Here is a 56,619-nt window from a genome sequence, read left to right as displayed (position 1 = left end):
TGTCGTCACGGCTCAGCGAGCCGGCGCATTCCTGCCACCACAGCGACAGCAGTACCCGATGGTCCGGGTCGAGCCACCGGCCGGCTTCGGCAACCTGACGCCGCTCGTCCGACACATGCAGACGCAGGATCGTCATGTCCTCGGGTACGGCGCCGGCGTCCGGTATCTGGCATGCGTCGTCGATGACCGTGGTCCGGCCGGCGAAGGCGCGTTGCCGTTGCCAGTGGTTACTGATCTGGCGGAGCGTGATCGACACCAGCCAGGACCGGAAGCTCTCCGGGGCACGCAGGGCAGGCAGGTCGCGCACCACGCGCAGCAGGGTTTCCTGGACGACGTCGTCGACGTCGGCATGTCCGCTCAGCGCTCGCCGGACTATGTTGTAGAGCAACGGCAGGTACGCGGCGATCAGCTCCTCGCGCGCTCGATCGTCACCGGCCTGCGCCGCGACGACCAGCTCTGCGTGGTTTGCGTCTGTGATCATCATCTTCACCCCATCAGGGGAGTAAACCGCCGGGTACGGCGCCGAACCGTAGCGTTAGAAAACGCGTTCGAGCCACAGTCTGTGTCTTCGGTCACTTGGCGACGGTGACTGGTCCTGGGGCGGAGTGTGCGATGACTGCCAGGACGGCGTCGTTGGCGTACTTGTGGCCTCTGGGCTGTGTTCGCGACGCGACCCGCGAGGCCCTGCTCAAGCGGGACGCGGCCGACTCCGAGTCACGCTGATCGTGGCGCAGCGCGGCACGGGCCGCTTCTACCTCGTCCCGGGGTAGCGGGTCGGGTCTCGAAGTCGGCGACCATCTCGCGGAGCTCGTCCATGGCCACATGCTGCTCCAGCGCCTCGGCCAGCCACATAGGCGGAGAAGCCGCCGGGGCCCACATGGGTGCGTACGGCCTCGGTGAGGCCTTCGGGGAGGCTGATGGAGTGCTTCTTGCCACCGCTCACGGTCCTGATTTCCTACCGGAGGTAGGAAGCTCTCTCGGTGTGTGAAGCGAGGGACTGGCCCGGCGAGGTCGAACGGGGGAGCCCTGACTCGCTCATGGGCGGGGAAGGCCTGGCCCTTGTCCCGCTGCGGGCCAGGCCTTCCCCGCCCCACGGTGCGGAGTTCGACTTCGGCTTGCTGCAGTTGCGTCAGCCACGATGATCCTGGTCGCTGGTGCGCAGCCACGTAAGATCACGTCTCCCGATACGCTCGTCACAGGAGGCCGAACACCCATGCCGGATCAGCGCGTTGTGGTCGTGACCGGGGGAGGAACGGGTATCGGTGCGGCAACCGCGCGGCTGCTTCGGGCGGCCGGGCACGACGTTGTCGTCTCCGGGCGACGACCAGAGCCTTTGCACCGCGTCGCCGAGGAAACCGGAGCCTTGGCGTGCCCGGCTGATACCGCCGACCCGGACGCTGTTCTCCGCCTCGTCGAAACCGCCGTCGCGCGATTCGGTCGACTCGATGGGTTGGTCCTCAATGCGGGAGTGGCCCGCAGCGGGGGTGTCGGGGAACTGTCCGATGAGGACTGGGAGGCGGTGCTTCGTACCAATCTCACCGGCCCCTTCCTTCTGATGCGGGCGGCATTGCCGCACTTGCTCCGAACCCGGGGATCTGTCGTCGCGGTCGCTTCGGTCGCTGCCCTGCGCAACGGGGTGCGCAATGCCGCCTACGCCACGTCCAAGGCGGCACTGCTGCAGTTGTGCCGGTCGCTGGCTGTGGACTACGGGCCTCAGGGCTTGCGGGCCAACACCGTTTGCCCCAGTTGGGTGCGCACGGAGATGGCCGACCACCGCATGGCCCGGTTCGCCGAGGACGCTGGATTGGCCTCTGGTGAGGTCGATGGAGCCTATGAGGAGGCCACCCGGCTGCTGCCGGCGCGCCGCCCCGGCGAGCCTCGTGAGGTCGCCGAGGCCATCGCCTGGCTGCTGTCGCCGGCTGCGTCCTTCGTCAACGGCGCTGCACTGACCGTGGACGGGGGCGCGACTGCGCTGGACCCCGGGACTCTTCCCTTTGCTTTCCGCATCACCCCGCGCGACAACGAGGGTTGATCCTTGTCGCTGGATCGCGAGTCGGTCTCGCGCCGGACCGCCGTGGTCCACGGGGTGGGCCTGAGTGTCGGCGTACACGTGAACGTCAGCTCGTACGCCGACCTGCTTGAAGTCCGTGGCGGTGGAGGAACAGCGGGCTGCTCAAGGCCGGTAGGCGCTCAGTACTCCGTGCCAGAGGTGGGCCTTTCCTCGCCGGTCGCCTGCTCGATCGGCGGGACGTCCGGCAGGGCCGACTTCTCCTCACCGCGAAAGGTGAAGGTCGCGCTCTCGCCCTCGCCCTCGGTGTCCACGACCACGATGTGACCCGGGCGCAGCTCGCCGAAGAGGATCTTCTCCGACAGGCTGTCCTCGATCTCGCGGATCTCGCGGATCTCGCGGATCTCGCGGATCTCGCGGATCTCGCGCTGGATGGTGCGACGCAGTGGACGCGCACCCAGCACCGGGTCGTAACCCTTCTTGGACAGCAGTTCCTGCTTGGACAGCAGCTCCTGCTTGGACAGCAGCTCCTGCTTCAGGTCGTCCGACACCTTGTTCTTCATGCGCTCGTAGTTGGTCTTCTTGTCACCCGCGGCCACATCCCGACGGTGCCGGACCCCGCGGAACGGTTCCGCAGCCTCGCGGCGGACGCCTGACAGGCCGCGGAGGAATACCTCCAAGTGGCCGTCGCCCAGGCACTGGCCCGCGACCGCTCCAAGGGGTGAGCGCCATTGGCCTGTGCCCTGAGTGGGTGGCCCCTGCGCAACGAGCTGGTCCACCCGGCTGCCCGATCGTCCGGTCGGCGTATCTCCGAGGCGAGCCGGGTTATGTACTCCCGCCTGTTGAAGCGGCAGCTGAAGTCCTTCGGCGACTGGACTGGTGAGACATGGGTCACTCGATCTTGTTCAGCGACTAGGTTAAATGACATTGTCGAGTGACAATGTCATTCGCTTGAGGCATCGGAAGAATCGAGGTCCCCCCATGAAGACCATGCTTGCCGGGCGGCTCCACCTGGACACCCACGCGTTCGCCGTCGAAGAGGTCCCGGTGCCCACCCCCGGCCCGGGGGAGGTGCTGGTCGAGGTGCGGGCCGCGGGGGTGTGCCTGTCCGACGTCCACCTGATCGACGGCAGCATCAGCCCGGAGTTCCCTGTCGACTCCGTCGCTAAAGCACGCGCCGTCACTCTCGGTCATGAGGTTGCCGGCGTCATCCATGCGGTAGGCCCGGGGGTGGCCGAGGAGTGGGCGCCTGGCGCTCGGGTGGTGCTGCAGGCCGGGCAGCCGTGCGGCGGGTGCGGCGGCTGTCTGCGCAGCTCCTCGTGCCGGCAGCCGCTCACGCGCGGCGTGGACTATGACGGCGGCTGGGCCCAGTACGCCGTGGCGCGTCAGGACACCCTGCTCGCGATCCCGGACGACCTCCCCTTCGACCAGGCCGCCATCATTCCCGACGCCGTCTCCACTCCGTACGCCGCCATCGTCGAAACGGGTGCGGTGCGTCCGGCGCAGGCGGTCGGCATCTGGGGTGCGGCGGTCTCGGTGCGCATGGCATCCGGCTTGCCCGTATGGTCGGCGCGGCCCCGATCATCGCCGTCGATCCCCTGCCCACGGCTCGGGAGCGGGCCCTCGTTTTCGGTGCCGATTTCGCGCTCGACCCGATGGCGGACGGCTTTGCCGAGGCGCTGGCGGAGGCCACGGCGGGGCGGGGCATCGATGTCGCGTTCGACTTCGCCGGCGTAGCCGCCGCTCGCGCTCAGGCGGTCGCCGCGCTGGGGGCCGGCGGAACCCTTGTTCTCGCAGGGCTCACTCCGGAGTCGATCGTCGTCAGCGACAGCACCGGGTTCAGCTACCGGGGCAACCAGATCCGCGGCCACTACGGCTCTGGGTTCGAGCACGTGGAACAGCTCATCGGCCTGACCTCTGCCGGACGGATCGATCTGGCCCCTTCCATCACTGCTCACATCCCGCTGGCCGAGGCCGCTGACGCCGTCACCCGGCTGGAAAAGAAGATCGGCGACCCGATCCGGTTTGTTCTCACCCCCTGAAGCCTGCCGACCCGTCCCCATGGCCAAGGTTCGATCGAACAGGTCTGACATCGAAGTGGTCTGACAAAGGTCTGAGAGGCCCCTCTGGCGGCGAGAGGCCCCTCCGGTGACGGTGAGTCGCGGGAGGGGCTTCGTGTCTTGTGGCGGGCCGGTGGGGGGAGCGGTGTTTCCCCCGGGCCGTGGTCCGGCCGGACGTTTCAAGGCCTCCGATCGTCCCGTCAATCGACTGTGTCACTCGTCACAATCGAGCGACATTGTCGAGTGACAATGTCGTGTGTATGGTTCTGGCCAGCGACAGCCTGCGCCGGCGCGGGGGCGGCCTGAGCCGGAGCCGCGGGCGCGGCCGGGGCGGCGGCTGCCGCGGGCGTGGTGGTCGCTGCGGCCCCCACGGCCGCAGTACCCGCCGGAGCCGGGGCGGCAGCGGCCCCCGGCTTGTAGTCGGCGAAGAAGTCCCACCAGGCTCGGTCTACCGAATTCGGGTCCTGGAGGTACTGCTGATAGATCTCGTCGACGAGCCACTCGTTCGGACCGAAGGCCGCGGCGGGGTTCTTACCCGCTTGGTCTGCGTCGGTCGAGATGCTCGAGTTACTGGGGGACTGTGGCGACACGGCGGCAACCGCCCTCTTCCGCTTCACAAGGTGATGGACAGCGGGAATAAAGGCTACGCCTGTGTGGCCGGGAAGGTCAGGCCGAGCCCGCTCATCGTCGCGTAAGTCACATCGGAAAGCGTGTTTCGGGGGTGGAAATGGCGGGAAACAAGCGGGGTTCCGGGCCGGAATGGGTGTGGGAGGCACACGCCGGGTACGCGTCGGGGAGGGCCTGCGGCGATGAAGACGCGGCCCTTCTACGCGAACGCACCTGATCACACGTGTCCGCCAGGGTGGACCTGGCGTGGACCTGGGGTGGATCTTGTGGCTCTGGGGCGAACTTTACGTCAACTTGGCACAGATGTAAGCCCCGCGAGGATGAGCGATATCCGGCAATGTTGGAGGGATTCAGCCATGCCGGAGGTGGGTAGCGAGGGGTGTTTCGCCCCCGCCGCCCCTACCCGTCCCTCCCCCATCCAGGGGCTGCTGCCGCCCCTTCGACCCCGCTGCGCCTTCGAGCTCGGGTGGGTGGGGGTGCGGGTGGGTGGGTGGGGGTTGATCGCGCAGTTCCCCGCGCCCCTTGAAAGCCCGGGGTGCCGTTGGCTGGCGGGTGCGGGTGGGCTGGTCGCGCCCATGCGGCGGAGCCGCATGTCGATACGGCCCCGCGCCCCGTTCCTCAAGAGATTCAGGACTGCAGGGCCCGCTGGCCCGGCAGTGGGGTCGACGCCCCCGGCAGGGCCACCTGGATGCGGCAGCCCTTCGGGGACTCGGCGACGCCGATGCGGCCGCCGTGGAGGTCCACGGCCCAGCGGGCGATGGCGAGGCCGAGGCCGGTGCCGCCGTCGCTGCCGGGGCCGTGGGGGGAGCTGACGGCGCCGCGGTTGAAGCGTTCGAAGACTCGGTGCCATTCGGACTCGGGGATGCCGGGGCCCTCGTCCAGCACCTCCAGCTCCAGTGACTCGGGGGTGGCGCCGCGGCGGGCCTTCACCGTGACGCGGCCGTGCGCCGGGCTGTGCTTGACCGCGTTGTCTATCAGGTTGGCGACGACCTGGTGGATCCGCTCCGGGTCCGCGTTGGCGGTGAGCTCCGGGGGGTGCACATCCAGGTGCAGGTGGACGTCCGTACGCGTGTGCTTGCCGGAGTCCGAGGCGACGCCGCCGCGCGCGGAGGACACCATCTGGGCCTCCTTGAGGACGCCCGACAGGTACGGCCAGACCTCGAAGCGGCGGCGGCGCAGCGGAACCACGCCGTTGTCCAGCCGGGAGAGGTCCAGGAGCGTCTCCACCAGCCGGCCCAGGCGTTCCGTCTGCTTCAGCGCCGTACGCATCGTCTCGGGGTCGGCCTGCGTGACACCGTCCACGATGTTCTCCAGGACCGCCCGGAGCCCCGCGATGGGGGTGCGCAGCTCGTGCGAGACGTTCGCCACGAGTTCCTTGCGCTGGCGGTCCTGGGCCTCCAGCTCATCGGCCATGAGGTTGATCGTGTGGGCGAGGTCGCCCAGCTCGTCCCGGCGGTTCTCCCGGACCCGGCGCGTGTAGTCGCCGCGGGAGAAGGACCGGGCCACCGCGTTCATCTCGTCCAGCGGCGCGGTGAGCGAATGCGCCACGAACTGCATGATCAACAGTGTGGCGATCATCGAGAACACCGTGATGAAGCGCACCTCCGTCTCGGTGCGCACCGCGATCATCAGCAGTCCCGTGGTGATCAGGACCGAGACGACGACGAGCATGCCCAGCTTCGTCTTGATCGAGAAGGGACGCAGGCCGCCCAGTGGCCCCGCGCCCTTCCGTGACTGCGTGTCACCCGCGTTCCGTGACCGTGGGTCACCGACTCCGCTCATACCGCCACCAGCCCCCTACGCCTGCACGTCTGCTTGTCCGGGCATGTCTCAATCCATGCCCTAGGGCCTGTCCTTCGGATCATGCCTCGGCCGCGGTATTCACGACACCGTAGTCCGAAGTCGGCATGATCCGAACGGCAGACCCTACGCGTGGTGCGGGCACCGGCTCAGGGAGTCGGGGTCTCCAGGGCGTACCCGACACCGTGCACCGTGCGGATCCGCTCCGCGCCGATCTTCCGCCGCAGCGCCTTGATGTGGCTGTCCACGGTCCGCGTCCCGGACGCGTCCGCCCAGTCCCACACCTCGGCGAGCAGTTGTTCGCGCGAGAGTACGGCACGCGGGGTGTTCGCGAGGCATACGAGGAGGTCGAACTCGGTGGGCGTGAGGTGGACGTCCTCGCTGCGCACCCGGACCCGGCGCTGCGCGTGGTCGATCTCCAGCTCGCCGAGGCGCAGGATGCCCGAGCGCGGCGTCGTGGCGGCCAGCGCGGCCCGCTCGACCCGGCGCAGCAGGACGTGCACGCGGGCGGCCAGCTCACGCATGGAGAACGGCTTGGTCATGTAGTCGTCGGCGCCGACGCCGAGCCCGACCAGCATGTCCGTCTCGTCGTCCCGGGCGGTGAGCATCAGCACGGGCACGGGCCGCTGGGCCTGGACACGCCTGCACACCTCCAGGCCGTCGAAGCCGGGCAGCATGATGTCGAGGATCAGCAGGTCGGGCTGCCAGGCCTCCGCGGTGTCGACCGCCGCCGGGCCGTCGGACGCGGTCTGGACGACGAAACCCTCGGCGCGCAGGCGGGCCGCGATGGCGTCGACGATCGTCGGATCGTCCTCGACCACGAGCACGCGACGCTGTGCGCCCGGCGTCGCCGTGGTGTTGCTGTGGGAGGTATGTGTCTGCTCCATCGCCCGCCCCTGTGTTGCTTTCCGGAATCCGTGGGGGTGATCCCTTGACTACGCATGGCTGCGCATGACTGCGATTGACGCTTGAATGATCGGCGCCAGGGAAGCAGGGTACGGGCAGTCACCGCGCCACGGCTATCCAGGCCTTACAGCGAGGTGCACGACGTCCGGAACGCCTCGGGCAACCGGGATCTCTTCGGTACGCACCTGTCGGAACCCGGCATTCCCCAAAGTTTCCTCAAATTGCGGCGAGGGTTGCGCGGACCACACCGCCAGCACCCCACCGGGCCTCAAAACCCTTGCGCAGCTTGCCAAACCGGCCCGTGAGTACAGGTTTTCATTGGCCTCGGAGACGGTCCAGTCGGGCCCGTTGTCGATGTCCAGGCACAGCGCGTCGAACGTGGCGGATGTCTCATTGACGTACTCGACGAGGTCCGCTTCCACGACGGTCGTACGAGGGTCGGCGAAGGCGTCCGAAGACAGTGCGGACAGCGGTCCCGCGCGGTGCCATTCGATGACGGCGGGCTCCCGTTCGACGACGGTGACGGCGCCCCAGCGCGGGTCCGCGGTGGCGTGTGCGAGCGAGAAGCCGACGCCCAGACCGCCGATCAGCACACTCGGCCGGAAACGGTCGCCGAGCGCGTCCAGGGCGGCGTCGACGAGCAGTCGCTCCGAGCGTCCGTCGGAAGTGTCCATGAGGAAGCACCCGTTGGCGATGATCTGCAACAGCTCTCCGTGCCGCCGCAGCACGACCTCGCCGTACGGGCCCTCGCGCCGGTCGATGACTTCGGGTACGTCGGTGATGCGCATCCGCCCATCTTTACGCGACCCTGGCGCGGGGGCGGCCGAATTTCGACGCCGTCGCGTACGGCCGGGGTGGGCTCAGACGTCCAGGCCGTGTCCGTAGGGGAAGACCGGGTCCTCGGTGTCGTTGGGGACGTCCGGGCGGGAGGCCGCCACGGCCGCCATGGAGCGCGGGAGTTCGAAGGGCAGCCGTCCCTCGGCACGCGCCCGCCCGAAGGCCACGTCGAGCAACGCGGTGTCGGAGGCCCCGTAGTCGGCGACGAGAGCGGCCGCCTTCGCCGCGATCTCCGGGAGCACGACGGGCCGTTCCAGGTTGACGCAGACCAGCGTCGGCACGGCGTCCAGCAGCCCGAGGATCTCCTTCAGCCGTTCCTCCCCGAACACCGGCGACCCGGAGTGGAAGAACGACTCGAACCGGCCCGGCCGTTCCTCGTACGGCGCCCGCAACCGCAGCACCGCCAGGTCCGCGTGGGCCGGATCGGCGACGACGTTGCCGTACAGCGACGCGGTCTGCGCGCCCACACCCTCCACGTACAGGTTCGGACGGTCGGTGAGCGGCAGCAGGGAATGGTTCGTCAGGACGGTGAGGGAGCGGCGCTGGGCCGCCGCGCCGAGGGCGGTGAACTCGGCTGCCCCGACGGTCTCCTCGGCCCGGTCCGGGTCGACGTACCGCCTCTCGAAGAGCCCGAGCACGAACTTCTCGCGCAGCAGCCTCCGTACGGAGGCGTCGATCCGCTCCTCCGCGATCCGGCCGGATCGGACCAACTCCACGATGACGTCCGGGCACTGCTCGCCGCCGAACTGGTCGGCGCCCGCGTCCAGCGCCTTCGCCGCGCGCTCGGCGACGGAGAGATGTTCGATGCCCCAGGCGCGGGCCTCGTGCGGCTCGCCCATGAGGCGAGCGTCGGTGAGCAGGCCCCAGTCGGTGCAGATGATCCCGTCGAAGCCGAGGCGTTCGCGCAGCAGTCCCGTCAGGACGTCGCGATTGAACCCGAAGCCGACCTCCTCCCACCCTTCCACGCCGATCGGCTGCCCGTAGTACGGCATCATCTGCGAACACCCGGCCGCGATCGCCGCCTTGAAGGGTTCCAGGTGGTGATCGCGCATCCCGCCCGGGAAGTGCTTGACCATGGCGGCCACGGAACGCGGCCCGAGCCGGGGCCCCTGCAGACCGCGTACGTACGCCCGTACGAGCTCGCTCGTCATGTCCGCGGACGAGCCGAAGGTGCCGGACTGGCGGGACCAGCGGGGCTCGGTGGCGAGGTCGATCTGCGGGTGGAGGGCGACGCGGAAGCCGGTGGACAGGTACTCGCGGCGGACCGTGTCGCCGAACCTCTCCACCAGCTCCGGGTCGCCGATCGCGGCGAGGCCCAGCGGTTCGGGCCAGGCCGAGAAGGCGCCGGAGTGGAAGGAGGCTCCCGGGTTGTCGGTGAACGCGTGGCGCGGGTCGGTGGACAGGGTGACCGGGATGCCGAGCCGGGTGTCCGCCGCGAGCGCCTGGAGCCGGTTGACCCACTCGGCCGTCTCCCGGACCCCGTACTGACCCAGGAGGTTGAAGTGCGTCAGATGGCCGTCCGTGACCAACTCGGTGGTGCCCTGCCGCGGGAAAGGCCCGTCCGTCGCCTCGGCTCCGGCCTCGGCGAGCGTCCCGTCGGCGTTCATCGTCAGCGTCGTGTGGAAGAGCTGGCCCGCCTTCTCCGCGAGGGTCATCCGTGCCAGGAGGTCTTCCACCCGTTCGTCGACGGGGCGGTTCGGGTCGAGGTACGGGTCACGGTGCGGGAGCATCGGCGTTCCTTGATCACGGGATACAGGGGGCACAGGGGGCACAGGGGGCGCAGGGGCACAGGAGCACAGGAAGCACAGGGGGCACAGGGCTACTGGACCGAGCGGACGAACTGGACGGCGACGGCGCCCACGACCGAGGCGACGGCGCCGAAGAGGAACAGGGCGCTGTAGTTGCCGCCGTCACCACCGCCGAGGGCGAGCAGGCTCGGGGCGATGACCGGGACGAGGGACTGAGGGAGGGCGTTGCCGATGTTGAGGACGCCCATGTCCTTGGCGGACTCCTCCGGGTTGGGCAGCACGGCGGCGGCCAGCGCCATGTCGACCGAGAGGTACAGCCCCTCGGCGAACCCGAAGACGGCCATGGCGACGAGATACATGCCGAAGGTCTGGGAGGCCGCCACCAGCGCCAGCCCGGCCGCCATCCCGAGCGAGGAGCCGAGCACGTACGGCTTGCGGTGGCCGGAGCGGTCGGAGAGCTGTCCGCCGAGGACCGACCCGACGACGGTCGCCGCGACCATCACCAGGATGCCGACGAAGAACTTGTCGGCGACCTCGACGCCGTCGTACCCCATACGGTCCATCAGGAAGTAGACGGAGTAGCTGGTCACGCAGGCGGCGCCGGTGAAGACCAGGAAGCGGCCGGCGAAGTTCCAGGCGAAGTCGGGGTGCCTGCGCGGGTCGACCCAGAAGCTGCGCAGGAACTCCCTGAAGCCGTACGGCTCGAACGCGCCGGCGCGCGCCGGGCGGTCCCGGTCCTTCACGACGACCACGAGCAACCCGACGCAGGCGAGGCCGATGAGCCCGGGGACGAGGAAGGCGAGGAACATCGAGCCGCTGAAGATCTGGGCGAGCCCCGAGCCCGCGATCATCGACAGCGACAGCATCATGCCGACGACCCCGGAGACCCGGGCCCGCTGCTGGTCCGGGACCAGGTCCGGCACGCAGGACGTCAGCGCGGCGAGGGTGGCGTTGATGCCGAGCTGCGCGAGGGCCCAGCCGGCCATGAGGGCGAGGACCCCGCCGCCGAGCGCGACGATCAGGAGACCGGCCAGTCCGGCGACCATGCCGCCGAGCAACCAGGGGCGGCGACGGCCGAAACGGCCGGTCGTACGGTCGGAGAGGGCACCGAAGACCGGGTTGCCGAGCATCGCGAGCAGCGCGCCGACGGACAGTACCTGACCGAGGGCCGCACCACGCTCCGCCTCCGGCACGATCTGGTTCACGCGGAGGGCGAGGGTGACCATGACGGGCGTCAGCACGGCCAGATACGCGCCGAACTGGGCGAGCGCCAGGGCGACGACGAGTCGGGCGGGGGCGGGGCTGATCTGCTCGCTGAGCGAGGAGGCGGAGCCGGGTGGGGAGGGGTGTGCGGCCTCCGGGGTGACAGCCATGAGGTCTCCTGAGGGACGGGGACGGCTTGGTTGCCGCGCAGGCTCGTTCAGGGAAGCGTCGTTCAGAGAAGCAGCAAAACCGAGTGGGTGCTAGGTATTGCCCAAGTGGCCACAATCACGCGGCAGATGGCTTGAAAGGGGGGTGGAGATGACTCGTGTAATCGCCGGTTTGCGAGGACCTTCGAGGGCCGCCGGAGGGGGTTGTGAACAGGTGGTGATTGACGGCAGTTGAGTGTGTTCTGGGGCGAATGAGTGAGTCTCCGGGTAGTGGCAGGTACACATCCCCCGGGTGGGGAACGGGAGTTCTTGCATCGAATGTGTGACCTTTGCCGGTGGTGGTCGTTGGGTGTGGTGACGGATTTCTGCGACACCGGCTGGGGGGTGGAAGAGATGGGTGGGCTGCGGGAGTTGGCGGCGTCGTTCGTGGTGCCCGGCCCCTCGGGAGTCGCGATCCGTACCCGCCTCAAGCACCTGACCGCCGGGGACGAGAAGGTGCTTCGCCTGGTCGGTGACCTGCTCGGCACGCTCGCCTCCCGTGACCTGAAGGCGCGGTGTTCGGCCGGGCTGGAGCACGACACCAAGCAGTGGGCCCAGCGCAAGCGCACCCTGTCCGAGCAGTCCTCCTCCCGCTGGGCGGGCAGCATCACCAAGGCCTCCCACGATCAGTGGGCGCTGGCCCGGCGCGGCCAGCTCGCGCACATCCAGAGCCTTCAGGCCGGGATCGAGACGATCGCCCACCGGCTGTCTGTGCCCGTGGGTGAGAAGGGCAGCAAGCAGGCACCGGGCGGCTACCGCAGCACGCGGGAGTGGCACGCGAAGAGGCTCCGCCTGTGTGTGCTCGAAGACCGGCTTCAGGCGGTGCGGGCGGACCGTGAGGCCGGGGTCGTGCGTGTGGTGCGTGGCGGCAAGCGGCTGCTGAACACCCGGCACCACCTTCAGGAAGTGCAGCTCAGCGAGGAGCAGTGGCGCTTGCGGTGGCAGGCCGGGCGCCGGTTCCTCGCCGCGGACGGCGAGTCCGGCAAAAGGTTCGGCAACGAGACGATCCGCGTCACCCCCGGCGGCGAGTTCTCGATCAAGGTGCCCGCGCCGCTGGCGCACCTGGCGAACGCCCCGCACGGCCGGTACGTCCTGGCCGCCCGGGTGTCGTTCGCGCACCGGGGTGAGCAGTGGGCCGACCGCGTCGCCGCCAACCGGGCCGTGGCCTACCGCATCCACGAAGACGTGAGCAGGGGGCGCTGGTATGTGACCGCGTCCTGGACGATCCCGGCGGTGCAGACCGTGCCGCTGGAGGCCGCCCGCACGGGCGGCCTGATCGGGGTGGACACCAACGCCGACCACCTGGCCGCCTGGCGCCTGGATGCCCACGGCAACCCCACCGGCAATCCCCGACGCTTCGACTACGACCTGTCCGGCACCGCCGCCCACCGCGACGCCCAGGTCCGCCATGCCCTGATCCGCCTGCTGCACTGGGCCGAGCGCCAACGGCCGAACGAACGAACCTGAAACCCCGTCAACCCGCCCTGACCAGCTGATCAGCGCCTCCCGCACACCGGGGGAACCTCAGTGGGGCAGAGATCGATCAGCAGGCAACGGTGGACGGGGCATACTGCCGCGATCCCAAGACGCCACCACAGCGGCCATACCGGTCTCTCTGCAAGGCAGCACGGGCAGGCCCGACTTGACGTGGTCAACATCCATTCACGAAGAGCGACAAGCCGCATCGACGTCCGGTCGCTCGGCTCCAGGCCCGCGAAGTCGAGTGCGGTCCCGTCATACCGGGCGGAGCTGCATGGCCTGAAGCGTTCGGACCGGCAACCCTGTCGCATCGCGCAGGCCGCTGAGGCTCTCAGGGGTGAGAATGACTCCGAAAAACACGGGCCGAGTGATTGCCGCGCCTTCGGAACACTCCAACCCCAGTGCGTGGGCAGCCCGGCCGGGAGGAACGCTCAGCGTGCCCGCAACACGATCTACCCAGGAGGAGAAAGCCTCGCCGCTAACCGGCTTCGGGACGACAGGAAGCCGGCTGGCACGGGGTACGGCAACAGGACTACGCGCAGGCACTTGTGGGATCGTGCGTCTCGCAAGCACGTGCACTGCCGCCAATGCCGCCCCCTCCCACTTGCGCGTCCGTCTCAGGCTCTTTCGGCGGCCTCTCCTGACGAACGCGTGAACACCGGCCCCAGTAGGCCGCTTGACGTTATTCATTCCCCGATGTCCACGACGAGAACCCGTCTGAGGTAGTGGCCTCGCACGCGGTGGCCGTCGCCTTTGAGGTAGACCATTCGGTATGGCGGACGAGGCGGTCAACCAATGCAGTCCGAGACCCCGCCTGTCAGTGAGCGTTTTCAGCTCGGCCACTGATCGGGTGACGCTGGTGGTGTGCGCAACGCACGAGGCTCCCGTGCCGTTGGGGGAGGTGTTCGAAGTCTCAACCCAAAGGCACAGGAGCCGCGTTGGTTCCGTATTCTGCCGCGCTCGACCTGCCTCACGCCCTGGCCGAGTGGGTCACCGTCACCATGCTCATCGTCACCCGCGAGGGTGACCGCCGCTGCAAACTCCCGCCGCACCAACGTGCCCTGGTCGGTCTGGTGTACCTGCGTCGGCACGACACTCTGGCGCAGATCGCGGCCGGGTTCGGCATATCCTTCGGCACCGCCCACGCCTACACGGCCTCTGTCATCGATCTGCTCGCCGACCGGGCCCGGCCTGCTCCGTGCCCTGCGTGAAGCCGACCCGGAGTACGTCCTGCTGGACGGCACCCTCGCGGAGTGCGACCGGGTCGGCGACAGCCGAGCCGACTATTCCCACAAACACCGCCGACACGGGGTGAACGTGCAGATGGTCACCGATCCAGACGGCCAGCTGCTGTGGATCTCACCCGCACTCCCCGGCCGCGCCCACGACCTGACGGCGGCGCGCAACCACCGGATCATCCGGATCTGCGAACGCCGCGGCGTCCCAGTCCTCGCTGACCGGGCTTACATGGGAGCCGGCTCATGGGTGACGACACCCCTCAGGCGCCCGCCGGGCCGCGAGCTCACACCGACCCAGCAAACCGTCAACCGCGCGCTGTCCGCAGCCCGGGCCCCGGTCGAGCGCGGCGTCGCACGGCTGAAGTCCTGGCGCATCTTCCGCCGGTCCCGCTGCAGCCCGAATCGAATGACGTCAATCGCCGCTGCCGTCCTCACGCCGGAGCGGCAACGCTGAAAGAGCTAAATCACCCCGATCACAACCGACCGGCCAATTGCCCGTTACTGACCCACGCTCCTAGCCCTCGGCCTCGGCGGGGTTCTCCTCGCCCAGCTCGGCCCAGACCGTCTTGCCTTGCCTGGCATGGCGCGTTCCCCAGCGCTCGGCAAGCTGGGCGACGAGAAACAGGCCGCGTCCTCCCTCGTCGAAGACCCGGGCCCGGCGCAGGTGGGGCGTGGTGCTGCTGGCGTCGGACACTTCACACAGCAGGGAGCGGTCACGGATGAGGCGCAGACGGATGGGAGGCTGACCGTAGCGGATGGCGTTGGTGACCAGTTCGCTGACCACCAGTTCGGTGGTGAAGTCGAGTTCCTCCAGTCCCCAGGCGGTCAGCTGCCGGGCAGCATTCGAACGGGCTCGGGTGACGGCTGCCGGGTCGGCGTCCACGTCCCAGGCTGCGACCTGGGTGTCCCCGAGGGCGCGGGTGCGGGCCAGCAGCAGGGCGACGTCGTCGTCGGCTCGGCCTGCGGGCAGCAGGGCTTCGAGCACGGTGTCGCACGCGGCCTCCAGCGAGGCGCAGGGCTGGGCCAGGGCGTGGCGCAGGAGGGTGAGGCCTGCCTCGACATCGCGGTCACGGGCTTCGACCAGGCCGTTGGTGTACAGGGCGAGGAGGCTGCCTTCGGGCAGGTCGACCTCCGCCGCCTCGAACGGCAGGCCACCGAGGCCCAGCGGCGGGCCGGGCGGGAGATCGAGGAGGTCGACGGTTGCGTCGCCGGTCACCACGGCGGGCAGCACGTGGCCCGCGCGTGCCAGGTAACAGCGGCCGTCCACGGGATCGTAGACGGCGTACAGACATGTGGCACCGATGTCCCCGGGCGCTTCCACGTCCGGGTCGGCCGAGACTTCGGAGGACAGCCGAATGACGACGTCGTCCAGATGTGTCAGCAGTTCCTCGGGAGGCAGGTCGATGTCGGCGAGGGTACGGACCGCGCTCCGCAGGCGCCCCATCGTGGCGGCGGCGTGGATACCGTGGCCCACCACGTCGCCCACCACCAGGGCGACCCGGGCGCCGGACAGCGGGATGACGTCGTACCAGTCGCCGCCTACACCGGCCTGGGCACCGGCGGGCAGGTAGCGGCAGGCAACGTCGACGGCGGACTGCTCCGCCGTACGACGTGGGAGGAGACTGCGCTGCAGGGTGACGGCCGTGGCATGGGCGTGCGTGTAGCGGCGGGCGTTGTCGATGGCCACGGCCGCCCTGGCCGCGATCTCCTGGGCGAGGATCAGGTCTTCGTCGTCGAACAGGTCGGGGTTGCTGTGACGGGAAAACCGCGCGACGCCAAGGGTGGCACCGCGGGCGCTCAGCGGCACCACCAGCATCGAGCGGGTGGGGTGGCTGACGAAGGCATCGGCCGGATCGGTCGGCGCCGCCGTGTGCCGGGACGGCTGACCGGTGGCCAGGGCGCGAGCCGAGGGCGATCCGCCCGGGCAGGTGTGGCGCTCCCCCAGCCGAATCGTCGGCTCCTGACCGCCCCACGCCGACGACGCCTGGGCAACCCGGTGCAGTACGAGCTGACCCGCCGCCGGACTGCCGCCCCCGTGGTCCACGGGGTCGAGCAGGTCGACAGTGACGAGGTCGGCGAAGTGACCGATGGCGAGATCCGCCAGCTCCTGGGTGGTGCGAGCGATGTCCAGGGTGGTCCCGACGCGTTTGCCGGCCTCGTTCACCAGGGACAGCCGCCACTGCAGTCGCCGGTCCCGCTCCTCCTGGTACGCCGTGACGCCCTGCTCAGATGTGTGGTCGACGTATCCGCTTGTCGCCAGCAGCCAGCGCGACGCCGCACTGATCAGCTCCGCATTCTTCGTCAGTCGCGGCATTTCCGCGAGCAGTCTGTCGAGGACGATGCGCTGACCGAGCCGGTAGGCCCGCAGCATCACACTGACGGGCGTACCGCGCCGGGCCAGCCGGCGTGCGCGTTCCATCTCCGCGGCCGGCGGTTCGATCTCGCTCGGCTCGATGCCGTATTGCAGGCCCCGCAGCACGCCGACGACGTTTTCGGTGACGCCCTCGGAGGTCTTACGGGCGAGATCCGGGTCGTTCCACAGTTCGGGAACCTCATGCCGAAGGCACCGCACCACGTCGGCGATCAGCTCGTCCGCCTTCGGTCCGAGCTCGCCGGCGACCCGGGACACAAAGCTGGCGGCCGTGTACTCCATCACACTGTCGACTCTACGCCGAGCGGGCGACCCTGAGCGGTCCGGCGTGACGAGCTCCCGCGCGAGACGGCGCACGCCCCGGCCGTCAGCCGGACCGCGGCGTACGCCACCGCCGTCAGGGCCGGCACGGGCGGGCTGGGCCCGCACGGGCGAGCCGCTGTTACTCAGGTGGGCCACAGCGGCCGCGAAGCCGGACGCTTGCCAAGTCACCACAGAGCCGGGCGGACCATGCGGCCACGGGCTTCCCGCATCTGCCGAAGCCGGGGGATCAAGCGGACCACGCCGGCGAGCCGACCGCCACCGAATCGCGGACGCACACACTCCCCGGCCACCACGATCCTCGGAGCCGTCTCGGCGGCCAGGTCGTAGGCCGCCAGGCAGTCATCCAGACCGGCGGGGAAGGGGTTCTCGGACGCGAGACGGTATGCGCGGGAAGCAGCACGCGCGCGCCTGCGGCCAGCGCCACTTGAGCGCCCAGGGAGCGCGCCCCGGCAGCGGATCCGACACGGAAGCTGCCCCCGTGCAGGTCGAGGATGACAAGGTCTTCGGGGGCGCCTTGCGGTGTCAGGAGCCACGATCCGGGCCGGAGTTCCGCGACCTCCTCATGGGTGGGCGACTCCCGCCAATGGCTGGTACATGCCGGCGAACGCGTCCACCCCTCGCGTTCCGACGCGAGGCTCACGGGGCCGTTGGTCCGGGCCGACTCCTGATGCCACCCATCCATCAGGGCGAACGTGGCGCTGGGCATGGTCGTGCTCCTCACTGTCCCCCGAGGGGGCTTTCAATGGAATTGGCCACGGCGGCCGGACGTACCGGCGAGCCGATGGGAAAGACGTCAGACTCCGCACAGACGGGATAGCCGGTCACTCGAGCTCAGGAGACTTCAGTACCGGCGGTCAGCGTGGTGAACCGCCCTTCCAGGTTGGCCAGGAAATTCTCGCCGTCGGGCAGCATTCCGGCGATCGCCTGTACGGTGGTCCGGCCGGAGCTCCGGAGCCGCTCTCGACGAACTCTGCGGCCTCTGGGAAGTACGAGACGAGCAAGTCCTTGAAGACACGGACCGCATCTTCGCGGTCCATGAGTTCCCCCATCGTCATGTCCAGGGACAACGGTGCCTGCTCAACCGTGTGTGCCCCCAACGCCACTGTCCACGTGTGCCTCCCGGAGCCCACCTCGATGACGCCCCTGCCGTCCGGCAGGACAACGTCGGCCGTGGTGTTCGGAGGGACGACGTGGCCTCCACGGTGAGTTCACGCCCGGAGAGCGCCCAGGACACCTCGGCGGTGCCGTACGGCGTGTGCAGACGTGCTCCAGCCTGGGTGATACCGCCACCCGGAAGGGGAGCGATCCGCAGGCGGCGGTATCCCGGCGCGGCGGGAGCCAGGCCGGCCACCGTACGGTGGCACGGCCCCGGGCGGACTTCAGCGGGCGAGCAGCCCGCGGAGAACCACCCTTTCCACAGCTGCGACGAGTTCCGTCAAGTGGGAGGCGTCAGCGCGGAGTCGGTCCGCGCGCCAGGAGAGGCCGAGAACGCCGTTCATGGCAGCCCACAACGCGGTGGCGGTGGTGACGGGATCGAGGTCGGCGGCGAGCGAGCCGTCGGCCACCCCGTCGGCCAGGGCGGCGGCGAGTTTGGCGTTCTGCTCGTCGACGAGCGCGGCGACCCGTTCCAGGGCCGCGGGTTCGTCCGGCGGCTCGGCTAGCAGGCGGAACTGGTGTGGGCGCTCGGCGGCGAAGCGGACGTACGCGGCCGAGGCGGCCCTGATGCGTTCCACGGGGGTGCCCGGGGCAGCGTAGGCGTCGTCCATGTAGGTCCGGTTGTCCTCGAGTGCCCGCTCGGCAACCGCGATGAGAACGGCCGCGCGGCCGCCCACGCGGTTGTACACCGTCTGCACGGCGACATCCGCGCGTTCGGCGATGCCTTCCAAGGTGACCGCGTCGGGGCCTCCGGAGGCCAGCAGCTCCTCGGCGGCGTCGACGATGGCCGCACGGGTTGCGGCGGCCCGACGTGTCGTGCGTGTGACCTTGATTGTCATGGTCTCCGCTACTTTACGTGGTGCTTGAAACGGCCGGACCCCCTGGGCCGCTTCCTTCAGCCCGGAATTCAGCGGGAACCGGCCTGGTGGCGCTCATGCACCGCCGGGTCGTGCCAGCCCGACGCCGAGGCGAGGCCGAGGGCGCGCTGGACCGTCTGAGGGCGGAAACCGACACGTTCGAGTATCGGCCGGAACAGGCCGGGAGCGTTCGCGGTCAGGGTGAGGGACCTGGGGACGACGACGCGGTCCGCACGGCGCTCGATGCCGCGGACGATACCGGCGATGACCTTTTCCAGCGGCACCATCTTCCACAACCCCTTGGAGTTGCCGCCCCAGAGGGCGTGCCCGGCCGGGTCCGCGGTCACGTCGTCCATCATCGGAGTGCGGAAGAACGTGGGGTGGGCGCTGCCGACACCGACACCCAGGTGGCGAACCTCCAGGCGAAGGCTGTCGCACATCGCCCACACGCCGGCCTTGCTCGCGGTGTAGGAGATCTGGAGCGGCGAGTGCACGAAGGCGGCCATGGAGGAGATCGCGAGGAGATAGCCGCGTTGGGGCTCGACGTGGGGCAGAGCCGCGCGGAAGGTGCGCCAGACGCCGTTGAGGTTGATGTCGATCACGCGCTCGTAGGCGGCAGGGTCAATGGTAGCCAGGGGGGCCATGGTGTCGATGCCCGCGCCGGCGACGGCGACATCAAGGCGCCCGAAGTGCGCGGCGGCCTCGTGCATGGCCGTCTGCAGTCCGGCGAGGTCGCGGACGTCCACGCCCCAGCCCCGGGCGACTGTGTCGCCACCCAGTTTCTCCGCCTGGGCCTGGGCCGCCTCGGCGTCGAGGTCGAGCAGTGCGAGGTTGGCACCCCGGTCGCGCAGTGCGTTGGCCAGGGCGATGCCGAGGCCGCCGGTGGAGCCGGTGAGGGCGACGGTGCGTCCTGTCAGGTCGTAACGGGTCATGACGGCCTACCTCGGTGTGTCGGTCTGCGGGGACTTGCCTGTGGGGCCGGCGGATTCCTCGAGTCGGCGCAGGAGTCGGCGCAGTTCGGGGTGGCGTTCGGCGATGAGATCGGTGACGGGGTTAAGGACGCCGCGCAGGGCCGAAATCGGTACCCACCTGCGGGGGACCATGACACGGGCCGAGCGGTTCTCGATGCCGCGGACGACGGCGTCCGCGACGCGCGTGGGGGCGATGGCCTTGCCGAGCAGGGACGGGAAGGCGATCTCGCGCATGCGGGTGGTGATGTCGTTGCTTCCGAAGGCTGCTCCAGCGATGGGCGTGTGGACCCAGCCGGGGTAGAGGACCCCGGCGCTGGCGCCGTGGATGCCGAGTTCGGCGCGCAGGGCGCGGCCGAACTGCTCGACGCCGGCCTTCGACATGGCGTAGGGGGCGTTGGTCATACCGTTGAAGTAGGCGTACACCGAAGCGGTGACCAGGACGTGCCCGCGCGCCGCGATGACGTGCGGCAGTGCGGCGCGAACGGTGCGCCAGACGCCCAGCAGGTCCACTTCGACGACGCGCTCGAACATGGCCGGGTCGATGGTGGCGATCGCCGCCGGCGGATCGGCCGCGATCCCCGCGTTGGCGAAGACGACATCCAGGCCGCCGAACCGGTGGACCGTACGGTCCACCGCGTCGGCCAGTGCGGCGCTGTCGGTGACATCCACCGACAGCGTCAGTGTCCTGTCGCCGCCGAGGTCGCGGGCGAGGGCCGATGTGGCGTCGATGCCCCGGTCGGCGAGGACCACGTTGGCTCCGCGCGAGTGCAGCGTGCGGGCGGTGGCCGCACCGATGCCTCCGGCTGCGCCGGTGATGAAGACGGTCTTCCCCGCAATCGGGTAGGTGAGCATCTCGTACCTCTTTCAGGGTGTCGTGGGTCCCGGGGCTTCACCGGGTGCGGAGCCGATGGGGACGTGCCGCGCCAGGAAGGCGAGCTGGTCCGTGACAACGCGTTCGAAAGGCTCGCCGAGGTAGATGTCGAAGTGGCCGTCGGGGTAGAGGCGGATCTCGCCGCGCGGGGCCCTGCGGGCATGGCGCAGGGTCGGCCGCGCGGGGGCCACGCTGTCGTGCTCGCATACGCAGAACAGCACCGGGCATGCGATCTTCGCGGTCCGGCGGCCCGGCCGGTAGCGGAGGATGTCCAGGGCGAACCGCGCCGCAACCTGGTTGGAGAAGGGCGCGTCGTTGGGCACGAGGGCCAGGTAGCCGGGCTCGGCGTCCGCAGCGGTCATCAACGCGGCGGATCCGGGCGGCCCCGCCGTCGCGACCATGACGGGAGGGCGCCCAAGGCGGGCGCCGACCACGTCACGGACCGCGCGGGCCATCACCTTCACCGAGGTGTCCGGGCGCATCGCCAGGGCAGAGGCGACACCATCGGTGAACAGGCCCTGGGCGATGACGGCGGCGACGGCCGGGTCCTGGGCGGCTGTCGCCAGGACATGGCCGCCGCCGAAAGAGGTGCCCCACAGCACCACGCGCCGGGGATCGGTCTCCGGCCGGGAGCGCGCGTACGCCACGGCGGCCCGCCAGTCCTGGAGCTGTCGTCTGATGCTCAGGAGCTGTCGCGGCTGACCGCCGCTGGCCCCGAAGTGCCGGTAGTCGAACACCAGGCACGCGTAGCCGGCGGCGGCGAAACGCTCGGCGTAGGCGTCCAGCCGCATCTCGCGGACCCCACCGAGACCGTGTGCCATGACCACCACGGGGCGCCGACCCCCGCCCTCGGGCAGGTACAGCCAGGCGTGAATGCTCCGGCGTCGTCCCGCAGCAACCACCGATGAGGGACAGACCGTACTCGTGGACGAAGTTCTCCTGGGCGTCGGCGAGTTCGGGCGCGGTCAGCGGGTAGTGCGCGCCCTCCTTGCCGAGCACCGGCAAGCCGGCGTTGGGCATGCACGACAGCGGGACCCGGGAGTGGCGGGCGAGGTAGCGCAGGTGCTCGCTCATCTCGGCGGGCCCGGTCGCGCAGTTCAGGCCGATCATGTCGATGCCCAGCGGTTCGAGAGCCGTCAGCGCCGCGCCGATCTCCGAACCCAGCAGCATCGTCCCGGTCGTCTCCACCGTCACCGACACGATCAGCGGCACATCCGCGCCGAGAGCATGCAGGGCGCGCCGGGCGCCGAGTACGGCTGACTTGGTCTGGAGCAGGTCCTGGGTCGTCTCCACCAGCAGCGCGTCGGCGCCGCCGGCCAGCAGGCCTTCGGCGTTTCGCTGATAGGCGTCGCGCAGCGTGGTGTAGGGGGCGTGGCCGAGCGTGGGCAGCTTGGTGCCGGGCCCCATCGAACCCAGAACCCACCGCATCCGCCCATCCGCGGCCGTGAACTCGTCCGCCGTCTCCCGGGCGATCCGTGCCCCGGCCTCCGACAGCTCCAGGACCCGCTCGGCGACCTCGTACTCCGCCAGCGCGGCGTGGTTCGCGCCGAAGGTGTTGGTCTCCACGCAGTCGACGCCGGCCTCGAAGTAGGCCCGATGGACCGAACGGACGATGTCGGGGCGGGTGACGTTCAGGATCTCGTTGCAGCCCTCCAGCTGCTGGAAGTCGTCCAGCGTCGGGTCCTGGGCCTGGAGCATCGTGCCCATCGCGCCGTCGGCCACCACGACGCGCGAGGCGAGGGCCGCACGCAGAGAGGCGCCGCTCACAGGACTTCCCCGAGGTGTGGTGTGACGGCGTCCGTCGCGACCGAGCCGTATCCGGCGCGCAGTGCCACCCTCAGGGCGCGGCGGCTGAGCGGGTACGTCTGGGTGCCGGTCGTGCCCAGGGCCAAGGAAGCCATGGCGCAGCCGAGCCAGGCCGCCTGCTCGGTCCCGAGCCGCCGGCTGTGTCCGGCGAGGAAGCCCGCGCGGAAGGCGTCTCCGGCACCGGTGGGTTCCACGACCCGCCGTACCGGAACGGCCGGGATCCGCACGAGTGTGGTGCGGGCGCTTTCGATGCGCACGCCGTCGGCGCCCTGGGTGATCACCCAGGTGTCCACCCGGTCGAGGATGTCCCGCTTGCTCCAGCCGGTGCGCTCGGTCAGCAGTTCGGCCTCGTAGGCGTTGGTGAACAGGAAGCGAGCACCGCGCACCACGTCCTGGGCCTCGGCGCGTTCGAGCACGGCCAGTTGCTGGGACGGGTCGGCGGAGAACGTGATGCCGTGTGCCCGGCACTCGCGGGCGTGGCGCACCATCGCGCCCGGGTCGTCGGGGGAGATGAGCACGTGGTCGACGCCCGTCCGGCGGGCGATCTCGGCGATCGAGATCTCCCGGGCCTCGGACATGGCCCCGGGGTAGAAGGTGCCGATCTGGTTGTTCTCGCGGTCGGTGGTGCAGATGAACCGGGCGGTGTGGGCCTGGTCGCTGACACGGACCCAGTCGGTGTCGACGCGGTGCTCCTTCAGCCAGATCCGGTAGTCGTCGAAGTCGGTCCCGGCCGCCGCCACCAGCAGCGGCTGCGCACCGAGCCGCCCCAGGCCGAAGGCGATGTTCGCGGCGACGCCGCCCCGCCGGATCTCCAGTGACTCGGCGAGGAAGGAGAGGGAGACCTGGTCCAGCCGCTCCTCGATCAGCTGCTGGGCAAAGCTGCCGGAGAAGACCATCAGCTGGTCGATGGCGATCGAACCGGTCACGGCGATACGCATGACTGCGCCTCCTGTGATGTACGCGTGATTGAGCCTGGTGGTGGGGCGGCCGTCGTGTCGTGTCAGCCGATCGCGGACCCGGCCGTCGTCTCGTGTCAGCCGATCGCGGACCGCAGTGCGGCCACACGGTCGGTGCGCTCCCAGGTGAAGTCGGGCAGTTCACGGCCGAAGTGTCCGTAGGCCGCGGTCTGGGCGTAGATCGGGCGCAGCAGGTCCAGGTCGCGGATGATGGCGGCCGGGCGCAGGTCGAAGACCGAGGAGATGGCGGCCTCGATCCTGTCCACGTCCACCTTCTCGGTGCCGAAGGTCTCCACGAACAGGCCGACCGGCTCGGCCTTGCCGATGGCGTAGGCGACCTGGACCTCGCAGCGGGAGGCGAGGCCCGCCGCGACGACGTTCTTGGCGACCCAGCGCATCGCGTAGGCGGCGGAGCGGTCGACCTTGGAGGGGTCCTTGCCGGAGAAGGCGCCACCGCCGTGGCGGGCCATGCCGCCGTACGTGTCGATGATGATCTTGCGGCCGGTCAGGCCCGCGTCGCCCATGGGGCCGCCGATCTCGAACCGCCCGGTGGGGTTGACCAGCAGCCGGTAGCCGTCGGTGTCCAGCTTGGTGCCGTCGTCGCCGAGCGCGCCGAGCACGGGCTCGACGACGAACTTGCGGACGTCCGGGGCCAGCAGGCTGTCCAGGGAGATGTCCGGAGCGTGCTGGGTGGACACGACGACGGTGTCCAGCCGCACCGGGCGGTGGCCGTCGTACTCGATGGTGACCTGCGTCTTGCCGTCCGGCCGCAGATACGGCAGAGCGCCCCCCTTGCGGACCGCGGTGAGGCGCTGGGAGAGGCGGTGGGCGAGCATGATGGGCAGCGGCATCAGTTCCGGGGTCTCGTCACAGGCGAAGCCGAACATCAGGCCCTGGTCGCCGGCGCCCTGCCCGTCGAGCTCGTCGGACTCCCCCTGGACACGCTGCTCGTAGGCCGAGTCCACGCCCTGGGCGATGTCCGGGGACTGGGCGCCCAGGGAGACGGACACCCCGCAGGAGGCGCCGTCGAATCCCTTCTGCGAGGCGTCGTAGCCGATGCCGAGCACGGTCTGCCGGACCAGGCTCGCGATGTCGGCGTAGCCCTTGGTGGTGACCTCGCCGGCCACGTGCACCTGTCCGGTGGCGATGAGGGTCTCCACCGCGACGCGTGCGGACGGGTCCTGGGCCAGCAGAGCGTCCAGGATTGCGTCGCTGATCTGGTCGGCGATCTTGTCGGGATGCCCCTCGGTGACGGACTCCGAGGTGAACAGGTTTCGGGTCACGGGTCCTCCAGCGGCGGATTCGGCGGGGTACCGGACGGTGTGCGACCGAGCCGGGATGGGTCGTCGTCTGAACAGCCCCGGGGCCGTCCCGGAGCGCTGCGGGGGATGTATGGCGCTCCGGGAACGGCTCCGGGTCCCGACAGGCTGGGCGAGTGGACTGCAGAGGTGCTCAAGGGCGGCTGGACATCCGGCAGTTGAGGACGGTCGAGCAGATCGCGAGCTGATTGCTAGCCGGTTGGCGCACCGTCGGTCGCGCACTGGACCCACCCGATGTTCCGGGGTCCACCGACGTCATGAAGGGGCTGACGGAAGCCATGCGCGTACTGTTCACGACCTGGGCCTGGCCCTCGCACCTGTACGCCCTGGTGCCGCTGGCTTCGGCCTTCCGGGCAGCGGGGCACGAGGTGCTGATGGCCAGTCAGCCCGCGCTGAAGCCGGAGATCGACCGGACCGGACTGCCCGCCGCGGTGGTGGGCGAGAACGTCGACGCGGTCGGGATGGTGCGCGGGTATGTGCTGCCGTCGGCCGCCGGCGAGTCCGCCGGCGGTCCGCAGGCTCCCAGGGAGGGCAAGGGGCCCCGGGCGCTGCGGATGTTCGAGGCGCACGCGGAGTCGATGACCGACGGCCTGGTGGAGCTGGCCCGTGACTGGCGTGCGGACGCGGTGGTGTACGAGCCGACCGCGCTGGCCGGTCCGCTGGCCGCCGCGGCGGTGGGGATTCCGGCGATACGGGTGCTGTACGGCACCGACCTGATGCTGCGGGCCCGCGGACTGCTGCCCGGGCTGCTCGCCCCGATCCTCGAACGGCACGGTCTGACGGACTTCGACCCGTTGGGAGCCGTCACCGTCGACCCGTGTCCCGACACCTTCCAGGTGGTCACCGATTACCCGCGACTGCCGGTGCGGCATGTGCCCTACAACGGCGTCGGCAGTCCTCCGGGGCCGCTGGGCCCGCCCGCCCCGGGTGTCCGGCGGGTGCTGGTGACGTGGGGTCACACCATGGCCCGGCTCAGCCCCGAACTCTTCCTCGCCGGGGAGGTCGCGGCGGCGCTGCGCGGCGCGGACACCGAGGTGGTGCTGGCGGTGACGGCCGCACAACGCGGGCTGCTGGACCCGGCCCTGCTGTCCGGTCCCGGCGCGGTCCGGGTGGTGGAGGACGCCCCGCTGCACGCACTGGTGCCGGAGGCCGACCTGGTGGTGGCGCACGGCGGTGCGGGCACTGTGCTGACCTCGCTGCGCGCCGGCGTGCCGCTGCTGCTCGTACCGCAGCTGCCCGACCACACCGGACACGCGGGGCGGGTCTTCGCGGCCGGGGCGGGAGAGGTGCTCTCCCGGGACGAGGCGACGCCGGAGCGGCTGCGCGAGGAGGCCGGGCGGCTGCTGGACCCCGAGGCGGGGGCGGCGGTGCGCGAGACGGCCCGCCGGCTGCGGGCGGAGATGCTGGACCGGCCCTCCCCCGCCGACATCGTGGGCGAACTGCGGACGAAGGTGATCTCATGTGCGGCATAGCGGGCTGGATCGACTTCCGGCGTGATCTCCGCGAGGAGGGCAGCACCGTACGGGCGATGGTCGCCACACTCGCCAATCGCGGCCCGGACGACGAGGCCGTGTGGACCGACCGGCGGGCCGCCCTGGGCCACCGCAGGCTGTCCGTCATCGACCTGGCGGACAGCACACAGCCGATGACCGCCGAGGAGGACAGCCGCACCCTGGCCGTCGTCGTGCACAACGGCGAGATCTACAACTTCCGTGAGCTGCGGCGTCAGTTGGAGGGGCTGGGACACCGTTTCCGCACCGCCGGGGACACCGAAGTGGTGCTGCGCGCCTACCTGGAGTGGGGCGAGCGCTGCGCCGAGCACCTGGAGGGCATGTTCGCGTTCGCCGTCTGGGATCCGGGCCGGGACATGCTGCTGCTGGCGCGGGACCGGCTGGGCATCAAGCCGCTGTACTACGCGAGGACCGCGCACGGTGTGCTGTTCGGCTCCGAGCCCAAGGCGTTGTTCGCCCACCCGTCGCTGGAGTGCGCGGTGGACGCCGAGGGATTCGCGGAGCTGCTGGCGTACATCGCGACACCGGGGCACGCGGTCTACCGCGGAGTCCGGGAGCTGCCGGCGGGTCACACGGCGGTGGTCGGTCGGGGCGGAGTGACCGAGTCGGCGTACTGGACGCTGCCGGCCCGCCCCCATGTCGACGACGCGGCCACCACCGTGGATGTGGTGCGCGGCCTGCTCGCGGAGTCGGTCGAGGCGCACCTGGTCTCCGACGTGCCGCTGTGCACCCTGCTGTCCGGCGGTGTGGACTCCAGCGCCATCGCCGCTCTCGCCGCCCGTGCCGGAAGCCGGCCCCGGACGTTCGCGGTCGACTTCGAGGGGCACACCGAACGGTTCCAGAAGGACTTCTGGCACGAGGACCCGGACGCGCCGTACGCCGCCGAGGTGGCCCGGCACGTGGGCACGGACCATGAGCCGGTGGTGCTGCGCACCGCGGATCTCGCCGACCCGGTGGTCGACGCGGCGGCGCTGCGTTCCCAGGACCTGCCACGCCCGATCCCGGACATGGACCGCTCGCTGTATCTGCTGTTGCGCGCGGTGCGTCAGCGCTCGACCGTGGCGCTGATGGGCGAGGCGGCCGACGAACTCTTCGGCGGTTACCGGTCGTTCCAGGATCCGTCGCTGGTGGACACCGGGAACTTCCCCTGGGTGACGATGGGGCTGAAGGTGGCTCCGCACGGGATGAGCACCGGGCTGCTGGACCCTGGACTGCTGCGGAAGATCGACGTCCCCGGGTACGCCGCCCAGCGGTACGCGGAGGCCGTGGCCGAAGTGCCCCGGGTGGAGGGCGAGTCCGATCTGGAGCACCGGATGCGGCGGGTCAGCCATGTCCATCTGACCCGCTGGATGCCGCTGCTGCTCACCCGGGACGACCGGCTGAGCATGGCGGTCGGCCTGGAGCTGCGGGTGCCGTACTGCGACCACCGCCTGGTGGAGTACGTCTACAACATCCCCTGGGAGATGAAGACCGCGGACGGCCGGGAGAAGAGCGTCCTGCGCTCCGCCGTGGCCGACCTGCTGCCCGCCTCGGTGACCGAGCGCCGCAAGAGCCCCTTCCCGATCACCCAGGACCCGGGCTACGGCCAGGTGCTCAAGGAGCGCTTCGACGCCGTGGTGAACGACCCCGCCGGGCCGGTGGCCCCGCTGCTCGACCGCGAGGCCTGCGCCCGGCTCTCCGCACAAGACCGGCCCATCGAGGTCAGCGGCTGGGGGGAGCGGCGCGACGTGGAGATGGTGCTGCAGCTGGACACCTGGCTGCGTAACTACCGAGTGCGCCTCGATCTGTGAACCGAGAACCGAGCCCGAGAACCGAGCCCGAGAAGCGAGCCCGAGAACCGACAGGAGCGGAATGCCCATGCTGAGCAAGGAACTCCAGGAGCTGGCCGAACCCGTTCTCGCCAAGGTCAAGGAGCACCCGTTCTGGGCGGGGCTGCGGGATGGTTCGCTGCCGGCCGAGTCGCTCGCGTACTTCGTCGAGCAGGACACCAGCCATCTGCTGCCCGCCTACGCCCGGGCGCTGGCCCGTACCGCCGCCGCCACCCGGTGGGACGCCCACGCCGCGCTGCTGGCCCGCTCGGTCATGGGCTCGCTGGAGGCCAGGGACCGGCTGCGCGGGGCGTACGCGGAACTGGAACCGCGGCTTCAGCTGCCGCCGGCGGCCGAGTCGCCGGAGATCACCGCGCCGACCCACGCACACTGCTCCTTCTTCCACGCGGCCACCGCCGCCACGGTGGCGGCGGGGATGGGGGCGCTGCTGCCCATGGTCTGGTTCAACCACCGGATCTCCGACGACCTGCTGGAACGGCATGTGCCGGGCTCCCGCTACGCCGAGTGGATCAAGGTCTACCACCCGGGCGAGGGCTACCAGTACGCGGTGAAGGGCTTCATGGCCGCGTACGACGAACTCGGGGAGCGCATGGCCGCGCCCGGCCGCGCCGAACTCATCGACTACTTCACGACCAGCATCCGCTACGAGTGGGCCTTCGCCGAGGCCGCCTGGTCCAGGTCCGGCTGGCCGCTGTGACCGCCGGCCACCCACGACCGCCGACCACCGCCCATTGATGAACACCGAACCGACGAGACCGTGTGTGAAGGGATCGATGTGAGTACTCACACCCCGCCCAGGTATCCGTTCGCCTGGACCCCGCCCATGCAGATGCCGGAGGCGCTCAAGGACGTCCACGAGTCCTCGGCGATGGAGGTGACGCTGCCGAGCGGTGACACCGCGACGCTGGTCACCCGTTACCAGGACGTGCGCGCGCTGTTCGCCGACAAGCGGCTGTCCCGGAACATCGCCCGGCCGGACTGTGCCCGGATCTCCAAGGACAACGACCTGTTCATGGATCCGCACATCGACCCGGACCCGCCCAAGCACACCCAGGTGCGCTCCCTGGTGACGAAGGCGTTCACCGCCCGGCGCATCGAGTCGCTGCGGCCGTACGTCCAGGAGGTCGCGGACGAACTGCTGGACGAGATGGCGGCCGGCCCCCGGCCCGCCGAGCTCAACGAGGCGTTCGCGTTCCCGCTGCCCATCAAGGTGATCTGCAAGCTGCTCGGTGTGCCCGCCGAGGACCGTGACCAGTTCCGGGGCTATGTGGACGGCTTCCTCGCGGTGACCAAGCTGCCGCCGGAGGAGATCGGCAGGGCCCGGCAGAACCTGTGGAAGTACCTGGGCGATCTCATCGAGGACAAGCGCAAGCATCCGGCCGACGACCTGATCAGCGAGTTCATCCGGGTCCGCGACGAGGACGACAACCGGATGAACGAGCATGAGCTGCACTTCTGGTGCCAGGGTCTGCTCATCGCGGGCTACGTCACCACCGCGAGCCAGATCGGCACCGGCACCGCCGTGCTGCTGCACCGCCCCGACCTGGTGCGGGAGATCCAGGCGGACTGGTCGCTGGTCCCGTCGACCGTCGAGGAGCTGCTGCGCACCCAGATCATGGGTTCCTCGGTGGGCACCATGCGCTACGCCATCGAGGACATCCCGCTCTCCGACGGCACGGTGATCAAGAAGGGCACCAGTGTGCTCCTCTCCGAGGAGGGCGCGAACTGCGACCCCCGGGTCTTCGACAAGCCCTTCGAGCTCGACATCCGGCGCCAGGAGAACCACCACATGACCTTCGGCGCGGGCATCCACTACTGCGTGGGCGCCGCGCTGGCCCGGATGGAGCTGCAGATCGCCACGGAGAGCCTGCTGCGCCGCTTCCCCGACATCCACCTGGCCAAGCCGGCCGAGAGTCTCCCGCGCGCGCTGGGCGGCTTCATGGAGGGCTTCACCGAGATCCCGGTGGACTGGTGACGGCATCCGACGACGAGGTGAGGGAGCAGCAGCCATGCGTGTGGTAGCCAACTCCGCGACCTGCGCGGTCAGCAGCCTGTGCGTCTACCGGCTCCCCGGTGTCTTCGACCAGGACGAGGAGGGGCTGGTCCTCGTCCTGGACGAGCACCCGGACACCGGGCTGCACGAGGAGGTCCGTCGCGCGGTCCGCGCGTGCCCGACGAACTCCATCCGGGTCGTCGAGAACGGCTGACGCCCCGGCGGCGGATCCTCCCCCATGGCCGTGGCCCGGGAACCGAGGTTCGGTTCCCGGGCCACGGCCATGGCACGTGCCGGGCACGTGCCATGCCACGTGCCCGGCACGACCTTTCCTGCGACGAGGCGTCCCATCGAGGGACCGGGCGAGGCCGGCGCGGCGGACTCGGGGGAGGTTCGGGGCGGCGGAGGCGAGTTCTCCGGGAGAGCTGACGTCTCCTGCGGCGGCTGCGTCTGTGTCATACGGCAAACCTCGCGCGGAGCTCAGGGGGCGGACCATCCGGCAGGCTTCGGTAACGCCCCCGCCGACCGGCGGGTACCGCCCTGCCAACCGGCGGAACCTCGTACCCGACCCGGTCCGGTGCGACCGGGCGATGGTCTTGTCCAGCCACTCGGCGGGGGTGGACCCGACGGTTGCCGGATGGGTGCGGGGCGACCGGGCTTACAGGCTGGAGGCATGACCCACCGTGCGCGGCACAAGGAGCCCGACACCTCCCTCGCCTCACCAGCTGACGAACCGGGGCATGACGTGGTCCCTCGCAGGGGCGACTTCCTGGAGTTCCTCGGCCTGGTGCTGGCTGCGGGCGCCCTCGTCCTGCTCGTCGTACGCCCTGAGCGCCCCGAAGCGTTGGTGCGCGCCCTTTCCTCGAGCACAGCCGGACTCGTCCGTTGAGCCGACACACCATCACGCCCGGTCCGCCCGGCACCGTCTATGCGGTGCCGGGCGGACCGCAGAAGGAAGGAATGTTGTGAACACCGCATCCGCCCCGGCGAAGGATGAGACGTCCCTGTCTGCCCGGGAGACGGTCAGGGCGCTGTACGGGTATGTCCGGCCGCACCGTTGGGCCGTTGCCCTTGGTCTGTTGTGTGCCCTGGTCGGGGCCGCCGGGGCGCTGTTGCAGCCGTTGGCCACGAAGGCGCTGGTGGACCGGATGGCCTCCGGTGGGACCATCGCCGGGATCCTGATCGGGCTCACCGTGCTGGTGGTGGTGGGCACGGCGGTCGAGGCGTTCGGCGCGTATGTGCTGGAGCGGACGGCGGAGTCGGTGGTCCTGGCCGCTCGACGCACCGTGGTGAGGCAGCTGTTGCGGCTGCGGATCGCGGAGTTCGAGCGGATCCCGCCGGGTGATCTGATGTCCCGCGTCACCGCGGACACGACGCTGCTGCGGGCGGTCAGCACCCAGGCGGTCGTCTCCGCGGCCACCGGCGCGGTCGCGTTCGTCGCGGCGATCGTGATGATGGCGTTCCTCGACGCCGTGCTGCTGGGTGTGACGCTCGGCGTGGTCGTGCTGGTCGGCGGGGCCGTCGCGCTGGTGATGCCGCGGATCGCGCGGGCCACCGAGCGGGCGCAGGAGGCGGTCGGGGAGATCTCCGTCGCGTTGGAGCGGGCCTTCGGGGCGTTCCGCACGGTCAAGGCGTCCGGTGCCGAGGGCCGGGAGACCGCCCGGGTGGAGGCGGCGGCGCGGCGGGCGTGGCGGCACGGCGTGAAGAGCGCGAAGTGGGAGGCCGCGGCGGGCTCGGCCGACGAACTCGCCGTACAGCTGGCCTTCCTCGCGGTGCTCGCCGTCGGCGGGGCGCGCGTGGCGTCCGGGCAGATCCCGGTCTCCACCCTCATCGCCTTCCTGCTGTACCTCTTCTATCTGATGGAGCCGGTGTCCCGGCTGGTCGACGCCGTGTCCTCCTACCAGGAGGGGTCGGCCGCCATCTCCCGGATCGCGGCCGTGGAACGTCTGGCGACGGAGCCGGTCATCGGGCGGCAGGACACCCCGCCCCGCCAGGAGGCGGCGGTGCCGGGCCCGGCGTCGGTCCGCTTCGAGGACGTGTCCTTCCGCTACCGGCCCGGTCTGCCGTACGTCCACCACCAGGTCAGCTTCGAGGTGCCGGGCACCGGGACGACGGCCTTCGTCGGTCCCTCGGGCGCGGGCAAGTCGACGGTCTTCGCGCTCATCGAGCGGTTCCACGAGGTCACCGGCGGCCGGGTCCTGGTCGACGGCAAGGACGTCCAGGACTGGTCCCTGGCCGAGCTGCGGTCTGCCATCGGGTACGTGGAGCAGGACGCGCCCGTGCTGGCCGGCACTCTCAGGGAGAACCTCGTCTTCGCGGCGCCCGGCGCGACGGACGACGACATCCACGACGTCCTGGCCCGGACGAAGCTCGACGCCCTCGTCGAGCGCCTGCCCCACGGCCTGGACACCCCGGTCGGACACCGCGGCTCCAAGCTGTCCGGCGGCGAGCGGCAGCGCGTCGCCATCGCTCGCGCCCTGCTGCGCAAGCCCCGGCTGCTGCTCCTGGACGAGGCGACCTCGCAGCTCGACGCCGTCAACGAGCTGGCGCTGCGGGACGTCGTCACCGAGGTGGCCCGCGAAACCACCGTGCTGGTGGTGGCCCACCGCCTGTCGACGGTGACCGGCGCCGACCGGATCGTCGTCATGGACGCCGGCCGGGTCCGCGCCGTCGGCACCCACGAGGAACTGGTGGATGAGGACCCGCTGTACGCACAACTGGCGGCCACCCAGCTCCTGACCCCCGCCCGATGACCCCACCACACGCGAGGTAGTCCGGTCGGCCACTGCCCCACGCCCGGCCGGACAACCAACCACACCCACACCCACGCAGACCAAGACCGCGAAAGGCCGCCCATGTACACCGAGTCCGCCATCGGTCACAGACGTGCAGTGTGGAGCTGGCTGGCGCAGCCGACCGCGCTGTTCGGCGGCGTGTACGGGCTGCTGGTGTCGAGTTCGGCCGTCGCCGCGCTCACCCAGTTCGGCGAGACGACTCGAGCGGCACGCATGGACGACGCCCTGTGGGTCCTGTTCACCGCCCTCGCCTCGGCCCTGGCCCATGGTTACGCCCACCAGATCGCCCACCGCGACGCGCAGGGACGTCCCGGCGTACGGGGTGTGGTGCGTGCCGTGCTCGCTGAATGGCCGCTGGTGGTGGCGGCGCTGCCCACCGCACTGCTGCTGTGGGGGGCGGGCCTTGGCTGGTGGCGCTCGGCAGGCATCGAGTACGTCGCCTTCGGCATCAACACCGTCCTGCTGCTGGGCTGGGGCGTGCTGGCTTCCCGGGCTGCGGGCAGCACATGGGGACGAGCTCTCAGGATCGGCTGTGCGGACGCGCTCCTGGGAGTGGCCGTCGCTTTGGTCAGCACCCTGCTGAAGTGACGGCGACTTGTCACGTGTAGCTCTCGTCGTCCGCCGTGGGCGAGGCGGAAACCAGAGCTGTCAGCCTGGTGCCGGGACGTTCACTGTCCGGCCGCAGCACCAGAGACGGTCAGGGCGGGGAGCGGGACGAGCGTGCATGCTCGGCGGAGCGCAGGTCAGGGCGCCAGCGCCCGTTTTCCGGCCGCGGACCATGGCGTCGTGAGCCGACGGAAGAGCATGAGGGATCGAACAAATGTTGCTTCCTCGTCTGAGGCCGTCGGCGGGCTTCGTTCCGATCGTGCGCGGGGGATCATGGGTGATGTGGGAGATGCGCTGGTGGTCGTGCATCGGCTGGGCGAGAGTGGCGGTCGGCGGGTGACCGTGCGCCGCGGCGGGACGAGTGTGGATGTAGGTCTCGCGCATTCCGACCATGACCTCGTTGTTTTCCTGGAGGCCGCATGCCTCGCCGACCCGGATGCGGCTCTCGATGATCGGTGGGTGGCAGGGCGGCCGCCCCCCACCAGTGGGATGCGGCATGAGGGACTGGTGGTGTCGGCAAGGTATGGGCGGCTGATTGGCGGCCACTTGGTGAGCGGCGTGGGGCAGCATCCCCGGCTCCCTTACCCACTGGTCGGAGGAGGGATCCGTCAGTCCCCTGGGACGCTATAGCCGAAGATGTCTTGGCGGCTGCTCACGGGGCAGGAGCGAGGTAGCCCCCGCTTTCCCTGCATAGGAATCGTGATGACTTCGTCTTCCCACCGCCGCCCTCACGATCGGGCAGTCGAGGAGAAAGTCATGCTGCTGCAGGAAGAGAACGCCCAGCTACAGCAAGCGGTGCATTCACATGCCACGGTCGATCAGGCTCTGGGCGTCCTGATCGCAGTGCACCGGTTGCCGCCCGAGGAAGGGTGGGAGGTGCTGCGCGCGGTCTCCCAGCACCTCAACATCAAGCTCCACCTCATCGCGGACGAGGTCATCGGATGGGCCCTTGGCCGAGCGCGCGACAGGGCGATCTTGGAGAGGCTGGATGCGGAGGTGGAAAAGCACAAGTGCGCTGTCCGTCTGGGCGGCGGGCACCCTCGCACCCGCCCGGACCATCTCGGCGGTGAACAAGGCGTATTCCTCCCACCGCAACCGCTGCTACCTGCGCAGACGGTAGATCAAGCAGATCATCCCCGAGCCGAAGAACCAACGGGCCAACCGCCAAAAAGCAGATCTACGGCACTCAGATCGCCGTCGTGAAGGACGGGGCACCGGTTCCCTGGCCGGCGAAGAGCCCGAGCGCATGGACGAACTCCGTGCAGAAGTCGGCATCGAGCCCTTCGACGAGTACGTCGCCGAGTTCGCAATGGCCTGACGCCTCCGCCCCGTCCGCTTCCGCTTCCGCTTCCGCTTCCGCTTCCGCTTCCGCTTCCGCTTCCGCTTCCGCTTCCGCTTCCGGCGCACCCTGCCCAGGGTTCACCTGCCGTAGGTAATGATCCGCCGGACAGGCCCTGAGTAACAGCTCAGTCCGCGCTGAGCGGGATCCGCAGCCGCACCCGGTAGCCGCCTTCCCTGGTCGGACCCGCATCCAGGGTGCCGTGCAGGATGTCGGCGCGTTCCCGTAGTCCGACAAGGCCTTGCTGGGAACCGGGGAGGGATAGGGAAGGACGCGTGGACGGGGTGTTGGTGACGGTCACTCCGATGCCGTCGCCGTCCTGCCACAATTCGACGCTGGCCGTGGCGCCAGGTGCGTGTTTGCGGACGTTGGTCAGCGCTTCCTGAACCGTACGGTAGAGGGCGCGTTGGGTGGGTGTGCTCACAGTGGGCGGCAGTTCCCCCGTCAACTGTACGTGAGTGCCGCTCGATTCCACGAGTTTACTCAGGTCGGCAAGGGTGGGCTGAGGCGTCAGCTCGGTGGCGTCGCCGCCGGAGGCCCGCAGCAGTGTGACCATGGTGCGCAGTTCGTCGAGCGTGGTGACACTCAGCGAACGGATCGTGCGAGCAGCCTCCTTGGCGTCCACGTCCCGGGCGGCGACCTGCAACGCCCCGGCCCGTACGGCGATCAGGCTGACCTGGTGGGAGACCACGTCGTGCATCTCCCGGGCCAGCTGGGCGCGTTCGCGAGCGAGGACGGCCTGGGCGTGCAGGGTCCGCTCGTGTTCCCTTGCCTCCTCGATCTCGGCCAACCGCCGCGCCAGGTCCCGCTGTGCCTGGAGTAGCTGGCCGAAGAGGACCGGTGCCGCGGCCGTAGCCAGGCCGTACACGAAGAAGACCAATGTCATGGTCCGGTCGACCTCGGCCAGGGGCCACGGAGTGCTGCTCGCGACGGCGGCCAGGGCTACGCACACGGCGAGGAGACGGCGGTTGCGGGAGCGTTCGGCCAGGGTGAACAGCGCCGCGAGCACAGCGACGGCGACATCCTGCATCAGCGCGACGGGCAGGGTGAGCAGGAACACGACGAGCGGGAACCGGCGCCGGAAGGCCAGCGCGGTGCACCCGACAGCCGCCAGCGCGAGCTCGAGGCGCGTGGGCTCCCAGTTGTTCAGCCGCACGTCCACGGCCGCCGCGGCCACCAGGGCGAGGTCGATGACCGGCGCGGGAACCCGCTGCCATAGGGCGCGTGCACGGCTCATCCCCCGACCTCCGACCGCAGGCGCTCGTCGAGTAGCCCGGCCCGCTGCGCCAGCAGCGCCGCCTGCACCCGGCTCGCCACGCGAAGCTTCGTCAGGATGGCGCTGACGTGGTCCTTCACCGTGCCCGCCCCCAGGTGGATACGCGCCACGATGTCGGCGTTCGACAGCCCCTCCGCCACCAGGACGAGGACGTCGCGCTCCCGCGCGGTGAGCAGCCGGACCCGCGCGGCCTCCTCGTCGACGGCCGTCCCGGTGCCGGGGTGGCTGTGCAGCAGCGTCCGCGACGCCTTGGGGGACAGCACCACACCGCCCACGGCCAGGGTGCGCACCAGGTGGGCGAGCTGCTCGGGCTCGGTGTCCTTGAGGAGGAAACCGGCCGCGCCGGAGTGCAGGGCGGTGAGGATGTACTCGTCGGCGTCGAACGTGGTCAGCATCGCCACCACCGGCGGGTCCGGCATCGTGCGCAGTTCCCGGAGCACGGTGAGCCCGTCGACGTCCGGCATCCGGATGTCCAGCAGCACCACGTCGGGCCGCTCCCGGCGGACCGTCTCGACCGCCTCGCCTCCGCTCGCGGTCGCGACGACCTCGATGTCCTCGGACGCGCCCAGAATCAGCTGGAAGCCCGAGCGGACCAGAGCCTCGTCGTCGACCACCATTACCCGGATCACGCGCTCCCCCTGCCCTTCGTTCATACCGTCCGGCCCATGCCGACTCGACCCTAAAGCCCCGATCGGTCCCGGCGGCCCGCTGAGCTGCAGCTCCAGCCACACGGCGGGGTAGCACCCACCACTCGGCAGGGCCACGGCAGCCTTCTGCCGGATGGGCCGTGATCGGCTCGGCCTCCAGTCTGAGGGCCATGACCCATCACCCGGACTCCGCGCTACTCCCGGCCGTGGCAGTGCTCCGGCCATGACCACGATCAACGGGCCCGACCACTGCCCGCCGGAGCCATCCCGCCCGCCTGCTGGGAGGGCGGATCCCTGAGGCGCAACGGCCTCACGGCGCCCTCGTGTGCGGAGAGCTGGAAGCCGAGAGGGGCCTCGTCGCAGCCCCGCTGATTCAGCAATCACTCGCGAAAGGGAGGAAACTCCATGAGAAAGTGTTGGGTTCTACCCTTGATCACGCTTGTCGCCGCCACGCTCGGGGTGACAGCGGCAGGTGTGGCCCCTGTCCTCGTCGCCTCCGACACGCCTTTGCGGGTGATGCCGTTGGGCGACTCGATAACGTGGGGTGTGGGTAGCAGTACGGGCAACGGATACCGGGGGCCGTTGTGGAACAGGCTTGCGGCGGACGGCCATCCGCTGGACTTCGTGGGCTCGGTGCAGAACGGTTCGATGTCCGACCCCGGCAACGAAGGCCATTCCGGATATCGCATTGACCAGATTGCCGCACTCGCCGACGCCTCGCTGACCCGCTACCGGCCCGACGTCGTGACGCTGCACATCGGTACCAACGACCTCCGAAGGGCCTCGGAAGTCGACACCGCCATCACCCGGCTGAGGTTGCTGGTCAACCAGATCACCGCCGACGTCCCCGACGCCACCCTCCTCGTCGCTTCCCTGGTCGTTTCCACCAGCAGCACGGAGGAGCAGTGGCGGGGCACGTACAACCAGGCCGTCCGCCAAATCGTCAGCGACGCCCAGGAGGCAGGCAAGCGCGTCGCATACGTTGACATGAGCGGCTTGACCACGGCCGACCTGGCTGACCCTCTGCACCCCAACGACTCGGGCTATCAGAAAATGGCAGACGCCTTCCACCGCGGCGTCCAAGCCGCGGGCAGCGCTGGTTGGCTGAAGAACCCGGCCCCCGCATCCGCACCCGTGCGGTCCGGCATCGCCGGCAAGTGAATCGATCTCAACGGTGCCGGCACCGCCGACGGGGACCACCGTCCAGGTCTGGGGCTGCAGCGGTGCAGCGGCAGCGCCAATCAGGCCTGGTCGCTCTACACCGACAGCACCGTGCGCTCCATGGGCAAGTGCTTCGATGCCGCCGGCGGGGGCACCGCTAAGGGCACCAAGGTGCATATCTGGACCTGCCACGGTGGCGCCCATCAGGTAAGGCAGCCCTACAAAGGCGGCCGAGCACCAGAGCCAGTTCGTGGCGGCCGCCCGCCATCTCGGCCAGCGGCTGATGGACCGTGTCAGGAGCGGATCCGTCCAGGTTCCGGCCGGTACGTCGTCGAAGCCCACCACGGTGCGGGATGCACAGTCCAGCTCGCGCGCGGTGGGTGATGCGGCTATGGCCCAGGTCTTTGGAACCGTGTTGAGGCGGAACGGCAGGTGAGAGGCCCATGGCTACGCGGGCACCGCACGTTCGTGTCATGCGGCCCTACCTTCTTGAGTGCGTTCCGAGAGTTCGCGATTCTGGGACTGCGCGGGTGGGGCAGGGATGGCTTTCATGCTGGCTGCCCTCGATGGCTCAGACCGCTGATCCCCCTGCCCCGCCACTTCTTCCGGCCTGCTGATTAGGCACTGCGAACGATCGCTGAGTAGGGCGAGGTCAGGCGGAAGGAGTCGCGCCACACGCTGCACCGGGAGGGGACCATGACCGCCAACGCAGGCTTCGACATCGCCAAGGGCTTCCACTGGCTCGCGGTCACCGACGACCGCGGCCGTCAACTCCTCAGCCACCGGATCGACAACACACCCGACGCCATCGGCGAGTCCATCGGCGAACTGCACGCCGTCGAGGCCGAACACGGCCCCGTCACCGTCGGCCTGGGGAGCTACGGCTTCCGGCCCGCGTGCCGGAGGTCACTCACGCTGCCGCGCATTCCCGGAGTGCTGAAGCACTCCGGGAATGCGCACACCCTGTGAGGCGCTGGCCGTCCTCAAGGACGACAGCACACTCGCCGCCCCCTCTGCGGTGATGCCGGACAGCTGCCATTTCTTTGTACGGATTTCCCGGGGTGCCCGCCTGGGCTCAGCGGACGCGGTTCGCCAGTTTGGTGGCGCCGTTGAGCAGGTACTCCAGCGGTCCGCGGCGGAAGAAGCGGGACCAGATCGCCGCGAACAGGGTGGCCCCGACAACGAAGCAGAGCAGCAGCTCGAAGGAGGCGGACTGCGGTGGGGTGACAGATTCGCCGGGCAGGGCGAGGATCACCAGGATGTGGCTCACGTAGAGAGTTAGGGACATGGTGCCGACGGCGATGACCGGAGTCGCCGGCCTGCGCAGCACCGGCAGCCGGTCCACGGCCACCGTCAGGCAAAGGATCACGGTGATCGCGACTCCCAGGCAGCCGATGAGGTCGAACGTGGAACCGCTGTGCGGCTCCGCCGCCAGCAGCCCCCATGCGTCGGGGCCCCACAGCCCACTGCCGACGGGCAAGTCGAAGGATCCCGCTGCCATGCCGGGATCCACCCGGCCCGGCGTCCTACGGCACGCTACGAGCGGCCAACCCGACCGCGTCCCGCTACCCCCATACAAGTCGGCGGTTCAGTTCGACAGCGAGCGGGCGAGATAGCGTTCGTACAGGGCCGGGTTGGCCAGCGCTTGGCGCCGGTAGCTGGTGACGGCCTCCTCGGACGCGGCCAGAGCCTCCTCCCGTTGCCCCACCTCCGACAGTCGGACGCTGTAGTTGTCCATCCAGTAGGCGAGGTCTGGTTCGAAGGTTGCCGGGTCGATCTTCGCCAGCCGCCGTCAGATGGAGACGCCCTCGTCGGTCGCGGCCAGCGCCTCCTCAGCCCGGCCAGGTGCGTGACCCAGGCGGCAATCTGATCGCCGGTGTCATAGCGGAACGGCTCAAGGTGGACCAGGTCGAAGCGGGCGTTCGCTCTGGGTGGCCAGTTCGTCGCCGTAGGCGGTGGCCGGGGACGGGAGCAGCCATTGTCGGTTGCGGGGGTCGTGGCGGCCTTCGCGCAGCAGCCCAAAGCCGTGGATGTTGACGCCGACCAACACCAGCTTGGTGTACATGATCATCAGGGCCCGGATCAGGGTCGAGGGCGTCTTGATCGTCGGCGCGGTGCAGCTTCAGGCGGGTGATGTCGTCCAGCAGCAGCACGCGGGTGCCGTGATCGTGCAAGGAGCCGCGCACTGCCCTGGTGAGCTGGGGCAGGGTCATCTTGCGGTGATCAGCGCCGAAGAAGTCCAGCACCGCCCGGCGAGTGCTCTCCGGTGTGGCCGTCACGGGTTTGAACGTAGGCGACCGGGGCGTGCAGGTCTCGGGTGCCCGGTGTCGCGGTTGAGTTGAGCTGGTGGTGCAGATCGAGCCAGGCGTCCTCGAACGCGGCGGCGACTTCGCAGGCGGTTTCGGTTTTGCCCTGGTAGCCACCGCCGGTGATCATCAGCCCGGCCCGGGTGGTGGGCCTGTGCTTGAGGGCGTTGGTCTGCAGCCGGGACCGCATCAGCCGGCCGACTACCGTGCTCATCGGGGTGTCCTGCAGGTCTGTCCAGCCGAGTCGAATTCCTCTGCGAGCTATCGCCTGCTGACGGCATCGTAAGCTGAGAGAATGATGGGTACTGCCGAGGAAGTATGTGCATCGTCGTGCACGGTGGATTACGTGCAGGCTGGCCTGCGGGTGCTGGAGGGCCGGTGGAAGCTGGTGATCGTGTCCCATCTGTTTCGTAACAGCCTGCTGCGGTTCTCTGAGTTGGAGAGGTTGATCCCGGGGATTACGCAGAAGATGCTGATTCAGCAGTTGCGTGCTTTGGAAGCCGATGGCGTGGTGGAGCGCATCGCTCACCCGGTGGTTCCACCTCATGTCGAGTATCGGCTGACTCCGGACGGCCTCGGCTTGGAGGGGGCTCTGATCGCTCTCGACGACTGGGCTCGGACTCGACATCAGCCAGCCTGACCATGCGGCCGGCGGCCATCAGGCGGTCCCCGCTCTTGGGGCTGGGCCCGGCACCGGCGTCTGCCTGGTATCGGCGTGCGCTGACAACGGGCCGACCACTGAGTCTGACGTTGATCGATGTCCGGGCTGTCGCTCAGGTCTGGCTGGCGTCGATGGCTGCCTACGCCTTGGCGTCGTTCGACGAACGTTGAGGCCGCCGTCACTGCCTCGATCCGGAGCCGGCGTCTCGGGGCCCCGACGGTAGTTGGTGATGACTTCTGGGCGCCTGCGTTTGAAGCGCATGTTGGTGTGAGTCCCCGCAGACGGGTCGGCGACTCCAGCAGCGCCCACGGCGGGCACGTGACGGATGGCACGTAGGGCGCCGATGGCCATACTTACTTTTTAGTGTGTACTTGTTCTTTGGTCAGGGCGCGTTAACGTCGGATGTGGGCCGAGCAGCAGGGGGCGAAGCGGCGCGTCGCGCGCCGCGCCTCCCGTCCTTTGACCCAACCATTGCCGCCAGATCCGGCGGTGCGGCCCGCATGAATAGGAACGCATGACCGTGAGTACCATCACCATTATCGCCGGCCTCCGGTAGCGACCCCGGTACCCGGAAATCCAATCGCGATTCGCCTTCGTGCGGCCCTTCTTGCTGGTTCTCGGCATCCGACATTCGGCCTAGAACGCATTTCATGCCCGCGAACAACGGCGATTCGCGCCACGTACGTGAACGGATGAAGGAATTCGACATGACAAGCGTAGATCTCGACGCATCGGCGGCGGAAACCGCGATCAGAGACTTTCGTGTGGAAATCTCACAGGAGGCGGTGACCGAGCTGCGGCGGCGGCTGGCGGCAACTCGGTGGCCGGATCCGCTGGCCACACCGGAAACCTGGGACCGCGGGGTACCTGTGAGTTACCTGCGCGGTCTGGCGGCGTACTGGGAACGCGACTTCGACTGGCGTCAGCAGGAGACACGCCTCAACGATTTCCCGCAGTTCCTCACCGATATCGACGAGCAGCAGATCCATTTCATTCATGCGCGGTCCCGGCGTAGCGACGCCGTTCCGCTGTTGCTGTTGCACGGGTGGCCGGGATCGGTTCTCGAGTTCCTGAAGGTGTTGGGCCCGCTCACCGATCCCGACGGGCACGGCGCTCCCGGCGCTCCGGCATTCCACGTCGTGGCACCGTCGCTTCCCGGTATCGGGTTTTCCACCCCGATCTCGGCGAAGGGTGCGAGCTCCGGGCGGATCGCGCGGCTGTTCGCCACGCTGATGGCCCGCCTGGGCTACGACCGGTACGGCGTGCAGGGAGGCGACCGTGGGTCGACCGCGGCGCCGCTGATCGGGCTCGTGGATTCCGAGCACGTGCTCGGAATCCACATCAACGCACCGACGGTGGGGTTCTACCCGTGGCCACAGATGATCGGTGAGCAGGCCGCCCTCCAGGAAACCACCGGGCTCACCGAACACGAGAAGAAACACGTCGAGCGAGCCCAACGGCTGGGCGCCGACGGCATCGGGTACATCGCGATTCAGTCGACCCGGCCGCAGACGCTGTCTTACGGGCTCACGGATTCCCCAGTAGGCCAGCTCGCCTGGATCGTGGAGAAGTTCCGCGAGTGGACCGATCCGGCGAAAGAGCTCCCCGAGGAGGCGGTCGACCGTGATCAACTCCTGGCCAATGTTTCGCTGTACTGGTTCACCGGTACGGCGGGGTCGTCCGCCGATCTTTACTGGGAAGACACGCACACCCTGGATTGGCTTCCCCAGCCGACCGACATCCCGACCGGTGTCGCCCTCTTCGCGGACGACAAGGGGATTCGCGGGTTCGCCGAGAAGACGTACAACATCGTCCGGTGGACCGAATTCGACACCGGCGGCCACTTCGCCGCCATGGAAACTCCCGACCTGCTCGTGAACGATATACGCGAGTTCTTCGGCAAACTCCGCTGACCACCAGCGCAGCGACAACCCGACGAGGGTCTTGACCGGCCCGTCGGCGCACAACAGCGCGTCGGCCAGCTCGAACAAGGCGCCCGCCCGCCGGGTCATGCACTGGTAGAACCGCTGGCGGAGCCCCGCCAGTACATCGATCGCTGCAGCCCGGCCTGCCATGACCATCACAGCGACCATCAAGCCCCGCCGGACACGGCCGGATACCGCCCCATCAAGGTTCGGGCTCGGCGCGGGGGTGGCCCAGGGCTCCGTCAAGTTCCGTGCTTGCGTGGAGGGTTGACGATCAGGCCGGTAGGGGCGGATAGCAGAGCAGGCACGGGGGTTCGTGATCATTGTGGTGTCGAAGCCAGATGATCACGAGGATGTCCCGTGCCTGCTGTTGCATCTTCCCCTATCCCTGCCGTGCTGGAGAAACTGGGGCCGCTGGATGCGGAACGGATCGCTGACCTGCGTCCCTATCTCGAATCGGTTCAGGATCCGCGCTCACGCCGGGGCCGGTGGTACTCGCTGACGGCGATCTTGCTGGTGTGTGCCTGCGCGGCCGTCTGCGGCGCGAAGAGCATCGACGAGCTCGCCGAGTTCGGTGAGCGGGCCACGAACTCGCTGCTGGCATCCCTCGGGGTACGCCGTCACCTGCTCGGCTGGCGGCGCAGCCCCAAGCCGGTCACTCTCGGACGCGTCCTTCAGGCACTTGACGGCGACGCCCTGGACCAGGCTGTGGGCGCCTACCTGGCCGACCGGCACCGCGTCCGCGGACGTGCCCGAGGCCCGATCGCGGCAGGTCATCGCCGTGGACGGCAAGGCCCTCAGGGGCTCAGCCCGCCTGGATACGCCGCGCCGTCACCTGCTCTCGGCGGTCACCCACGACCGCGTCGCCACGATTGCCCAGGTCGAAGTCGGTGCGAAGACCAACGAAGTGCGCCACTTCAAACCCCTGCTGGCGCCGCTCGACCTCGCCGGCACCGTCGTCACCTTCGATGCCCGCCACTCGGTGAAGGCCAACATCACCTGGCTGGTCGAGACGAAGAAAGCCCACTGCATCGCCGTCATCAAGACCAACCCACCGCCTACGCCCAGCTCGCCGCCCTGCCCTGGGCCTCGATCAAGGTCCAGCACACCACCTCCGCCACCGCCCACGGCCGCCGCGAGTCCCGCTCGATCAAGACCTGCGCCATCGCCGACAACCTCGGCGGCATCGCTTTCCCCCACGCCCACCTCGCCATCCGGGCCCACCGCCGCCGCAAGCCCACCGGCCGGCCCGAAACCCGCGAGAACGTCTACGCGGTCACCAGCCTCGCCGCCCACCAAACCCGCCCCATCGACCTCGCCGCCATTCGCGGACACTGGGGAATCGAAAATTCCTCCCACTACATCCGAGATGTCACGTTCGCCGAGGACGCCTCGACCATTCACACCGGCACCGCACCCCGTGCCATGGCCACCATCCGCAACCTCGCCATCGGCACCCTGAAGAACTCGGAGCCGACAACATCGCCAAGACCACCCGAGCCATCCGCCACGAACCCGAACGAGCACTCGCCATCCTGGGCATCACCAACAACCCAGACACTCACGGAACTTGATCAAGCCCTGGCGTTGGGCTCCTCGGTCGTTGCCGGGCTCCTCACTCATGTCCTCACTGGACTGCGCGCGGGGACTGCGATCCGCCGTGACCGATACGCCGACTCCGTGAAACTTCTCGTTGCCCGTATCGAATACCCCTACCGGATCCGGCGGCGTACGAGCGACGACCCAGATGTCCTCAACACCCTTGCCGGCACCGGACACGATCTCCAAGAACGCCTTGCTGAGATACAAGCTTGGATCTCCACCGAGAGCACCGTGCTGAGCGAGGTCTTCGCTGCCTGTCTCGCCAGTCTCGATGGCCCGTTCAAGCAGGCTTGCAAAGATGCCTGGAACGCAGCGCCGATTTCCGCTGCGACCCAGATGAACTTTAGCGGCTTTGGCATGGGAAATCAGCAGCACATCGTCACCAGGATGGAGCGGACCCTCACCTACCGTTTCGGCTGGCGTCGAATGATCCCGGCTTTTCTTCTTCGTCGCACCTTCACGAAGAACGGACTGCTTCCCTTGGTCGACTAAGGGCTGTCCAGTAAACGATCTTTCGCTCAGCCTGGGCGTCGGTGGTCGGCATGCGCGTTGTTCGGCTACCCGCCGAGGGTGGGTTGTGCAGTCGGGCGAGGACAAGAGCATGGCCTGGTGCCCGCCGTCGCCCTTGAGGCGGCATACGCGGCCACCGCCTCGTGGGCGGTGGCCACCGTCTTGTCCATCAGGCCACTTCCTCGCCGGCCGCGAGGTCGGACGGGTGTTGGGCCAGGGGCGTGACTCGACGCTCATGTAGGGGAAGAGCGGCAGGTTCCAGAGGATCCGGTGCAGCGCCTCGTTGTCGGCGACGTCGAAGACGCTGATGTTTGCGTACTGGCCGACGCACCGCCAGATGTGCACCCACTCACCGGTCTTCTGCAGCTCCTGGCAGTAGGCCTTCTCCCGGGCCACCAGGTCCGCGCGTACCTCGGGGTCGAGGTCCCGCGGAATCTCCACGCCCATGCGCACCGCGAACAGCATCGCGTTTCCTCCGGTCCTTCACTGTTCCGGCGCGAGCTCGAGGTCGTAGTGGACCTTGTGCCCGTTGCCGTCCGCCGCCGGGGCGGGGTCCAGGATCAGCTCGGGCTTGACGGCGGAGGCGATGTCATCGCTGACGTGCTCGCCGCCGCGGAAGTACAGCTGGGTGGTGAGCGTTTGGTGGCCGGGTGCGCTGGCCTTCAGGTGGAGGTGGGCGGGGCGCCACGCGTGCCAGCCGGCGGCGATCAGCTTGCCGCGGGAGCCGTCCGTCGGAATCTGGTAGGGGGCCGGTTCGACGGTGCGGATACGGAAGGTGCCCTTCTCGTCGACCGTTACGCTGCCCCGCAGGTTCCATTCCGGTAGGCCCGGCGCGAACTGCGCGTACAGGCCGTCGGCGTCGGCCTGCCAGAAGTCGACCAGGGCGCCGGGCAGTGGGGTGCCGTCGGCGCTGCGCACCTGGCCCTGGAAGACGAGGGGGGTACCGCTCTCGCCCTCACGCATGGGCAGGGTGGCGTCCGCGGACAGGGCCGGGGCGCCCGGCACGTAGTACGGCCCTTCGATGGTGCCCTTGCTGCCGAGGCGGGCCTCGTTGTTGACCTCCTCGACCACGTGCTCCACCCACACGTCGAGGAAGAGCGGCCACTCGCCGTCGAGGCCGACCTGGATCAGCCAGGCCTTGAGGGCGTCGTACTCAGCGTAGGTGACCTTGTGACGGCGGATCACGTCGTGTACCGCGGCCAGGACCTCCGAGGCGAGCGTGCTGACCCGCTCCGCCGCTCGATCTCCATCCGCTGGGCGGCGATCTGTGAGAGAGCCCGCTCCCTGCAGTCGGTGAGTCCGCCGATCTGCTCGTCACGCGCGGCGAGGCGCTCCTTCAGCCCGGAGACCTGTTCTTTGAGGCGCTCGATCTGTGCAGTCTGCCGGTCCGGGATCACGCCCGTTTCGCGAAGCTCGGCCAGCCGGCGCTCGAACTCCTCTGTTAGGTGTTGGTAGGGGCCTGGCCGGGGCGAGCCGTCGCGGTTCTTCTTGGGATAGAAACCGGTGCGGGCGACCCCGGCTTGGGTCGCGAGGGTTTTGATGTCGCACTTGCTGCCCGCGGGAACTTCGCCGGCAAGGAGCCGGTCCATGACGTGCCGGATGGCCGCCTCGTTGTCCCGCCGGGTCTCGTCGCTGATACGGGCCACGTCATGCACCGGTTCCGGAGTTGACGTCAATCTCGGACAACGCCTCTTCATCGCGGGCGAGTTCAGCGCACAATCGGGCCTTCTCCGTCCGCTGCGCGCGCCCGATTGTGGCGATGAAGACCTTCTTGCTTTCCGCGCTGGCTGCCCACACCGGGCGGTGCCTGGCATGGTGGGTGGCTTGAGGACACCGCGCCGAGTCACACATCCCGATCAGGGGTTCCGTCGCCCCACGGGCGTGGGCCCCGGCGAGCTTGAGGCACAGCGCCTTGGAGGGATCGAGGAACCAGCAGTAGTTCGCCGACCCAGGGTGCAGAGCTTTTGCCCGCTTGGCGAGCAGGTTTGTCACCTCCTGGTCGCTGCGCTTGATGTTCGGCGCCCCGGACGAGTCCAGCTGTTCGTCGACGAAGGCGAAGAAGTCCAGGAGGTCACTGGCGCCGGGCCCGGCAGGCCGGATGCCGTTCTGGTAGTCCTGGAATGCGTCGAGGGCGACGCGCATCGTATGCTCGCGCTCCTATTGGCCGAACTCGGCCATCAGCACCGACTGGGCCCACCGGGGCGGTCCGCGTAGCCCTCGGTGGTGACCACCGAGATGTGCTTGAGATGGATCTTGGCGGCCAGCAGACCACCGGGCCGGTGCGCCATTTCCACCGCCAGGGTTCTGCGAAGCATCCGCAGACTGACCGGAACCTCGGGGATCGGAGCCAGCCCAAGGCGACGGCCGTCTGGGCCATTGACCCAAATCAGGAACCATTCGTACGGGGTGAAGAAGGAGAGCGACTTGAACAGGTGACCGTCGTTCTTCACCGGATCGGCGAGCGAGGCGGCTACGCCGGCGGTGTCGTACGCCTGCTTGATGGTCACCCACTGATCGTGTTCACCACCCAGCTTCCGGCCCTTGATGACCTTGCCCTTCAGGCGGTAGCGGACGCGGCCCTCGCCGAGCTGTTCGGGAGGCAGGCGGCAGTCGTGGGTCAGCTCGGCCAGTTCGCTCTTGCGCATTCCGGTCAGTGCGGCGAGCGCGATGAGGCAGGCTGTGCGGGCCCGGGAGAGCTGCAGTCGGGCCTCGGTGGTGTTCATCGGCAAAGTCCAGGGGACACTGCCCCGTCCGTCCGCGCGTTCGACCAGGGTGGCCGTCCGGCCCCAGCGTTTGGACAGGCCGACTTCCCTGACGGCCTTCTCCAGGTGGCCGCGCAGTGTGGGCAGTCACGTGTAGTGGAAGGCATGCCGTCCGGTCTCGTGGGCGAGGGAGATCAGGTTCACCCGCAGCAGCGGATCGTCCGGATCCCAGCCGTCCGCCAGCCGCTCGGCTACGACGTGATCGAGGGCGACATCGAACGGGTCGCCCTCCCGGATGCGGCGGTCGACGGCCCGGACGACCTCGACCTTCCAGCTCGGACGCCCGCTGTTGCGGCCCGGCCGGTTCGGCGTCATCCCCCGCAGCTGTTGCTGGAGTTCCACGACGTGCAGCGCCAGCACCTCCACCACGTACAGGGCCGCCGCCACGAGCGGCTGGAACACGTCGTTGCTCAGCGGCGGCGTTGTGTTGCCCGTCCTACAGACCATCCCGGCAACCGAGTACGCCGTGCGTCGCCCCCATGGACGGAAGCCCGGCACGTAGCCGCCGGTGGAGAACAATTCGGTGTAGTAGCCCAATTCCTGGATAACCGCCACGACGTCCATGCGGTAGCCGGGACTGCTGTCGCGGATCACGACGCCGTGCTTGCCCCGTACCTTAAATGACTCGGAACGGCAGTTGTCCTTGGACAGCGAAGTTGAACCGCCCCAATCCGGCAATCCGGGATGAAACAACGAAAGAAGGCGCCCTCTCAGCCCTCTGCCCCCACCAACCGCACCGTCCGCTCCGCCAGTTCGCTGATGTGCACCCCGTCGAAGCCGAACACGGCGCTGCGTACGGTGTCCTCCAGCGGCTCCTTCCACCGGTCCGGGATCGCCTCCGCCCCGCGACCCCGCCATCGCCGAGCGCGAGTTCAATCTCATCGTGACCGACGTCCAGCTCGCCACCTTCGGGCGCGTCCTGACCGGCCTGGTGCACGAGGCGGCGCCGGGGGTGAAGTTGCGGTTCCAGCACAACAGCCCGCACCTCGTCCGCGGCGCCCAGGAGCATCTGCGCATCGTCGACGGCATGGTGCTGCCGCAGGGCCTGCTGGCGAACGTCCCCGGCATCGATCTGTACGAGGACCGCTGGGTGTGCGTCATTGCGCACGACACCGTCACCTCCGCGCCGCCGACTCCGGAGGAACTCGCCACCCGCCCCTGGATACTGCCCTATTACCTCCCGTCGTGCGGCTTCTCGCCCCTGCACGGGCTGCACGCCCACGGCATCGAACCGCGGGTCGAGGTCGCCATCGAGAACTTCCTCACCATGCCGTACCTGATCGCCGGAACCGACCGGGTCGGCGTGGTCCCCGAAAGCGCCACCCGCCTGTTTCCCTCCGACAGCGGCACGGTCGTCGTCGAACTGCCCTTCGGCGGAGGGCGGTTGGTGTATTCCCTGTGGTGGCACCCCCTGCATGAAGGCGACCCCGCGCACCTCTGGTTGCGCAAGACCGCGGCCGAGGCCGGTCGAATCGTCGCCGCGAGCACGGCACAGACCGTACCCACCCACACACCGCACAACTGATCACAACCTCGGAAACCGACCTCCGCGGCGGTATTGATCCCATCTATGCCCGTCATCGGCGATTTCGCGTTCCCAAAGCACGCAGCGACAGCCAGAGTTGATCTCGCCCAGAAACGACTGAGCTTGTCACCCCACACCTTGCGGTTTCTCGGAGTTCAACAGTGATACCCAGCGCGTTGCAGGCGCTACGGGCAGGACATGTTTCACCCCCGAAGGCATCGAGGCCTACGCCAGGATGCTGGACGAGGTCGTGCGGCGAGGCACGTTCGCCGGCCTCATGGTGGGCATGATGCCCGGCACCATGCAGGCTCTTCCGGCCGTGGTCGCGCGCAAAGCAGCCACGGCGGACGCCATCGCCGAGATCATCGCCTCGGGCGTCCGGACCGTTCCCGGAATCAGCGCCGACATCGGCTCCGACAAACCTCCGGTGTCCACCCCCACACCCTGAACCCTTTCACCGAGTTGGGCATGTCGAACCGCGACGTACTGCGGTCCGTGCCCAGCGAGGCAGCCGACGTGGTCGGCCGGGCCGGACACAAGGGCGTCCTGCGCCCCGGCTCCGACGCCGACCTCCCCGTGCTCGGCGGCTCCCCGATCGACGCCGTCTGCGCGGTCACCGACATCCGTGCGGTGTACCGGGCAGGCCACCGGGCCCGCTGCGCCAACCCCCCTCCCACAGAACCGAAGAGAGAGCACACGCAACTGATGCGTACGCACAAGGCACCACAACTCGTCGCCGCCGCACTGGCAGTCGTGCTGAGCGCGCCCGGCGTGGCCGCCGCCGCCTGCCCGTGGAGCGGCGGCGACAACACCACTTACTACATCTCGATCGGCGACTCGATAGCCGCCGGCTACCAGCCGGACGTGAACCAGGACACGCAGGCCGCCTACTCCGACCAGCTCTACGCCCAGCTCAAGCAGTACCAGCCGGGACTGAAGCACATCCGCCTCGGCTGCGACGGCGAGACCACCACATCGCTGCTCAAGGGCGGCACCTGCTCCTACCCGAACGCCCAGTCCCAGCTGGACGCCGCCCTGAAGGCCATGGCCCAGTACAAGGGCAAGGTCGCCTACGTCACCATCGACATCGGCGCCAACGACATCCTGGAGTGTGTCAGCAAGACCACCGGCGCATTCGACCAGGACTGCGTCAACCGCGCCACCCAGACCATCCCCCAGAACGTCGCCCAGATCACCCAGGCACTGCGCGCGGCGGCGACCCCGAACACCAAGCTCGCGGGCATGACGTACTACAACCCGTTCCTGGGGCAGTGGCTGCGCGGCCCGAGCGGACAGGAGACCGCCAAGGCCTCGGTCTCCCTGGTCAACGCCGAGAACTCGGCCCTGTCGCAGGTGTACGCCGGCGCCGGCTTCAAGGTCGTCGACGTGGCCGGAGCCTTCGGCTCGAACGACTTCACGCCCGTCAGCGCGCCCGGTTACGGCGAGGTTCCCAGGAACGTGGCCACGGTCTGCCAGCTCACCTGGGCCTGCACCAAGCAGGACCCCCACCCGAACGCCGCCGGCCACACGTTGATCGCCAACACCTTCGCGGCGGTCCTGCGGCAGGGTTAGGCGTCCCGGCCGTGACGACCGGGAGGCATGTGCCCACGCGAGGGTGGGCACATGCCTCCCGCCGTCCCTGATGAACGCAACCTGCGCAAGCAAAGGAACTGCGGCACGCAGACCGTCAGCGGGAGTGGCCGACCGGGCCGCTTCGGGGGTTGCCGGCAGGGCGACGACGGTGACGGGCGGGTCGCCCAGCGGGTGGTCCCGAAGGGGCCGTCGCGCCCTCAGGGCGGTGACCGACGCCGGGATGGTGCCGGGAGGTGCTGACGGCGATCGTGTTCGTAGCAACGTCCGGCTGCACGTGACAACAGCCGCCCGGGCCGACACCGTTGGACCACAGAACACACCCTTGCCCGGCTTGCCGGACGCCGTCGACCGCACCGCCGCCACGAACGCGGAAGCCGAGCACCTCACGACCTGACGACCTCGCGCCTTGGAGCGGAGGCAGGGCGGAGCCGCTCCTCGGCCGGGCGGAAGCAGCCGTCCCCCGGTCGGTCCGCAGGCCGATGAGCCGACGCAGCCTCGCGGTGCCGTACCGGCTGTCACCGCGCCCTCGCAGGCATCCCAGGTCTCCTCGGCGCCGACCTGGGCGGCGTCCTCGGGCACGCTCATCAGCGTGGGACGGCCACAGCGTGGACACGGACTGCATCAACAGCCGGCACCGGCTTTCTGACGCGCCGACAGCAGGCGACGGAAACAGCACGGTGGGAACAGCCTTCACACAGAACGTGCGCCCCGGGGCATCCGCACCCGGGGCGCACGTTCGCGTCAGGCCCAGCAGCCGTTGTGCCCGGCAGCTGTTATGCCCAGCAGCCGTTATGCCCGGCAGCCGTTATGCCCAGCAGCCGTTCACGGTCGCGGCGAGGCCGTCCATCGCGTCCCTGATGGCGCTGTTTTTGGCCGTGGAGCCGTTCTCCACGAAGGAGAAGACCTTCCACTGGCCGTCCTTGCCCTGCGTCAGGCCGCTCAGTGCGATGGCGCCGGTGAGGGTGCCGGTCTTCCCGTACACCTTGCCGACGGCACACTTCGAGTTCTCGTCGTCGAAGCGGCCCCACTCCGGGCCGAGCGTGCCGCCGGCCACGCCCGCGACCGGGAGACCCTCGCGGATCGAGCCCAGCAGGTGCTCGTAGCGCTTCTCCGTCAGCAGGTCGAGGATCTCCGCCAGGGTCCGGGCCGATATGCGGGTGTCACGGGAGAGGCCGCTCCCGTCGTACATCTCGAAGTTCTCCAGCGACACTCCGTACCGTTGGCTCAGCACGTCGCGTACGACCGCCGTGCCGCCCTCGAACGTGGCGGGCTGCCCGGCGCGCAGCGCGGTCATCCGCAGCAGGGTCTCGGCGATGTTGTTGTCGCTGACCTTGATCAGGTGGCGGACGATGTCCGACAGCTTGGCGGACTTGTGGCAGGCCACCGGTACGTCGGTGATGGCCGCCGTCCGGCGTGTGACCTCGCCGTCCACGGTGATGCCGTCGGCGGCGAGTTGCTTGGCGAAGACCTGTCCGGCGTCGATCGAGGTGTCGCTGACGGCGTGTCCGTCGACGACGAGGGCACGGACCGGAGCGACGGAGTCGGGGTAGTAGCCGTCGTTCCAGCCGCGAGCCAGGGTCGGTTCGGGGAAGAGGCTGTCGTCCACGGCGACCTTCACGCTGGTGAGGCCCGCGGCCTTCAGCCCGGCCACCGCGTCCTTGGCCATTTCGCCGAGGTCCGCGCTGGTCAGGGTCCGGTCACCGCCGCCGACGAGGGTGAGGGTGCCGTCGCCGTAGACGACCTTCGTCTTGAACTGGTGGTTCGGGCCGAGCACGGTCAGGGCGGCGGTCGCGGTGGCGAGCTTGGTGTTGGACGCCGGCATCAGCGCGGTGTCGGCGTTGTGGTCCCAGACAGTGCCGTCCGACTCGGCGTCCAGCACCACGCCGCTGACGTTGCTGCCCAGGCGCTCGTCGTTGACGCGGATGTCGAGGTTCGCGGCGATCGCCTGGTCGGTGGGGTCGAGGCCTTCGTTCGCGTCCGGGGCCGTGTCGGGGGTCGTCGCGGTGGTGTTCCCGTTGGCGGCGAAGGCCGACGGACCGGCGAGCGCCGCCGACGCGACGGGCACGGCCATGGCGAGCACCAGGGCTCGGCGGGCGCCCGTGCCGAGCTGCTTCGGCTTGCGGTGCCGGTGGCGACCGTTGGGGGTGAAAGCAGTGGGGGGCACGACTTCTGTTCTGTCGTTCATGGGGGGGGCTTTCCGTGATGTATGTCGGCGGAAGGACAAGCCGACGTAGTGGGGAGGTTTTTGACCACGAGGCGCGAAATGATCAGCGCCGCACAAGTGGTCACATGAACCGCACGACCGGCGAAAGATGACTCACAAGTAAGAGACAGAAATCACAAGTTCGCGCACGCCAGTCGACTCGGGTTCCAGAGGGCGTCGCCAACTGTTTCACCGACCGTCAGACGCCCGCCGCGTCACCTGAGCGGCTGTCAAGGTCTGCCTCCCGTAACTCCCTGAGTCGAGGTCAGTCGCCGCACGTCTTCCGGCAGGTGCGCAACTGAGCCTTCGTCAGGCCGGTGCCCCGGCTCGGCACCCCTGACATGTGCCCATAGCGTGCCTGCCCGTAAGGCGAACAGCCAACAGCCAACAGCCATGGTCAACAGCGGCGTGATCCGACCCGCACAACCACCCCGGAGAGAAGGCATCCGCGCAGCCCAGAGCCATGCAGTCCGCGCAAGCGCCATCGCTTCCCAAGCCTGGATCAGCGCGGCGTTCTCGGAGGACCGGCCCGCGCGAACCATCGTGTGCGTGAGGGTGACGCCCGAGCGGGTCGAGCATCGGCCCTCCACCGGGCCTTGTGAGGAGCGGCGACAACCGCCGCACCAGCTCGCCCGTGCGACATGAACGTCATCCACGCCGCGCTCGGCGAGCCCTGGATCTCCTACCTCGGCTCCCCCCTCCTCCCCCCTCCTCCCCCTGCTCCCCCCGGCCGCCGCGCGGCACGGAACCGGCCAACCGGCACGCTCTCAAGGGCTGGGCCACCTGGGCAGCCGCCCGTGACACCGTCCACGGTCTGGGCCGCACCCCGGGCGAGGTGCTGGCGGCCGTGGACAGCGTCCAGGCGGCAGCCGGACGTACACCCCTGCTGATCGGCGCCCACCGGGTGGACGATGGTGGCTCGCCTCAGCCCGCGGACCTCGTCGTACGACCCTGGTGTGATTGCCTGGCGGCAGTCGCCGACTGGCGGTGCGAGCTGACAGGACATGGCGGGCAGGAGGGGAGGCCGGAAGCACCGGCGGTTTCGAGCGGTCGTTCCCGTCGTACCGCCAAGGTAATCGCTGCCGCGGTATTGACGTGCCGACCTCGGACAGCTGTGATGTGGGCACTTTCGTTGGAAAGTGTTTCTTTGCACAGCTCGGAGAGCCGCATGCCGCACATCAACGCACGAAGATGGACCCGCCGGATCACGGCCCAGATCCTCACCCTCGGCCTCGCCGTCGTCGGCCTGGCTGCTGTCGGCGGCCAGGAGCAATCGGCGCCCCTGTCCACCGAGCCGGCCGCAGTCAGCACCAACCAGATCGGTGTGACCCCGCCGCCGATGGGCTGGGCGTCCTGGAACAGTTTCTTCAGCAGCATCGATCACAACGTGATCAAGCAGCAGGCCGACGCCCTGGTCTCCTCCGGGATGGCCGCCGCCGGCTACAAGTACGTCAACCTGGACGACGGCTGGTGGCAGGGGCAGCGCGACGCGAACGGCAACATCGTCGTCGACGAGAACCTGTGGCCGGGCGGCATGAAGGCGATCGCCGACTACATCCACAGCAAGGGTCTGAAGGCCGGCATCTACACCGATGCGGGCAAGGACGGCTGCGGCTACTACTTCCCGACCACAAGGCCCGCGACGCCCGGTTCCGGTATGGAGGGCCACTACCAGCAGGACCTGGAGACCTTCCAGCGCTGGGGCTTCGACTACGTCAAGATCGACTGGTGCGGCGGCCGCGCGGAGAAGTTGAACCAGGAGGCGACGTACAAGCAGATCGCCGCCGCCAACGAGGCCGCGTCCGCCGTGACCGGCCGCAAGCTGGTGCTGTCGTTCTGCGAGTGGGGCACCGGCCTGCCGTGGAACTGGGCGCCGGGTTACGGCGACCTGTGGCGCACCAGTGACGACGTCCTCTTCTTCAGGGAGACGCCGGGCCTGACGAAGATGTACCGCAACTTCGACCAGGCCCTGCAGCCCGCCGCCCAGCACACCGGCTACTACAACGACCCCGACATGCTGATGGTCGGCCTGAACGGTATGACCGCCCAGCGCAACCGGCTGCACATGAGCCTGTGGTCCATCGCCGGTGGCCCGCTGCTGGCCGGCAACAACGTGGCCACGATGACCACCGAGACCCGCGACATCCTCACCAACCCCGAGGTCCTCGCCATCGACCAGGACCCGCGCGGCCTGCAGGGCGTCAAGGTTGCCGAGGACACCCGTGGCCTGCAGGTCTACGGCAAGGTGCTCTCAGGCACCGGCAAGCGCGCGGTGATGCTGTTCAACCGCACCGGCACCGCCGCGAACATCACCGTCCGCTGGGCCGACCTCGGACTGACCTCGGCATCCGCCACCGTCCGCAACGCCTGGACCCGCACCGACGTCGGCTCGTTCACCACCGGCTACACCACCTCCGTCCCCGCCAACGACGCGGTCCTGCTCACCGTCTCCGGCACCGAGGCCACCGGCTCCACGTTCGAGGACACCACCACCGCCACCACGCCCACGTTCACCGGCGTCACCGCCGCCTCCGCGGGCACCAAGTTGGTCGACATCACGTACGCCAACGGCGGCACGACCGCCCGTAAGGCCACCATCCAGGTGAACGGCCAGTACAGCTACCGCATGGCCTTCCCGCCGACCGGCTCGGCCACCACCTACCGCACCGTGTCCGTGCTCGCCCACCTGGCCAAGGGCGCGAACACGGTGAAGTTCGCCCCGGTCTCCGGCAGCACCGCCCCGGACATCGACGCCCTCCGTGTCCAGGGCATCCCCGGCACCGACGGCACCGCTCTCGTCGGCGGCGCCTCGGGCCGCTGCGTGGACATCGACAAGAACACCTACGTCAACGGCACCCAGGCCCAGATCTGGGACTGCTCCGGCGGTCGTAACGAGACCTTCCAGCACACCTCGCGCGGCGAACTCGTCGTCTACGGCAACAAGTGCCTCGACGTCCCCACCAGCGGCACCAACGGCACCAAGGTCGCCATCTGGGACTGCACCAACGGCACCAACCAGAAATGGACAGTCAACTCGAACGGCACCATCACCAACAACCTGACAGGACTCTGCCTGGACGCCTCGAACGGGGCAACGGCCAACGGCACCAAGCTGATCCTGTGGACCTGCAACGGCCAGAGCAACCAGAAGTGGACCCTCACCTGACCAAGGCCTGAGCACCCGTCGCGGGAGCGCGACACCAACGGCCGGCGAGCATGCGGAAGTCCTGGAACGGCAACCGCACGCTCGCCGGCCGACGTCGTTCGCCGCACCCGACGGTCCTGCGGGGGCCAGGTGCAGCGCATGGAGCGATACCTCGTGGTGCCAGCCGTAGCCACCCGGTCTTGAGCACCAACGCCGTCGAGGGTCCACCCGAGGAGTACACGTCGGGGCTGGGGACGGAGCCGCGGTGCGGCGTCGTGTCGGGGGCGACCTCAGGCCATGGCCAGGACGGCCGAGACCAAGGCCCGCTGGCAGACGCGCTCGGCTTCCTCGTCCGGCAGGGAGAGGTGCTGCATCGTCAGTCCGTCGAAGCCGGCCAGGAAGAACCTCGCGATCGTCTCAGCGGGCCGGCCGAGCTGGTGACCGGTGCGTTCGGCGGCCTGGTCGACCAGTTTCGTCGTCACTGCCAG

48 protein-coding genes and 12 pseudogenes (2 of these 60 running past the window's edge) are annotated in these 56,619 nt (G+C 69.3%); 25 read left to right on the top strand and 35 right to left on the bottom strand.

Annotated features, from left to right (window positions below):
* Positions 1-481: the start of a sigma-70 family RNA polymerase sigma factor gene (locus tag CES90_RS47985; protein ID WP_232791400.1), read on the bottom strand. The gene continues 1,073 nt to the left of window position 1, outside the view; 481 of the gene's 1,554 nt are visible here — the first part of the coding sequence; it begins with the start codon at positions 479-481; the stop codon falls past the left edge of the window.
* 732 nt (positions 482-1,213) lie between these two features.
* On the opposite strand from CES90_RS47985, the gene CES90_RS47980 reads away from it, so the two are divergent.
* Positions 1,214-2,032 carry an SDR family NAD(P)-dependent oxidoreductase gene (locus tag CES90_RS47980; protein WP_189788757.1) on the top strand — a complete coding sequence of 273 codons (819 nt, stop codon included), beginning with the start codon at positions 1,214-1,216 and terminating at the stop codon, positions 2,030-2,032.
* A gap of 158 nt (positions 2,033-2,190) precedes the next feature.
* On the opposite strand, the pseudogene CES90_RS47975 reads toward CES90_RS47980, so the two are convergent.
* A pseudogene (locus CES90_RS47975) lies at positions 2,191-2,604 on the bottom strand (hypothetical protein); the annotation flags it as partial.
* A gap of 385 nt (positions 2,605-2,989) precedes the next feature.
* Between CES90_RS47975 and CES90_RS47970 the strand changes: the two are divergent.
* Positions 2,990-4,050, top strand: a pseudogene (locus CES90_RS47970) (zinc-binding dehydrogenase).
* Positions 4,051-4,340: 290 nt separating this feature from the next.
* Here the strand turns inward: CES90_RS47970 and CES90_RS47965 are convergent.
* The 6 genes and pseudogenes from CES90_RS47965 to CES90_RS47940 form a co-directional block, all read right to left on the bottom strand.
* Positions 4,341-4,658, bottom strand: a pseudogene (locus CES90_RS47965) (2-oxoglutarate dehydrogenase E1 subunit family protein); the annotation flags it as partial.
* Between the two features lie 664 nt (positions 4,659-5,322).
* On the bottom strand, positions 5,323-6,477 hold the full coding sequence (locus tag CES90_RS47960; protein ID WP_189783937.1) for a HAMP domain-containing sensor histidine kinase: 1,155 nt from the start codon (positions 6,475-6,477) through the stop codon (positions 5,323-5,325).
* Positions 6,478-6,644: 167 nt separating this feature from the next.
* Positions 6,645-7,382 (bottom strand): response regulator transcription factor, encoded by a 738-nt coding sequence (locus tag CES90_RS47955; RefSeq protein ID WP_149827371.1) that lies wholly within the window; start codon positions 7,380-7,382, stop codon positions 6,645-6,647.
* Positions 7,383-7,514: 132 nt separating this feature from the next.
* Complete coding sequence (locus tag CES90_RS47950; RefSeq protein ID WP_189783938.1) at positions 7,515-8,189, bottom strand: spermine/spermidine synthase domain-containing protein; 675 nt, start codon at positions 8,187-8,189, stop codon at positions 7,515-7,517.
* Between the two features lie 72 nt (positions 8,190-8,261).
* Positions 8,262-9,968, bottom strand: a complete 1,707-nt coding sequence (locus tag CES90_RS47945) for a glycoside hydrolase family 3 protein (protein WP_189783939.1) — start codon at positions 9,966-9,968, stop codon at positions 8,262-8,264.
* 89 nt (positions 9,969-10,057) lie between these two features.
* Positions 10,058-11,359 carry an MFS transporter gene (locus CES90_RS47940; protein WP_189783940.1) on the bottom strand — a complete coding sequence of 434 codons (1,302 nt, stop codon included), beginning with the start codon at positions 11,357-11,359 and terminating at the stop codon, positions 10,058-10,060.
* 390 nt (positions 11,360-11,749) lie between these two features.
* Here CES90_RS47940 and CES90_RS47935 point away from each other — a divergent pair.
* Positions 11,750-12,835 (top strand): annotated as a pseudogene (locus tag CES90_RS47935) (IS200/IS605 family accessory protein TnpB-related protein); the annotation flags it as partial.
* A 56-nt stretch (positions 12,836-12,891) separates the two neighbouring features.
* Here the strand turns inward: CES90_RS47935 and CES90_RS52360 are convergent.
* Positions 12,892-13,185 carry a TniQ family protein gene (locus tag CES90_RS52360; RefSeq protein WP_373313649.1) on the bottom strand — a complete coding sequence of 98 codons (294 nt, stop codon included), beginning with the start codon at positions 13,183-13,185 and terminating at the stop codon, positions 12,892-12,894.
* Between the two features lie 627 nt (positions 13,186-13,812).
* Between CES90_RS52360 and CES90_RS47920 the strand changes: the two are divergent.
* Positions 13,813-14,566 (top strand): annotated as a pseudogene (locus CES90_RS47920) (transposase).
* A gap of 60 nt (positions 14,567-14,626) precedes the next feature.
* Here CES90_RS47920 and CES90_RS47915 read toward each other — a convergent pair.
* From CES90_RS47915 to metK, 10 genes and pseudogenes are all read right to left on the bottom strand, one after another.
* Positions 14,627-16,765, bottom strand: a complete 2,139-nt coding sequence (locus CES90_RS47915; protein ID WP_189788750.1) for an ATP-binding SpoIIE family protein phosphatase — start codon at positions 16,763-16,765, stop codon at positions 14,627-14,629.
* A gap of 206 nt (positions 16,766-16,971) precedes the next feature.
* A complete protein-coding gene (locus tag CES90_RS47910) occupies positions 16,972-17,340 on the bottom strand; it encodes an alpha/beta hydrolase fold domain-containing protein (protein WP_229914558.1) in 369 nt (122 codons plus the stop codon).
* 518 nt (positions 17,341-17,858) lie between these two features.
* Entirely contained in the window at positions 17,859-18,158 is a 300-nt protein-coding gene (locus CES90_RS51000) for an alpha-L-rhamnosidase C-terminal domain-containing protein (protein ID WP_229914557.1), read from the bottom strand.
* A 28-nt stretch (positions 18,159-18,186) separates the two neighbouring features.
* Positions 18,187-18,801 carry a TetR/AcrR family transcriptional regulator gene (locus tag CES90_RS47900; protein WP_107461484.1) on the bottom strand — a complete coding sequence of 205 codons (615 nt, stop codon included), beginning with the start codon at positions 18,799-18,801 and terminating at the stop codon, positions 18,187-18,189.
* Positions 18,802-18,869: 68 nt separating this feature from the next.
* Positions 18,870-19,751, bottom strand: a complete 882-nt coding sequence (locus CES90_RS47895) for an SDR family NAD(P)-dependent oxidoreductase (protein ID WP_189788747.1) — start codon at positions 19,749-19,751, stop codon at positions 18,870-18,872.
* A gap of 6 nt (positions 19,752-19,757) precedes the next feature.
* On the bottom strand, positions 19,758-20,642 hold the full coding sequence (locus tag CES90_RS47890; RefSeq protein ID WP_189788746.1) for a short-chain dehydrogenase/reductase: 885 nt from the start codon (positions 20,640-20,642) through the stop codon (positions 19,758-19,760).
* Between the two features lie 12 nt (positions 20,643-20,654).
* Positions 20,655-21,482 carry an alpha/beta hydrolase gene (locus CES90_RS47885; RefSeq protein WP_332836417.1) on the bottom strand — a complete coding sequence of 276 codons (828 nt, stop codon included), beginning with the start codon at positions 21,480-21,482 and terminating at the stop codon, positions 20,655-20,657.
* A 10-nt stretch (positions 21,483-21,492) separates the two neighbouring features.
* Positions 21,493-22,428: pseudogene (locus CES90_RS47880) on the bottom strand (homocysteine S-methyltransferase family protein); the annotation flags it as partial.
* Positions 22,425-23,405: a carbohydrate kinase family protein gene (locus CES90_RS47875; protein WP_189788742.1), complete on the bottom strand. Its 981-nt coding sequence runs from the start codon at positions 23,403-23,405 to the stop codon at positions 22,425-22,427. The gene CES90_RS47875 and the pseudogene CES90_RS47880, both read right to left, overlap by 4 nt.
* 95 nt (positions 23,406-23,500) lie before the next feature.
* Complete coding sequence (gene metK / locus CES90_RS47870; protein ID WP_189788741.1) at positions 23,501-24,706, bottom strand: methionine adenosyltransferase; 1,206 nt, start codon at positions 24,704-24,706, stop codon at positions 23,501-23,503.
* 314 nt (positions 24,707-25,020) lie between these two features.
* Here metK and CES90_RS47865 point away from each other — a divergent pair, with 314 nt between their 5' ends.
* The 10 genes and pseudogenes from CES90_RS47865 to CES90_RS51830 form a co-directional block, all read left to right on the top strand.
* Entirely contained in the window at positions 25,021-26,214 is a 1,194-nt protein-coding gene (locus CES90_RS47865; RefSeq protein ID WP_189788740.1) for a nucleotide disphospho-sugar-binding domain-containing protein, read from the top strand.
* Positions 26,202-28,043, top strand: a complete 1,842-nt coding sequence (gene asnB / locus CES90_RS47860; protein WP_189788739.1) for an asparagine synthase (glutamine-hydrolyzing) — start codon at positions 26,202-26,204, stop codon at positions 28,041-28,043. The genes CES90_RS47865 and asnB overlap by 13 nt, the downstream gene beginning before the upstream one ends.
* Positions 28,044-28,110: 67 nt before the next feature.
* On the top strand, positions 28,111-28,779 hold the full coding sequence (locus CES90_RS47855; RefSeq protein ID WP_189788738.1) for a TenA family protein: 669 nt from the start codon (positions 28,111-28,113) through the stop codon (positions 28,777-28,779).
* Between the two features lie 78 nt (positions 28,780-28,857).
* Positions 28,858-30,057, top strand: a complete 1,200-nt coding sequence (locus CES90_RS47850; protein ID WP_229914555.1) for a cytochrome P450 — start codon at positions 28,858-28,860, stop codon at positions 30,055-30,057.
* A 34-nt stretch (positions 30,058-30,091) separates the two neighbouring features.
* Positions 30,092-30,289, top strand: coding sequence for a ferredoxin (locus CES90_RS47845; RefSeq protein WP_189788737.1), 198 nt, complete (start codon positions 30,092-30,094; stop codon positions 30,287-30,289).
* 459 nt (positions 30,290-30,748) lie between these two features.
* Positions 30,749-30,964 (top strand): hypothetical protein, encoded by a 216-nt coding sequence (locus CES90_RS47840; protein WP_189788531.1) that lies wholly within the window; start codon positions 30,749-30,751, stop codon positions 30,962-30,964.
* A 76-nt stretch (positions 30,965-31,040) separates the two neighbouring features.
* Positions 31,041-32,828: an ABC transporter ATP-binding protein gene (locus tag CES90_RS47835; RefSeq protein WP_189788532.1), complete on the top strand. Its 1,788-nt coding sequence runs from the start codon at positions 31,041-31,043 to the stop codon at positions 32,826-32,828.
* 102 nt (positions 32,829-32,930) lie between these two features.
* Positions 32,931-33,458, top strand: coding sequence for a hypothetical protein (locus CES90_RS47830; RefSeq protein ID WP_189788533.1), 528 nt, complete (start codon positions 32,931-32,933; stop codon positions 33,456-33,458).
* A 654-nt stretch (positions 33,459-34,112) separates the two neighbouring features.
* Complete coding sequence (locus CES90_RS47825) at positions 34,113-34,679, top strand: ANTAR domain-containing protein (RefSeq protein WP_332836416.1); 567 nt, start codon at positions 34,113-34,115, stop codon at positions 34,677-34,679.
* Positions 34,649-34,794 (top strand): annotated as a pseudogene (locus CES90_RS51830) (DUF6624 domain-containing protein); the annotation flags it as partial. The gene CES90_RS47825 and the pseudogene CES90_RS51830, both read left to right, overlap by 31 nt.
* Positions 34,795-34,942: 148 nt before the next feature.
* On the opposite strand, the gene CES90_RS47815 reads toward CES90_RS51830, so the two are convergent.
* Positions 34,943-36,052, bottom strand: coding sequence for a sensor histidine kinase (locus tag CES90_RS47815; protein WP_189788536.1), 1,110 nt, complete (start codon positions 36,050-36,052; stop codon positions 34,943-34,945).
* Positions 36,049-36,744, bottom strand: coding sequence for a response regulator (locus CES90_RS47810; RefSeq protein WP_229914532.1), 696 nt, complete (start codon positions 36,742-36,744; stop codon positions 36,049-36,051). Before CES90_RS47810 ends, CES90_RS47815 begins: the two co-directional genes overlap by 4 nt.
* 399 nt (positions 36,745-37,143) lie before the next feature.
* Here CES90_RS47810 and CES90_RS47805 point away from each other — a divergent pair, with 399 nt between their 5' ends.
* The 3 genes from CES90_RS47805 to CES90_RS47800 all read left to right on the top strand — a co-directional run bounded on the left by CES90_RS47805 (position 37,144) and on the right by CES90_RS47800 (position 38,868).
* Complete coding sequence (locus CES90_RS47805; RefSeq protein WP_408646652.1) at positions 37,144-37,899, top strand: SGNH/GDSL hydrolase family protein; 756 nt, start codon at positions 37,144-37,146, stop codon at positions 37,897-37,899.
* Positions 37,900-38,283 (top strand): ricin-type beta-trefoil lectin domain protein, encoded by a 384-nt coding sequence (locus CES90_RS52355; protein WP_408646667.1) that lies wholly within the window; start codon positions 37,900-37,902, stop codon positions 38,281-38,283.
* A gap of 312 nt (positions 38,284-38,595) precedes the next feature.
* Positions 38,596-38,868 (top strand): IS110 family transposase, encoded by a 273-nt coding sequence (locus CES90_RS47800; RefSeq protein WP_189788537.1) that lies wholly within the window; start codon positions 38,596-38,598, stop codon positions 38,866-38,868.
* 106 nt (positions 38,869-38,974) lie between these two features.
* Here CES90_RS47800 and CES90_RS47795 read toward each other — a convergent pair.
* The 4 genes and pseudogenes from CES90_RS47795 to CES90_RS47780 all read right to left on the bottom strand — a co-directional run.
* A pseudogene (locus CES90_RS47795) lies at positions 38,975-39,409 on the bottom strand (DUF418 domain-containing protein); the annotation flags it as partial.
* Positions 39,410-39,487: 78 nt separating this feature from the next.
* Positions 39,488-39,637: a hypothetical protein gene (locus tag CES90_RS47790; protein ID WP_189788193.1), complete on the bottom strand. Its 150-nt coding sequence runs from the start codon at positions 39,635-39,637 to the stop codon at positions 39,488-39,490.
* A 156-nt stretch (positions 39,638-39,793) separates the two neighbouring features.
* On the bottom strand, positions 39,794-39,970 hold the full coding sequence (locus CES90_RS47785) for a hypothetical protein (protein WP_189788194.1): 177 nt from the start codon (positions 39,968-39,970) through the stop codon (positions 39,794-39,796).
* 152 nt (positions 39,971-40,122) lie between these two features.
* Positions 40,123-40,419 carry a hypothetical protein gene (locus CES90_RS47780; RefSeq protein ID WP_189788195.1) on the bottom strand — a complete coding sequence of 99 codons (297 nt, stop codon included), beginning with the start codon at positions 40,417-40,419 and terminating at the stop codon, positions 40,123-40,125.
* Positions 40,420-40,500: 81 nt separating this feature from the next.
* On the opposite strand from CES90_RS47780, the gene CES90_RS47775 reads away from it, so the two are divergent.
* On the top strand, positions 40,501-40,845 hold the full coding sequence (locus CES90_RS47775; RefSeq protein WP_189788196.1) for a winged helix-turn-helix transcriptional regulator: 345 nt from the start codon (positions 40,501-40,503) through the stop codon (positions 40,843-40,845).
* 728 nt (positions 40,846-41,573) lie between these two features.
* Positions 41,574-42,779 (top strand): epoxide hydrolase family protein, encoded by a 1,206-nt coding sequence (locus tag CES90_RS47770; protein WP_189788207.1) that lies wholly within the window; start codon positions 41,574-41,576, stop codon positions 42,777-42,779.
* Between the two features lie 9 nt (positions 42,780-42,788).
* Here the strand turns inward: CES90_RS47770 and CES90_RS52350 are convergent.
* Positions 42,789-42,947 (bottom strand): annotated as a pseudogene (locus CES90_RS52350) (NF041680 family putative transposase); the annotation flags it as partial.
* A gap of 237 nt (positions 42,948-43,184) precedes the next feature.
* Here CES90_RS52350 and CES90_RS47765 point away from each other — a divergent pair.
* Positions 43,185-44,885 carry an ISAs1 family transposase gene (locus CES90_RS47765; protein WP_229914469.1) on the top strand — a complete coding sequence of 567 codons (1,701 nt, stop codon included), beginning with the start codon at positions 43,185-43,187 and terminating at the stop codon, positions 44,883-44,885.
* Between the two features lie 294 nt (positions 44,886-45,179).
* Here CES90_RS47765 and CES90_RS52545 read toward each other — a convergent pair.
* The 7 genes and pseudogenes from CES90_RS52545 to CES90_RS50975 form a co-directional block, all read right to left on the bottom strand.
* A pseudogene (locus tag CES90_RS52545) lies at positions 45,180-45,350 on the bottom strand (muconolactone Delta-isomerase family protein); the annotation flags it as partial.
* Positions 45,351-45,386: 36 nt separating this feature from the next.
* Complete coding sequence (locus tag CES90_RS47750; protein ID WP_229914473.1) at positions 45,387-46,106, bottom strand: dioxygenase family protein; 720 nt, start codon at positions 46,104-46,106, stop codon at positions 45,387-45,389.
* The gene (locus CES90_RS47745; protein WP_189788198.1) at positions 46,085-46,549 is read right to left on the bottom strand and encodes a hypothetical protein; all 465 of its coding nucleotides are present in this window, start codon (positions 46,547-46,549) and stop codon (positions 46,085-46,087) included. The genes CES90_RS47750 and CES90_RS47745 overlap by 22 nt, the downstream gene beginning before the upstream one ends.
* 1 nt (position 46,550) lies before the next feature.
* A complete protein-coding gene (locus tag CES90_RS50990; RefSeq protein ID WP_229914470.1) occupies positions 46,551-47,045 on the bottom strand; it encodes a hypothetical protein in 495 nt (164 codons plus the stop codon).
* A 35-nt stretch (positions 47,046-47,080) separates the two neighbouring features.
* On the bottom strand, positions 47,081-47,626 hold the full coding sequence (locus CES90_RS50985) for a site-specific integrase (protein WP_229914471.1): 546 nt from the start codon (positions 47,624-47,626) through the stop codon (positions 47,081-47,083).
* 126 nt (positions 47,627-47,752) lie between these two features.
* Entirely contained in the window at positions 47,753-48,259 is a 507-nt protein-coding gene (locus tag CES90_RS50980; protein ID WP_229914472.1) for a hypothetical protein, read from the bottom strand.
* Positions 48,260-48,375: 116 nt separating this feature from the next.
* Positions 48,376-48,510 (bottom strand): annotated as a pseudogene (locus CES90_RS50975) (ADP-ribosylglycohydrolase family protein); the annotation flags it as partial.
* Between the two features lie 38 nt (positions 48,511-48,548).
* On the opposite strand from CES90_RS50975, the gene CES90_RS47735 reads away from it, so the two are divergent.
* The 4 genes and pseudogenes from CES90_RS47735 to CES90_RS47720 form a co-directional block, all read left to right on the top strand.
* On the top strand, positions 48,549-49,190 hold the full coding sequence (locus CES90_RS47735) for a LysR substrate-binding domain-containing protein (protein WP_232791399.1): 642 nt from the start codon (positions 48,549-48,551) through the stop codon (positions 49,188-49,190).
* Positions 49,191-49,425: 235 nt separating this feature from the next.
* Positions 49,426-49,638, top strand: coding sequence for a hypothetical protein (locus CES90_RS47730; protein WP_189788600.1), 213 nt, complete (start codon positions 49,426-49,428; stop codon positions 49,636-49,638).
* Positions 49,639-49,658: 20 nt separating this feature from the next.
* Complete coding sequence (locus tag CES90_RS47725; protein WP_229914535.1) at positions 49,659-50,762, top strand: SGNH/GDSL hydrolase family protein; 1,104 nt, start codon at positions 49,659-49,661, stop codon at positions 50,760-50,762.
* Positions 50,763-50,954: 192 nt separating this feature from the next.
* Positions 50,955-51,058 (top strand): annotated as a pseudogene (locus CES90_RS47720) (IS5/IS1182 family transposase); the annotation flags it as partial.
* 530 nt (positions 51,059-51,588) lie between these two features.
* On the opposite strand, the gene dacB reads toward CES90_RS47720, so the two are convergent.
* Positions 51,589-52,968, bottom strand: coding sequence for a D-alanyl-D-alanine carboxypeptidase/D-alanyl-D-alanine endopeptidase (gene dacB, locus CES90_RS47715; RefSeq protein ID WP_189788601.1), 1,380 nt, complete (start codon positions 52,966-52,968; stop codon positions 51,589-51,591).
* Positions 52,969-54,154: 1,186 nt separating this feature from the next.
* Between dacB and CES90_RS47710 the strand changes: the two genes are divergently transcribed.
* A complete protein-coding gene (locus CES90_RS47710) occupies positions 54,155-56,152 on the top strand; it encodes a ricin-type beta-trefoil lectin domain protein (RefSeq protein ID WP_189788602.1) in 1,998 nt (665 codons plus the stop codon).
* Positions 56,153-56,421: 269 nt separating this feature from the next.
* Here CES90_RS47710 and CES90_RS47705 read toward each other — a convergent pair whose 3' ends face one another.
* Positions 56,422-56,619, bottom strand: the end of a protein-coding gene (locus CES90_RS47705) for a TetR/AcrR family transcriptional regulator (RefSeq protein WP_189788603.1). 390 nt of this gene lie beyond the right edge of the window; the window shows 198 of its 588 coding nt (coding positions 391-588); the start codon falls outside the window, past its right edge; the stop codon is at positions 56,422-56,424.

It is taken from the genome of Streptomyces capitiformicae (genome assembly GCF_002214185.1).
In the GTDB taxonomy this organism is placed as follows: domain Bacteria; phylum Actinomycetota; class Actinomycetes; order Streptomycetales; family Streptomycetaceae; genus Streptomyces; species Streptomyces capitiformicae.
Note: the sequence above shows the minus strand (reverse complement) of the source record. Positions and strands in the feature narration are given on the sequence as shown.

Bases quoted from the DNA above. Each gene is read 5' to 3' on its own strand.
- CES90_RS47960 (WP_189783937.1), bottom strand. From the start codon at position 6,477: ATGAGCGGAGTCGGTGACCCACGGTCACGGAACGCGGGTGACACGCAG.
- CES90_RS47955 (WP_149827371.1), bottom strand. From the start codon at position 7,382: ATGGAGCAGACACATACCTCCCACAGCAACACCACGGCGACGCCGGGC.
- CES90_RS47710 (WP_189788602.1), top strand. From the start codon at position 54,155: ATGCCGCACATCAACGCACGAAGATGGACCCGCCGGATCACGGCCCAG.
- CES90_RS47865 (WP_189788740.1), top strand. From the start codon at position 25,021: ATGCGCGTACTGTTCACGACCTGGGCCTGGCCCTCGCACCTGTACGCC.
- CES90_RS47980 (WP_189788757.1), top strand. From the start codon at position 1,214: ATGCCGGATCAGCGCGTTGTGGTCGTGACCGGGGGAGGAACGGGTATC.
- CES90_RS47840 (WP_189788531.1), top strand. From the start codon at position 30,749: ATGACCCACCGTGCGCGGCACAAGGAGCCCGACACCTCCCTCGCCTCA.
- CES90_RS47815 (WP_189788536.1), bottom strand. From the start codon at position 36,052: ATGAGCCGTGCACGCGCCCTATGGCAGCGGGTTCCCGCGCCGGTCATC.
- CES90_RS47770 (WP_189788207.1), top strand. From the start codon at position 41,574: ATGACAAGCGTAGATCTCGACGCATCGGCGGCGGAAACCGCGATCAGA.
- CES90_RS47890 (WP_189788746.1), bottom strand. From the start codon at position 20,642: ATGCTCACCTACCCGATTGCGGGGAAGACCGTCTTCATCACCGGCGCA.
- CES90_RS47945 (WP_189783939.1), bottom strand. From the start codon at position 9,968: ATGCTCCCGCACCGTGACCCGTACCTCGACCCGAACCGCCCCGTCGAC.
- asnB (WP_189788739.1), top strand. From the start codon at position 26,202: ATGTGCGGCATAGCGGGCTGGATCGACTTCCGGCGTGATCTCCGCGAG.
- CES90_RS50985 (WP_229914471.1), bottom strand. From the start codon at position 47,626: ATGAACACCACCGAGGCCCGACTGCAGCTCTCCCGGGCCCGCACAGCC.
- CES90_RS47730 (WP_189788600.1), top strand. From the start codon at position 49,426: ATGCTGGACGAGGTCGTGCGGCGAGGCACGTTCGCCGGCCTCATGGTG.
- CES90_RS47785 (WP_189788194.1), bottom strand. From the start codon at position 39,970: ATGATCATGTACACCAAGCTGGTGTTGGTCGGCGTCAACATCCACGGC.
- CES90_RS47725 (WP_229914535.1), top strand. From the start codon at position 49,659: ATGTCGAACCGCGACGTACTGCGGTCCGTGCCCAGCGAGGCAGCCGAC.
- CES90_RS47825 (WP_332836416.1), top strand. From the start codon at position 34,113: ATGTCTTGGCGGCTGCTCACGGGGCAGGAGCGAGGTAGCCCCCGCTTT.
- CES90_RS52360 (WP_373313649.1), bottom strand. From the start codon at position 13,185: ATGCGACAGGGTTGCCGGTCCGAACGCTTCAGGCCATGCAGCTCCGCC.
- CES90_RS47780 (WP_189788195.1), bottom strand. From the start codon at position 40,419: ATGAGCACGGTAGTCGGCCGGCTGATGCGGTCCCGGCTGCAGACCAAC.
- CES90_RS47950 (WP_189783938.1), bottom strand. From the start codon at position 8,189: ATGCGCATCACCGACGTACCCGAAGTCATCGACCGGCGCGAGGGCCCG.
- CES90_RS47800 (WP_189788537.1), top strand. From the start codon at position 38,596: ATGACCGCCAACGCAGGCTTCGACATCGCCAAGGGCTTCCACTGGCTC.
- CES90_RS47940 (WP_189783940.1), bottom strand. From the start codon at position 11,359: ATGGCTGTCACCCCGGAGGCCGCACACCCCTCCCCACCCGGCTCCGCC.
- CES90_RS47810 (WP_229914532.1), bottom strand. From the start codon at position 36,744: ATGAACGAAGGGCAGGGGGAGCGCGTGATCCGGGTAATGGTGGTCGAC.
- CES90_RS47830 (WP_189788533.1), top strand. From the start codon at position 32,931: ATGTACACCGAGTCCGCCATCGGTCACAGACGTGCAGTGTGGAGCTGG.
- CES90_RS47790 (WP_189788193.1), bottom strand. From the start codon at position 39,637: ATGGACAACTACAGCGTCCGACTGTCGGAGGTGGGGCAACGGGAGGAG.
- CES90_RS47805 (WP_408646652.1), top strand. From the start codon at position 37,144: ATGAGAAAGTGTTGGGTTCTACCCTTGATCACGCTTGTCGCCGCCACG.
- CES90_RS47875 (WP_189788742.1), bottom strand. From the start codon at position 23,405: ATGCGTATCGCCGTGACCGGTTCGATCGCCATCGACCAGCTGATGGTC.
- CES90_RS47855 (WP_189788738.1), top strand. From the start codon at position 28,111: ATGCTGAGCAAGGAACTCCAGGAGCTGGCCGAACCCGTTCTCGCCAAG.
- CES90_RS47845 (WP_189788737.1), top strand. From the start codon at position 30,092: ATGCGTGTGGTAGCCAACTCCGCGACCTGCGCGGTCAGCAGCCTGTGC.
- CES90_RS47915 (WP_189788750.1), bottom strand. From the start codon at position 16,765: ATGGAGTACACGGCCGCCAGCTTTGTGTCCCGGGTCGCCGGCGAGCTC.
- dacB (WP_189788601.1), bottom strand. From the start codon at position 52,968: ATGAACGACAGAACAGAAGTCGTGCCCCCCACTGCTTTCACCCCCAAC.
- CES90_RS47900 (WP_107461484.1), bottom strand. From the start codon at position 18,801: ATGACAATCAAGGTCACACGCACGACACGTCGGGCCGCCGCAACCCGT.
- CES90_RS47885 (WP_332836417.1), bottom strand. From the start codon at position 21,482: ATGGCACACGGTCTCGGTGGGGTCCGCGAGATGCGGCTGGACGCCTAC.
- CES90_RS47775 (WP_189788196.1), top strand. From the start codon at position 40,501: ATGATGGGTACTGCCGAGGAAGTATGTGCATCGTCGTGCACGGTGGAT.
- CES90_RS50990 (WP_229914470.1), bottom strand. From the start codon at position 47,045: ATGCGCGTCGCCCTCGACGCATTCCAGGACTACCAGAACGGCATCCGG.
- CES90_RS47895 (WP_189788747.1), bottom strand. From the start codon at position 19,751: ATGACCCGTTACGACCTGACAGGACGCACCGTCGCCCTCACCGGCTCC.